47 protein-coding genes and 1 pseudogene (1 of these 48 running past the window's edge) are annotated in these 57671 nt (G+C 43.9%); 30 read left to right on the plus strand and 18 right to left on the minus strand.

Going from position 1 to position 57671, the window contains the following annotated elements:
* The 5 genes from LZG71_RS26875 to LZG71_RS26890 form a co-directional block, all read right to left on the minus strand.
* Positions 1-509, minus strand: a 509-nt coding sequence (locus tag LZG71_RS26875; RefSeq protein ID WP_233825796.1) for an IS66 family transposase zinc-finger binding domain-containing protein, incomplete at its 3' end; no start/stop codon positions are given.
* Positions 510-643: 134 nt separating this feature from the next.
* Positions 644-874 carry an IS66 family insertion sequence element accessory protein TnpB gene (gene tnpB, locus LZG71_RS30750; RefSeq protein ID WP_409013684.1) on the minus strand — a complete coding sequence of 77 codons (231 nt, stop codon included), beginning with the start codon at positions 872-874 and terminating at the stop codon, positions 644-646.
* A gap of 48 nt (positions 875-922) precedes the next feature.
* On the minus strand, positions 923-1216 hold the full coding sequence (tnpA, locus tag LZG71_RS26880) for an IS66 family insertion sequence element accessory protein TnpA (RefSeq protein WP_233825798.1): 294 nt from the start codon (positions 1214-1216) through the stop codon (positions 923-925).
* A complete protein-coding gene (locus LZG71_RS26885; protein WP_233825800.1) occupies positions 1170-1577 on the minus strand; it encodes a hypothetical protein in 408 nt (135 codons plus the stop codon). Before LZG71_RS26885 ends, tnpA begins: the two co-directional genes overlap by 47 nt.
* Before the next feature lie 3 nt (positions 1578-1580).
* Positions 1581-1754 carry a hypothetical protein gene (locus LZG71_RS26890; RefSeq protein ID WP_233825802.1) on the minus strand — a complete coding sequence of 58 codons (174 nt, stop codon included), beginning with the start codon at positions 1752-1754 and terminating at the stop codon, positions 1581-1583.
* Positions 1755-1901: 147 nt separating this feature from the next.
* Between LZG71_RS26890 and LZG71_RS26895 the strand changes: the two genes are divergently transcribed.
* The 6 genes from LZG71_RS26895 to LZG71_RS26915 all read left to right on the plus strand — a co-directional run bounded on the left by LZG71_RS26895 (position 1902) and on the right by LZG71_RS26915 (position 12383).
* Positions 1902-2534, plus strand: a complete 633-nt coding sequence (locus LZG71_RS26895; RefSeq protein ID WP_233825804.1) for a response regulator transcription factor — start codon at positions 1902-1904, stop codon at positions 2532-2534.
* 44 nt (positions 2535-2578) lie between these two features.
* Positions 2579-2725: a T9SS type A sorting domain-containing protein gene (locus LZG71_RS30755; protein ID WP_409013685.1), complete on the plus strand. Its 147-nt coding sequence runs from the start codon at positions 2579-2581 to the stop codon at positions 2723-2725.
* 365 nt (positions 2726-3090) lie between these two features.
* Positions 3091-6345 (plus strand): SdrD B-like domain-containing protein, encoded by a 3255-nt coding sequence (locus LZG71_RS26900; protein WP_233825806.1) that lies wholly within the window; start codon positions 3091-3093, stop codon positions 6343-6345.
* A 615-nt stretch (positions 6346-6960) separates the two neighbouring features.
* Positions 6961-7452: a hypothetical protein gene (locus LZG71_RS26905; protein WP_233825808.1), complete on the plus strand. Its 492-nt coding sequence runs from the start codon at positions 6961-6963 to the stop codon at positions 7450-7452.
* Between the two features lie 132 nt (positions 7453-7584).
* The gene (locus LZG71_RS30630) at positions 7585-9765 is read left to right on the plus strand and encodes a T9SS type A sorting domain-containing protein (protein ID WP_233825810.1); all 2181 of its coding nucleotides are present in this window, start codon (positions 7585-7587) and stop codon (positions 9763-9765) included.
* 1418 nt (positions 9766-11183) lie between these two features.
* The gene (locus LZG71_RS26915; RefSeq protein ID WP_233825812.1) at positions 11184-12383 is read left to right on the plus strand and encodes a recombinase family protein; all 1200 of its coding nucleotides are present in this window, start codon (positions 11184-11186) and stop codon (positions 12381-12383) included.
* A gap of 1176 nt (positions 12384-13559) precedes the next feature.
* Here the strand turns inward: LZG71_RS26915 and LZG71_RS26920 are convergent.
* From LZG71_RS26920 to LZG71_RS26945, 6 genes are all read right to left on the minus strand, one after another.
* Positions 13560-14057 carry a hypothetical protein gene (locus tag LZG71_RS26920; RefSeq protein ID WP_233825814.1) on the minus strand — a complete coding sequence of 166 codons (498 nt, stop codon included), beginning with the start codon at positions 14055-14057 and terminating at the stop codon, positions 13560-13562.
* 5 nt (positions 14058-14062) lie between these two features.
* Positions 14063-14866 carry an AraC family transcriptional regulator gene (locus LZG71_RS26925; RefSeq protein ID WP_233825816.1) on the minus strand — a complete coding sequence of 268 codons (804 nt, stop codon included), beginning with the start codon at positions 14864-14866 and terminating at the stop codon, positions 14063-14065.
* A gap of 19 nt (positions 14867-14885) precedes the next feature.
* Positions 14886-15287 carry a heme-binding protein gene (locus LZG71_RS26930; RefSeq protein ID WP_233825818.1) on the minus strand — a complete coding sequence of 134 codons (402 nt, stop codon included), beginning with the start codon at positions 15285-15287 and terminating at the stop codon, positions 14886-14888.
* Positions 15288-15353: 66 nt separating this feature from the next.
* Positions 15354-16145: an SDR family oxidoreductase gene (locus LZG71_RS26935; RefSeq protein ID WP_233825820.1), complete on the minus strand. Its 792-nt coding sequence runs from the start codon at positions 16143-16145 to the stop codon at positions 15354-15356.
* 568 nt (positions 16146-16713) lie between these two features.
* Positions 16714-17187, minus strand: a complete 474-nt coding sequence (locus LZG71_RS26940) for a BRCT domain-containing protein (RefSeq protein ID WP_233825822.1) — start codon at positions 17185-17187, stop codon at positions 16714-16716.
* Positions 17188-17484: 297 nt separating this feature from the next.
* On the minus strand, positions 17485-18033 hold the full coding sequence (locus tag LZG71_RS26945) for a hypothetical protein (RefSeq protein ID WP_233825824.1): 549 nt from the start codon (positions 18031-18033) through the stop codon (positions 17485-17487).
* 700 nt (positions 18034-18733) lie between these two features.
* Here LZG71_RS26945 and LZG71_RS26950 point away from each other — a divergent pair.
* The 22 genes and pseudogenes from LZG71_RS26950 to LZG71_RS27050 all read left to right on the plus strand — a co-directional run bounded on the left by LZG71_RS26950 (position 18734) and on the right by LZG71_RS27050 (position 41682).
* Positions 18734-20002 carry a C1 family peptidase gene (locus LZG71_RS26950; RefSeq protein WP_233825826.1) on the plus strand — a complete coding sequence of 423 codons (1269 nt, stop codon included), beginning with the start codon at positions 18734-18736 and terminating at the stop codon, positions 20000-20002.
* 97 nt (positions 20003-20099) lie between these two features.
* Positions 20100-22544: a hypothetical protein gene (locus LZG71_RS26955; protein ID WP_233825828.1), complete on the plus strand. Its 2445-nt coding sequence runs from the start codon at positions 20100-20102 to the stop codon at positions 22542-22544.
* Complete coding sequence (locus tag LZG71_RS26960) at positions 22541-23599, plus strand: collagen binding domain-containing protein (RefSeq protein WP_233825830.1); 1059 nt, start codon at positions 22541-22543, stop codon at positions 23597-23599. Before LZG71_RS26955 ends, LZG71_RS26960 begins: the two co-directional genes overlap by 4 nt.
* Positions 23600-23852: 253 nt before the next feature.
* Positions 23853-24146 (plus strand): HU family DNA-binding protein, encoded by a 294-nt coding sequence (locus LZG71_RS26965; RefSeq protein WP_233825832.1) that lies wholly within the window; start codon positions 23853-23855, stop codon positions 24144-24146.
* Positions 24147-24515: 369 nt separating this feature from the next.
* Positions 24516-25037, plus strand: a complete 522-nt coding sequence (locus tag LZG71_RS26970) for a hypothetical protein (protein ID WP_233825834.1) — start codon at positions 24516-24518, stop codon at positions 25035-25037.
* 765 nt (positions 25038-25802) lie between these two features.
* Complete coding sequence (locus tag LZG71_RS26975) at positions 25803-27404, plus strand: reverse transcriptase/maturase family protein (RefSeq protein WP_233825836.1); 1602 nt, start codon at positions 25803-25805, stop codon at positions 27402-27404.
* Between the two features lie 51 nt (positions 27405-27455).
* Positions 27456-27617, plus strand: a complete 162-nt coding sequence (locus LZG71_RS30760; protein ID WP_409013686.1) for a hypothetical protein — start codon at positions 27456-27458, stop codon at positions 27615-27617.
* Positions 27607-27951 carry a DUF4134 domain-containing protein gene (locus tag LZG71_RS30635; RefSeq protein ID WP_310587792.1) on the plus strand — a complete coding sequence of 115 codons (345 nt, stop codon included), beginning with the start codon at positions 27607-27609 and terminating at the stop codon, positions 27949-27951. Before LZG71_RS30760 ends, LZG71_RS30635 begins: the two co-directional genes overlap by 11 nt.
* A gap of 174 nt (positions 27952-28125) precedes the next feature.
* Positions 28126-29139 (plus strand): DUF4133 domain-containing protein, encoded by a 1014-nt coding sequence (locus LZG71_RS26985; protein ID WP_233825838.1) that lies wholly within the window; start codon positions 28126-28128, stop codon positions 29137-29139.
* A 52-nt stretch (positions 29140-29191) separates the two neighbouring features.
* A complete protein-coding gene (locus LZG71_RS26990; RefSeq protein ID WP_233825840.1) occupies positions 29192-31252 on the plus strand; it encodes a TraG family conjugative transposon ATPase in 2061 nt (686 codons plus the stop codon).
* Between the two features lie 548 nt (positions 31253-31800).
* The gene (locus tag LZG71_RS26995) at positions 31801-33720 is read left to right on the plus strand and encodes a reverse transcriptase/maturase family protein (RefSeq protein WP_233825841.1); all 1920 of its coding nucleotides are present in this window, start codon (positions 31801-31803) and stop codon (positions 33718-33720) included.
* A 1-nt stretch (position 33721) separates the two neighbouring features.
* Positions 33722-34156: pseudogene (locus LZG71_RS27000) on the plus strand (conjugal transfer protein TraG); the annotation flags it as partial.
* Complete coding sequence (locus LZG71_RS27005; protein ID WP_233825843.1) at positions 34153-34833, plus strand: conjugal transfer protein TraI; 681 nt, start codon at positions 34153-34155, stop codon at positions 34831-34833. The pseudogene LZG71_RS27000 and the gene LZG71_RS27005, both read left to right, overlap by 4 nt.
* 20 nt (positions 34834-34853) lie before the next feature.
* Positions 34854-35495 (plus strand): hypothetical protein, encoded by a 642-nt coding sequence (locus LZG71_RS27010; protein ID WP_233825845.1) that lies wholly within the window; start codon positions 34854-34856, stop codon positions 35493-35495.
* Positions 35496-35502: 7 nt separating this feature from the next.
* Complete coding sequence (locus LZG71_RS27015; RefSeq protein WP_233825846.1) at positions 35503-36138, plus strand: TerB family tellurite resistance protein; 636 nt, start codon at positions 35503-35505, stop codon at positions 36136-36138.
* Between the two features lie 12 nt (positions 36139-36150).
* Positions 36151-37251 (plus strand): conjugative transposon protein TraJ, encoded by a 1101-nt coding sequence (gene traJ, locus LZG71_RS27020; protein WP_233825847.1) that lies wholly within the window; start codon positions 36151-36153, stop codon positions 37249-37251.
* Positions 37252-37264: 13 nt separating this feature from the next.
* Entirely contained in the window at positions 37265-37906 is a 642-nt protein-coding gene (gene traK, locus LZG71_RS27025; protein ID WP_233825848.1) for a conjugative transposon protein TraK, read from the plus strand.
* A 19-nt stretch (positions 37907-37925) separates the two neighbouring features.
* On the plus strand, positions 37926-38342 hold the full coding sequence (locus LZG71_RS27030) for a hypothetical protein (RefSeq protein WP_233825849.1): 417 nt from the start codon (positions 37926-37928) through the stop codon (positions 38340-38342).
* Positions 38343-38346: 4 nt separating this feature from the next.
* On the plus strand, positions 38347-39678 hold the full coding sequence (gene traM / locus LZG71_RS27035; RefSeq protein WP_233825850.1) for a conjugative transposon protein TraM: 1332 nt from the start codon (positions 38347-38349) through the stop codon (positions 39676-39678).
* Between the two features lie 40 nt (positions 39679-39718).
* Positions 39719-40558, plus strand: a complete 840-nt coding sequence (gene traN, locus LZG71_RS27040; RefSeq protein ID WP_233825851.1) for a conjugative transposon protein TraN — start codon at positions 39719-39721, stop codon at positions 40556-40558.
* A 31-nt stretch (positions 40559-40589) separates the two neighbouring features.
* A complete protein-coding gene (locus LZG71_RS27045; protein ID WP_233825852.1) occupies positions 40590-41378 on the plus strand; it encodes a hypothetical protein in 789 nt (262 codons plus the stop codon).
* The gene (locus LZG71_RS27050; RefSeq protein ID WP_233825853.1) at positions 41317-41682 is read left to right on the plus strand and encodes a hypothetical protein; all 366 of its coding nucleotides are present in this window, start codon (positions 41317-41319) and stop codon (positions 41680-41682) included. Before LZG71_RS27045 ends, LZG71_RS27050 begins: the two co-directional genes overlap by 62 nt.
* A 261-nt stretch (positions 41683-41943) precedes the next feature.
* On the opposite strand, the gene LZG71_RS27055 is transcribed toward LZG71_RS27050, so the two are convergent.
* The 7 genes from LZG71_RS27055 to LZG71_RS27085 form a co-directional block, all read right to left on the minus strand.
* Complete coding sequence (locus LZG71_RS27055) at positions 41944-42639, minus strand: hypothetical protein (RefSeq protein WP_233825854.1); 696 nt, start codon at positions 42637-42639, stop codon at positions 41944-41946.
* A gap of 178 nt (positions 42640-42817) precedes the next feature.
* Complete coding sequence (locus LZG71_RS27060; RefSeq protein ID WP_233825855.1) at positions 42818-43474, minus strand: hypothetical protein; 657 nt, start codon at positions 43472-43474, stop codon at positions 42818-42820.
* A gap of 81 nt (positions 43475-43555) precedes the next feature.
* Positions 43556-44221 carry a Crp/Fnr family transcriptional regulator gene (locus LZG71_RS27065; protein ID WP_233825856.1) on the minus strand — a complete coding sequence of 222 codons (666 nt, stop codon included), beginning with the start codon at positions 44219-44221 and terminating at the stop codon, positions 43556-43558.
* Positions 44172-44540, minus strand: coding sequence for a glyoxalase (locus LZG71_RS27070; RefSeq protein ID WP_233825857.1), 369 nt, complete (start codon positions 44538-44540; stop codon positions 44172-44174). Before LZG71_RS27070 ends, LZG71_RS27065 begins: the two co-directional genes overlap by 50 nt.
* A 910-nt stretch (positions 44541-45450) precedes the next feature.
* Positions 45451-47988: a membrane or secreted protein gene (locus tag LZG71_RS27075; RefSeq protein ID WP_233825858.1), complete on the minus strand. Its 2538-nt coding sequence runs from the start codon at positions 47986-47988 to the stop codon at positions 45451-45453.
* 146 nt (positions 47989-48134) lie between these two features.
* Positions 48135-49640 carry a RagB/SusD family nutrient uptake outer membrane protein gene (locus LZG71_RS27080; RefSeq protein ID WP_233825859.1) on the minus strand — a complete coding sequence of 502 codons (1506 nt, stop codon included), beginning with the start codon at positions 49638-49640 and terminating at the stop codon, positions 48135-48137.
* 21 nt (positions 49641-49661) lie between these two features.
* On the minus strand, positions 49662-52748 hold the full coding sequence (locus LZG71_RS27085) for a SusC/RagA family TonB-linked outer membrane protein (protein WP_233825860.1): 3087 nt from the start codon (positions 52746-52748) through the stop codon (positions 49662-49664).
* 178 nt (positions 52749-52926) lie between these two features.
* On the opposite strand from LZG71_RS27085, the gene LZG71_RS27090 reads away from it, so the two are divergent.
* A complete protein-coding gene (locus tag LZG71_RS27090; protein WP_233825861.1) occupies positions 52927-56979 on the plus strand; it encodes a hybrid sensor histidine kinase/response regulator transcription factor in 4053 nt (1350 codons plus the stop codon).
* A 339-nt stretch (positions 56980-57318) separates the two neighbouring features.
* Positions 57319-57671 carry the 5' portion of a response regulator transcription factor gene (locus LZG71_RS27095; protein WP_233825862.1) on the plus strand. It continues 295 nt past the right edge of the window, so only the first 353 of its 648 coding nucleotides appear in the window; its start codon is at positions 57319-57321; its stop codon lies beyond the right edge, outside the window.

The raw sequence follows: 57671 nt of genomic DNA on the forward strand, positions 1-57671 counted from the left end.
TCTGGAAGTTGACCGATTCGGACACCATCACCGTTTTTAGGCGCATACTTATAGCGTATGTATCTTTTGATCAAAAAGCGGGCAGGTTCATAATCGAGCTCGTCGGTAACTTCCTTGCCAATACATACCATTTCAGAAAGATCGCCAGTGGGGTAAATCTCGATCGCCCGGCGACCCGGTTCTTCGACAGGTAAGTGCGATGGAAGTGCTGCACGGCCTTTGTGATTAGGCCTGCTACGGACGTAACTGATCTTTTCTTTCAGGATTTCTTCTTGTGCGGCAATTTGATCGGCGGGCGCTTCAAAGGGGAGTGCAATCTGGGCAGGATCACTTTCGAAGCGTTCCCGTTTTTGCCCAAACTGCATCCGCTTGTACATCGCAAGCTGCGATTTGAGATAAGCATTTTCATCTTCCAACTCTGCAATACGCACTTCATTGTAGGACTGCTTTTCCTTGTTTACAAGGGCTATTAGTTCTTCTTTTGAAAGCGATTCCAGAGACATATCCATGCACTAAAGATACAGATCCGGAAGCATTTCAGCTAATAAAATGTGCCTTTTTTGCACCTAAATGTGGAATATCGTCTTCTGTATGCTCTTTTGTATCTGTATGCCCTCTACCATCAGAACTAGCTCAGCCCAACTCATAGATACGCGTCCATCCATTGCTTTGGGTAGAGAAAACGTTCCTTTTCAAGTCGTTTATAATATAAAACAAAGCCCCCGTTTTCCCAATGCAGCAATTTGATATGGCTCCGGGGCCGGTTCAGAAATACGAATACTTCACCGCTTGTTGGATTACGGCCCAGCTCTGTACTTACAAGGCCACAAAGCCCGTCAAAGTGGTCCGCCACCGCGGCCCTTACGCATATCACAACGGCCCTGGTAAAGAAAATAGTGGTGCGATGAACTCAGACTGAACATCAGTAGAGCTTGATCAGTTGGGAAAGCACAGCAAGGTATTTCACTTGGTAATTTATCTTCACGCCATTTGGGTAGACAATCTGGCAAGAATCACTTGATGCAGATTGTCGGCCTGATATCTGAACAAAGCCACCTACCTTTTCGGAAGGCAACCGCGCGGCCAACTTTTCTTTCCCCGCCCAGTAACCAAATTTGGCTACCGTCATGCCATGTGGCTTGCAAAATTCACTCTGAGTTAGGCCACTTTTACGCCATTCTCTTACTAATTTGAACATCTCTTCCGACTGATCCATTTTGATTGGTTTTTAAGTCAAAAGTAAAAACCACGTTTCTAACAAGAAATATGTGGTTCATAGGATGCTTACGTTGGGTTACAATCAAACGCATGTTTAATTTCACAGGATTAACCACTTTACTCAAATAGCCATTGTTACCGGCTGCCAGCCACGATTTGATGCTATTTGCATCTACTACACTGCTAATGACCAAAATGATAATTCCTTTGTATGCTTTTCGGCAGGTAGCAATAAAGTTTAAAACATTCTGGCCGGGGATGATCAGGTCTGTGATAACGGTGGTGTAAATTTCGATCGTAAGACCCTTTGTGGTACGCTCTACAGACGAAAAAATATTAATTGTTGATTCTGGTGGCAAAATTTAAAGTAATAATTCTCTGAACCCCTCAGCTACCAGTGCATGGTCATCAAGGAGCATCACTTTGACCGCCGGACCATTGTTGGTATCATTCATGGGAGTGTAATTTTTGCCCAAAAGTATCACATAATCCTGACCAAAAATTACTATAATTATAGTAATTTTTTGATATTTCATAGTAGAAAAATACTAGCATTGGATAATTGTTTTGCTATATCAAACAACAGAAATTTGTATTGTCAATTTTACGATTAATCTATCGGTCTCCGAAATGGATATCGTCAAGTAGGCTAGCTATTGTTTGAATCTTCATCACTTATTACTATGTCCTCTATCGCAATTATTGACCAGTTCCCAATTGTTAGGTCTGGCTTGGATCTTTTTATTAGAAGCAATTTTAAAGATACCACCGTACTCGAATCCACTAGTTTTTACGATTTTCATCATGTCAGTCAAAATGCAAGTCCAGATTTATTTATAATCGGAGCCACTATTGAGACAATTAATAGTCAGTGTGATTTTATTACACAATACATTCGGACAAATAAAAGTACTAAGGTAATTGTCTACGATGACTGTCCGACTTTTGCAAAATTATCGCTCTATTTTAAATCCGGAGTTACAGGGTATATCACAAAGTCATCCGGAATGGATGAGCTATTGAATTGCATCTTAGACGTTCAGATTGGCAAGAAGTATATCAGTAATGAAATTCTGGATGTCATGCTGTCCCACTGGTTTCCTGCCAGGAATAAAGGTTCTGTAAAGAGAGCATACAAATTAACGCCGCGGGAAAATGAAATTGTGAATCTCTTGCTGGAAGGAAATTCGGTATCAGCTATTTCTAAAAATTTGAATAGAAAAACATCTACTATTAGTACTATTAAAAAAAACGTGTTTAAAAAACTTGGTATAAGCAATCTGCTGGAGCTGAAAGACTCTATGGTGGGTTTCTAAAGTAAATTCAATAACGCATAAATACACAATTCATCAACACATGAATGTATCCAAACCCGGTAAGCGCACAGCCCAATATTGATAATATAGATTCTGACAAGATTCAAAAAGTGATTCTGTATAACATGACTGGTAAAGCAGTTTATACTAACAATGGAATAATAAAAACACCAATAGATATGACCAGTTGACATACAGGGACTTATGTGTTGGCGATAACAATGAAAAACGGAAGTGCAATTTCGCGGACGGACCATTGTAAAAAAAATAAATTTTATCTCCAAGAGATACTATCATCCAATCATATGTGAAAGTGAATGGATTAATCGTTGTCAAGAAATTACAAACACAGTAAGTTCCAATCTCACACTAGTCAGTTTCCATATGATATCCAGGCAATAATCTAATATACGTCGAAATTCTTGGCTGTCATGTTTTTTGTAAGAACTTAAAATCTAAAAATATTCGAATTTATTCGATACTTTTTAAATTTTCTTATGTCTAAGCACGTAACAGATGTCCAGACAGTTTTATTCATTTTAAATAAGTTAAGTTTATGATTTCATTTTTCAGTTCATCGCAGGTGCGAACTATTAATCCGCATATGTCTCCGCATGAACGGCATAGGGCTTTCAGATTGTATGCTGCATGCTACTTTTTGTTATTGATATCCTTTGTAACATTCAGTGGTACAAGCTACGGGCAGTGCCCGACCGCTATCTCCATTACAGCACCACCAGATGTTGTTGGCGCGACATGTCCGTCATCGGGGCAAGTTACCATTCACTCGAATGTAGAAACAATATCAACAGCAACTTATCAGATCATTTCTGCAACGCAAATTGGTTCGACTACCCCATTGGTAGGATATCAGACCACTGCACAAAGTTCTAATAACTTCTCAAGCCTGGCTGCGGGTGATTATACTGTAAGGATCTCCTGCGGAACTGTTTTTGAGGATGTTACCTTTACCATTAACGATCTATATACGCCACTGACTTTAACGCCAACTGTGAGCAATGTATGCGCAGGGGGTGCCATGGGTGGTACGATTACTGCAGCTGCTACAGGTGGAAAATCGCCACTAACTTATGGCTTTTTGCAATCAACCAACGCGGCGGAACCTGATGCTAATTTTAGCTATCAAGCGTCAAATGTCTTTACTGCACCTGGTTTTGGTACATATCAGGTAAGAGTAAAAGATGCCTGTAACAACTTTACAACGGTATCTGTAGATGTGCAGCCAAGTTCTCCAAAAGCCACTATTACAATAGCTACTCGTTCATATAGCTGTAGTGAAATTTTAATGAACGGATCAATTCTAAAAACGGCATCAGGAACTATTAACCCCACTAATTCGGGGTATAAAGTAGAACTTTATTATATCAGCGACGCAGATCCTTGCACACAACCTGCTACTCCTGCAAGTGGAGCAACTGGCACGACAATAAATGTAAATTCCGCGTCAGATCTAAATCTTCATGTTCCGGCCAACACTCAAAAATTATTTTACCGCGTAATCTCTCCTTGCGGTGAAGTAACAACCGGGTGCCAGGATTTAACGCCATTGGTTTTCTCTGCAACTGCCGCTGTACATCTTGGATGTCCAGATGGGGATGCGGTTTCTTTGGCAATCAGGCCCAATGGATCAGCCTCTTACACCGCTGTTGTGCAGGGATTTAATTCGAGCAATAATCCGGTAGCCCCTAATGGGACATCATATAGTTTCCCTGCAAATTCTGCAATTACGGGTGTCCCTTATGCCGATCATTATAGCTATACCGTAACTGATGCTTGCGGAAGAACATTTTCTGGTACTGCTGATACACCAGTTTCCGGAGACGGTACGGCTGTAAATAGTATCACACCTGGTTTGAATTGTACTAATGTCGTAGGTACAAGTCAGATCAGCGTGAATATATCGGGCTATATTCCAGACCAGGATGCGGCTAGTATTTCTCTATTAGATGCCACAAATACAGTGGTGGCAGTAGCATCATCTTATAATACGCAAACGGGAACAATTGTTTTCAACAATATACCTGCTGGTGGCTATACCATAAGATTTGCTCCAAATGATGCCGCTTGTGCTTCTGTTACTAATATTCCGATAACGATACCTCCATATTCTAAACCTCTGATTTTCTCCCTGGACGGGACATCATCTCAACTATGTGGCGGTACAGGTACTATTACTTCAAATCTTACTTATAATGCAAGTTCAGCAAGTTCTACGGTATCTTATGCGTTACTGAATGGTTCAACCGTGATAAGCACAAACGCAAGTGGTATATTTACTAATCTTGCAGCTGGAACGTATACTTTGAGAGCCACAGCAACTACAGGATGTGGATTGTCTAGTCTAATCGCAACAAAAGTTCTGACTATCCAGCCAACTGGCTCGGATCCTGTAGTTGTAAAAAAGCTGGGTATCAATTGCAGCAACGATCCCGCAACAGGTATCGCAGTCTTTGAATTCAGCGGTTTTGGGCCATTCCTTTTGGAGATGAAGAAGACGACAGAGACAAACTTTACGACCGTTGGCGCTGCTGTTCCCAATAATTATACGGCAACTGGTTTGTCTGCCGATACAGATTACGATGTACGAATTACTGACAAATGCGGAAAGACGGTAGTTGCTCAGGTATCAGTAAAGCCTTTGGTTGCCGTAATGGTTACCAATTCTGCGCAGCCTTGCCTTAATCAGCCCTACACATTAAGTGTGGAGGAAATTACAGGTGCTACCTATTCATGGACATTTAACGGAGCACCGTTAACCGGGGTAACAGGCAAAGATATTGTATTTGGAAGTTACACAGCTGCCAACAATGGTACCTATCAATGCACCATAAAGTTGGGCGATTGTATCACACGGATTACAACAGTTAATCTGAACAGCATCAATTGCAGTCAACCACTGGCCAAATCAGGATTAGGAGACTTTGTATGGAACGATACCAATAAGGACGGAATCCAGGATGCATCAGAAGCGGGTCAGAGCGGAATTACAGTAACGTTATTTGCTGCAGACGGAACAACTGTGGTTGCTACCACCACCACAGATGCGAATGGTTATTACAATTTCTCTAATTTAACAGCGGGCTCTTACGTTGTAGGCTTTAGTGGCCTGCCAAGCAGTTATATATTTTCTCCTAATAGCGGTGTATTAAACGATGCGAACAACAGTGATGCGGCTACAACGGGGAAAACGGGAGTAATAACACTTGCTGATAATGAGTTTAATCTTAACATCGATGCTGGTATTTACAACACCACGCTTCCTGTAACACTAATCAGCTTCACTGCGAAAATGATTGAGAAGAATGTCCGTCTAAACTGGTCTACATCCACGGAGATGAACAGCGATCATTTCGAAATCGAACATAGCGTAGATGCGAAATCCTGGATTAAAATAGGTACGATAAAATCTAACGGAGAGAGTGCTACTGCGAAAAATTACACTTTCGTGGATCCACACACTGTAGCAGGTCAGAATTTTTACAGACTACGAATGGTAGACACTGATCTGAGTTTTGCTTACAGCCGTATCGTAAGTGTTCAAGCGGATGAGCAAGAGAAATTATCGGTGTATCCCAACCCAGTGTCAGATATCTTATTCATTAAAAATTTAACTTCCAATCCTGTAAGTGAACTTACAATGATCAGCACGACTGGTCAGGTTGTTTATCAAACTCAATCGGTAACATCAGATGGTATCAATCTAAGGAAATTGCCCACAGGTATTTATACTGTACGAATGAAACAGTCAAACGGATCTGTGGAGAGTATTAAAGTACTTGTAGCAAGATAATCAGACCATGCACCTTACATACTTTTAAAGTGGTTATCGGGTCAAATTGAGTGAAATGAGAAAGCATCAAATTTGATCCTTCTAGCATGTTAAAAATAGTCATTCGCTTGCTGTTGGAATGAGGCTGTCTTATGTTGAAAAACAAGTCCAGGATTAAATTTTAGGCTTATTTTTTAAATTTTGACAATAGGTTATTAATCTTCCGTTGAAATGTGTTAACCTAAAAGGTTAGCTCATTTTAACGGGATTCCATAAATCACACCTCTCTTAGTGAACATCTTCTTTTAAAGAGTCATAGTCTTGCTATTATGTTATATAAATGCGCGACGCAAACTCAAAATAGTGAACAGCCTAGGTGATAGCGTCACAGACTTTTCCTTCCATTGCAAAGTTTTGGCTGGCTTCCATTGCCTTCTAAAATCTCATCCATTGAACTTGTAAGTAATCCATTTCAACAAAAATATCTGCGTCGTTTTCTGAATCTCTTAATCGTTTCGAGGGGATTGCCCGTATATATCTGTACATAAAAAATAATGGCATAATATAATTCTACTACTTACAATAAAGCTGATTAATTTTTATTTTTATTCAATATTTAACTTTATACTCACTTATATGAAAACTCTACTAAAAACGTATTTATTTGTTGTGCTCCTAGCCTTAGGATCCGGCGCAAGCATTGTTAATGCGCAGACTTGTGCTACTGTTGAGCGCTTTCAAACCACAACATTTGTAAGGCTCCCCGCAGGAGCAGGTGGCAATGTTCCGGTAGGAGGATATAGTCAAAGCGGGTGGATAGGCAGTGGGGCAGGCAACTTTGATAGAGGAACCGGAAGTGTTTATTTTAGCGATAACACCAACACCCAAACGTTTACACAAGCCGTAACGAGTGTAAACCTGAAAGGGACAGGCGCCACATTTAGTATGAGCTTTGCGGCTTCCAATGGGAACTCGCTTAACTTTCCATATGATGGCAACCAAGCCGATTTGAGGGTCACTTACGCAGGAGTTGTATACGCAACAATATCAACTTCAAATGGAACTGCCACCACCGGTGCCGGTACGATAACCTTTTTTAACGGCGCTGTAAATGCTGCTAACGGCTAAAACGCTTCTTATACTTACAATCTTACCCCTAATGGTGGTGTTCGCGTTACCAACACTCTGAGCATAACATTACCTGTAACAGTACCAAATTCCGGATCTTTCGCCATAGCATTTGTACCTAATACCAATGCTGTGGATCCTCAAAACTTTGCAGATGATTATGATGTCTTTACCGCTTCATTATTGTCATGTCCAATTGTGTATTCAGGGACTATTTTAAATGATACGAATGGTTTAACCGATAACCTGGTCAATGGAACGCCCATCAATACTACAATTGTAACTGGTTTGCAAGTTGCTTTATACGACGCGCTAGGTAACATTGTTCCCGGTACCACAACCAATGTAAATGCTGATGGTACGTACAATATTCCATATTCAGAAACCGGTACGTTTACAGTGCGTTTATTGAATATGCCATCAGCATATGTAAATACCGGTGAGTCGTCCAACGGCACAGGTACCGTTCCGGATGGCATAGCTGATGGCATCGTCAGCTCATATACTATTTTGGATGCAAATACGAATACAGATAAACCCAATGGCAATATTGGTATTGAGCAGTCACCAGAAACTGCAATCAGTTCTTTGGCTAACCAGCCCAACCCGGGTGGCAGCAATGTAGTAACAATACCCCCTGCTTCCTTCACAACGAGCACAAATGGAGATCCTAATACGGGTGACGAAGCACCAGGCGTAGTGAGTTTTATCAAAATCACGGCATTTCCTGCAAATGTAACAAGCATTGTGATTGACGGAGTTTCCTATACAAACCTGGCGGCAATCAATGTTGCATATCCAAGTGGCATTCCAACGGATGCAAGCGGTGCACCCACTGTCACTGTCGGGGTTGATCCGATAGACGGAGCAGTAACTGTGGTACTGCCAATAGCAGCGGTAGACAATGCAGGAGTACAAGATCCTACTCCGGGAAGTATCACAATACCCTTTTCTGATGCCCTTATATCTGTTGGCGGTAATGTATGGAATGATGCTAACGGAGATGCAACCAGGGATGGTTCGGAGCCTTTCACAAATGGCGGAGGGTTATTTGCCAATCTGACAGATGCCTCAGGAGCGGTAATTGCTTCCGTACCGGTAGACGCGGTAACGGGTCAATACAATTTCTCGAATGTATCACCCAATACAGCATATTCGATTGTCCTGACAGAAACGAGCCAATCCAACGGCACAGTCCTGACCGCATCGGATCTTCCTGGCGGATGGGAGAATACGGGGATTAACCTGAATGGTACGGCCGATGCTGGCAACCAAACCGGAATCATCGCGCTGACTACATCGACCATTGATGTCACTAGTGCCAACTTTGGGATCGAGCAAACGCCAACGGCAGATGATAAGACAATTACGGGTATTCCGAATTCTACTTTCAGTCCAACTCCTCCTTCTGGTTTCCCCCCGGTAGCTGGTTATGTGGCTGTTGGAATGGACAATCCTGCATTGCAACCGCTAAGTGGGAGCGATCCGGAAGATTGTGCTGTATCGGCATCTTGTAATACGGGATCTACTTTTGTAATTGAGTCAATCAAAACAAGTAATACGAAACTGTACTACGATTTTCCTGGTGTAGGTGTTCAGGAAGTTGTTGCGGGTACTTCTACCGGAACAATCCCGGATTTTGATCCTTCCAAAATGGTGATATACGGTGCAATTGGATCTGGTGATTCTGCTGATCCGCTTGTGTTTACCTATCAGTTGGTAGATGCCGCAGGTATTGTCTCGCCCCCGGCTACCTATACAGTATCTTCGGTATCACCGCTTCCTGTTTTGCTAACAAGCTTCACTGCCAAAAAAGGAGAGGGGCTAAGCGCCAGACTGGACTGGGCCACTACCGCAGAGAGTAACAGTCTTAAATTTGAAATACAACATAGCAAAGACGCCAAAAAGTGGAATGTAATAGGCAATGTAGACGCAAAAGGTGACAGTAAAGAAAGGGTTATTTACAACTATACACACACTACACCATCAAGTGGTGAAAACCTTTATCGGTTGAGAATGGTAGATCAGGATGGGACATTTGCTTACAGCAGGATTGAGACTGTAATCTTCGCAATTGCTTCACTGTATCCCAATCCGACATCAGATAAAATAAATATCAGTCTAAACAACGCACCTATTGGCGAGGTAATAAGGGTAAAGCTGATTGGAATGGATGGAAAAGTTGTTTATGCATCAAACAGGCTGGAAGATGGTTGGATAGACGTTAAGAATTTGAAAGCCGGAACCTATGTAGTAGCAGTTACTTTGAAAAACGGGACAACACAAAATTCAAAAATTGTGATTGCTAAATAAGTGAACTAGAATATGGTAATACAGGTATCCTTCCGGAAATTTTCGGAAGGATACCTGTATTATATAGGTCTCTTGTTTTGGTTAGATAGATAGAATTGAAAGAGCGCTTTTTGTTAAATCTATTTTTAAACTATCTACACTCTGAATTTTTTTCATGGACGAGATCCTACGGGAAGAGAACACCAACCTACCCAAAGTCCGGTTCAACCTGAAACATGCCAAAGTGGTAATGATGTCAATGCAACAAACCCCGATCATGGACAATTTCGAGAAGGATAAAAGATCAGAGCGACGCTCCATCCCACAAGAGTTAGCGACGCACTTATCCGATACCGTCGATTATTACCTATGCACTAAATACGGTATCCGTGCCGGTAGAATAGGAATAAGCTCGTCAATTATTCCTGCTGTAGGTTTCTTGGGGTGGAAATATAGTACGATAAGGTGTAAAAGCCGAGACATCTTATGATACTTTGGTTAAAACTAACTTGCTGCCATCTGACAAATTCACATTTTCTCTCACAACCCCTCCGTAATTGACTGAGAGGGGATTGCGAGAAAAAATGTTCCAGACAAGTTGGAAGATTTGGTACTGACTTATTCCAGTCTGTTCGACAAATCAAGTCTTGGTTAATTCAGATAAGGGCACTAGCTTATTTTCTACTTGTAAAAGTGGGTTTCTGGATTTTATAGGGGATTTCTAAAATCGGCTTAATATATTCTATGACTTTTCGTATCGGAGTGCCGATTAAAACGGGGTACTTATACATTTTATATTCGTGCATTATTCCTCCCAAGTGACTAGTTATGTTATATCTTCCTAAAAAGTCCTTGTGAGCAACAACATACCATAGTCCACTACCGCTCATTCCTTCTGGCCGATGACGTTTGATTTTGTTTCCATCTGGATCAATAAGGTTATCCCAGGACATCACACAGTGATCCGAACTATTTTTTTTATAATATTTAAGAACTTTATCGACTACCGGTCGAGTCCGTAATATTCCACAAATGGGTTGCAAAGCCTTGTGATAATATTGAGTCAAATTAGCTGGATATCCAGCAATTCTTTACTCTTCCGAAGAATCCAGTCAATCTATTCTGATACTCTTGATTTTCAGGGTACTTATTTGAGCTGTGAATGTGGGTTTAGTAAAGTATAGATCGCCAGACAGTCAATGGAACCTTTCATCTAAGTCTTTGTTTGATATCAGGGTTGCTATTCATCCCTTTTTGCAAATGTAACTTACTGCTTTTTTTTCCATTTGGTCAATTTTATATTTCTGAATAATTGGAAGTCTAGCCGGTAGCTTTAATAAGACAAATAAGTTGTGGTAAACAATTCATAATTTGTACCTATCCTATATCAAGGACAACCCTGTCTATGTAACGAATAGTTATATTGAAATTTCCCTGCGATGCAAAGGGCATGTCTCTATATCAGGGTCAGTACCGAGGAGCAGGCGATACGAGGCTATTCCCAAAGAACGCAACAGGACCGCCTGATAAAATTTTGTCTGGCTCATAATATTGAAATTCTTAACTCAGTTTACGAGGATCATTCTGCTAAAACCTTTGACCGCCCACAATGGTCGGGGATGATGTATGCTTTAAGAAGAAATAAGCTATTACGTCCAAATCTTCTTTTTACCAAATGGGACAGGTTTAGCAGGAATGCCGGTGATGCCTACTATATGATTGCACAGCTAAAGAGCTTGGGCATCACCCCGCAAGCGACAGATCAGGAACTCGACCTGTCAATTCCAGAGAACAAGATTATTCTTGGCGTATACTTGGCAACGTCAGAAGCTGAGAATGACAGAAGGTCGGTAAACGTCCGACAAGGCTTACATAAAGCTAACCTCGAAGGGCGTTGGACAGCACATGTTCCTATCGGGTATAAAGCAAAGATGACTGCTGACCACAAGCGGAATCTCATTCCCTCGGAACCGCAGGCTTCATTTATTCTAAAAGCATTTACACAACTTGCGGAAGGGCATTGCACGGTCCAATTTGTTTATCAGCAAGCAGTCGCTGCCGGACTGAGCTGTAGTATTTCCAACTTCAGACGAATCCTTAGAAGTCCTGTTTATTATGGAAAGATTGCTATACCTGCGTTTGAAGGTAAAGCACCTCATTTAGTAGACGGTCTGCAGAAACCAATTATTACTGAGCAGCTATTCGATTTGGTTCAGCGCATTCTTGATCATAAAAATCCTGTTTCCAGAATTCGCGGCAATCATAAAGATGAGTTTCTGTATTTGAGGAGCTTTTTCTATTGTCCGAATTGCGGAAAGTTGCTTACGGGAAGTGGCTCAAGAAGCAAATCGGGCCTCAAGTATTATTACTATCACTGCTCCTCCATCTGTGGATTCAGGACCAGAGCAGATAAAACGAATATGCTTTTTGTGGAGAGGTTGGAAAAGCTGCATGTTGACAATGCCTATCTTAGTCTTTACAGGGAGATTGTTCGCCAAGTCAGAAAGGATCTGTGTGCCGACAAAATAATATCGAGACAAACAACTGCTGCTACGATTAACAGGTTAGTGGAAAGAATTGTACACGCCAAAGAACTATTGCTAAATGGATCTATAGAAGAAGAGGATTTCCAACTTTAAAGAAGGAGTGTGAGGTGAGGATACATGCAGTGGGCACGGAGCTGCAAAAATCTGACTGGATTGAAAGAGACAAAACGCAACGCTTGAATATGTTGGTGTTGAAATTGTCGAAATTCAGTCAGACCTACCTACGTTAAGCTTGCGATAGATGAAAAACGCCGACTTCTGAGTAAACTTTTATCCGCTCATCCTATTCTGTCTCCGGATCTTAAGGAAGAAATTATTAGGCCCGGCATTATGCCGTTCTTTGCCATTAAAGATGAAGAAAAGTACAGGCCTATCAGATACTGAACATCATGAATGGGATGAAGTTTTCTTCAACAAATGCGTTACACAAATAATTCACATTGGGAATAGACTTAAAATTCCTGTAAGTACCCATTCGGCGGCTCAAATTATTGCATTTATGACCGTTTTTGCCAAAATAACCTCCAAATCAAATAGTTAATTACGAAAACTATAATGTAATAATCTTCAAATCAGGTTCTTGTTCGAGTCCCGCTCACCAGTATCTAAAAGATGAAAATATCAACAATTCGGAAAATAATTAAATGCCAAGGTTTAGAAAATAAATATACTGTAAATCAGCTATTTATAACAAATACTGGCTTTTACACATGGCCTACTACTCTTGGAAACTAAAAAAATGTAAAAAGCTATCGAACACTTATATGTACATTTCAAATAATTGACATTCAATTGTTTACAAAAACAAAAAAGGAGAAAACAAGTTTTTTAAACTTATTCTCGCCTTTTGCGGACTGAACGGGGTCAGAATCGAACCTTTGATAACTCTCTTAACATTCCTAGACAGCTTAAACCACAGTACTTCTCTTTATAGTCCGAAACATAATTAAATATATTGAACTAGGCGCTTACTAAATAATGGTAAAATGCCTTGAATGAAGAGAATTGGGCACATTTTGATTTATGATATGGACGTATTTGGATTTCATTGCTAGCCTTAAAATCGAAAAGCACCTTGAATCCCGATATTGAAAGTCTTTGTGAGTTATAGTTATTGATTAAAAGCCTAGTTCATATATATATCCTTTTATTAATCATCATCCAAAATTTAAAAAAACAACGGATAATCGATTATGTTATTCGTTGTTTTGGAATGCTACAAATTAACGACTTTTATTTTACGAAATGCAGTTTGCGGATTGTTTCTCGTCAATTCCAAATCTCACATAAAGCTGTAATATAAAATTTTAGCCTTTGATGTAAAAATACATCAATCAGTAACATCCCTAAAAACATTACAACAAAACCAAGTGATAATCCTTGGTAATATTCTTGGTTAAAAATATAAAAACAAACAACCGAAAAAATAAGTAAACCTGCCCAAGCATACTTTGTCACTTTGTAACTTTTATCTTCTACTTTTATTTTATTTATTTCATTTTTGACTGTTTTTTGAGCATTTAATTGGAATTGTTTCTCCGTTTTTACGTTGTGGTTTGGCTTGGAAGAAAGCAAATATCCGCCATAACAGATATTCATTACGAACAACAAAAAAAGTGGAATTACCATTCCTTTTTGAAGAGAGTTGTTACTTTTGATAAGTAAAATAAAAATGGGCAATAGAATGATGATGGCGATTCCAATCATCCATTTCCCTTGTAGGATATCGCCTTTTGTCCAATTCTGTAGCTGTTGTATAAAGCTCATTTTAATTATATTTCAGAAGTAGTTACACCAAATTTTTGTTTGAATGAAAAATAAAAATGGGATATGTTTTCAAATCCTAAATCCAAATAAAAATCTGCTGGTTTCTGTTTTTTATGTTTGATTAAATAATGTGCCTCGTCTAAACGTTTTGAAAGCAGCCATTGTTTTGGTGTTGTGTCAAATATTTTAGTAAAATCTCTCTTAAAACCAGAAAGACTTCGCCCTGTTAGTTGGGCAAAAGAAGCAACAGGAATATTAAACATATAGTTCTGGTTCATAAATTCTTCCAAATCCATTTTATAAGGTTCGGAAAAATCAAATAGGATTTGTTTAAAATATGGGTTGCTTTGTAGCAATAATTCTATCGCTTCCCTGATTTTTAAATCTGCCAATTTCGATGTGGCTTCTTTTTTTTTATTGATATATGGACTAAGGGAAAGGAAATAGGATGCAAGAAAATCATCAGGTTCAAAAAACAATTTTTGCTTACTTTTATAGGGACTTTCTATCGCAATTTTATTTTCCAACGCATACTGTTGCAAAATTTCTTTGTCGAGCGTAATTGAAATAAATTGATATTTTCCTGATTTTGAAGGATATTTAATCGTTCTTATCAACTGATTTTTTTTTACAAATACGATTGTATTTTCGGGAATGATTGTATTTCCATCCGAATGAAAAGCGTGGGTTTCGCCCGAAAGCTGAAACCCTAAAAAATGTTCAGGAATAAATTCTTCATATCCTCTATGCATTTCAAAAGCACAAGAATACACCAACTTATCAAAAATTATTTCACGCTTTGCTTCCATACTACAAATATCTTAAATTTTAATTGAGTACAGCAGTTCCTGCACTTGCAATTTCTTTATCTTGCTCTGGCGAACCACCAGAAGATGCGATGGCGCCAATGATGTTACCGTCTTTATTTTTTAGAACCACACCCCCTGCAATGGTTAGTAATCCTTCATTCGAATTCAGCATTCCATATCCGTGTATTTCTGCTCCAGAAACGATTGTTCCCATTATATCACTATTTACTCCAAACATTACAGCAGTTCTTGCTTTTTTTAAAGCAAATTCTATCACACCGAAAACGCTGTCCAATCTTGCAAAAGCTACCAAATGTCCGCCTGTATCTACCACTGCAATGCTTACAGGAATATTTAATTCGTTCGCTTTTTCTATTGAAGCGTTCAATGCTTTTGTAGCTTCGTTATAAGTTATGTTCATTTTTCTATTTTTTAGTTAGTGATAAAAAGAAAGCACAGCTTTCCGACTGTGCTTTTCTAATTTAATTTAGCTCTTTGCTGTCCAAGCATCCGCCTGTAATTGTTTTACAAAATCTTCAGTTTCTTTAGGGTGCACGTTTCTAAAGTTTGAATTTTCGTCCAAAGCCACATCAACAATACAATCAGCCATAGATTGTGGGTCTAATTGATTTGCCAAAGCTTCGGCAGTTCCGTCGAAAGCCGATGAAGGTGTGAAATTGGTTTCTGGATTGTACCAACGCGAAATCGTATCGACACCACGGTCGTTGAAACCCGTGCCGAAAATCCCGGGATTACAAGTCGCAATTTTGATATTGAAAGGTGCTAATTCAGTTTTTAAACCTTCTGCAATAGACCCCATTGCATGTTTTGAAGCGCAATATGCTGCCACATAAGGAACAGTCCATAATTCGCCCATTGAGGTGGTAAACACAATTTTGCCGGGTTTCTTTTGGTCAATAAATTTCTTAATGAAACCTTGTGCCAATTCTAAACCGCCAAAAACATTCACGTCAAACATTGCTCGGATTAGGTTCAAAGGTTGTTCGGCAATCGGTCCGCCTTCCATAATTCCAGCGTTGCTGATTAAAATATCGATGTCGTATTTCTGCGTGATGTAAGCGATGTCGGTTGGGTTTGTGACATCGAGTTTGTCAACCGTAAGTTCAATTCCTTGCTCTTTTGCTTCTCTAATCAAGTCGCTCATTTGCGGATAAACTTGTGCAGTGGCAATGACTTTATGCCCTTTTTTCGCCAAATCAAATGCAGCGATTTTTCCAAAACCACTTGCGGCACCTGTAATTAAAATTGTCTTGCCCATTTTATATTGTTTTAATATTATAAAACAAAACTAGACTAAATACCAGTGATTTTTGTTGCTATAAAGTTCAATTTTATATTGCCTGAAAGTTCACTGCGTGTTTATTACCTAGGTTAAGGCTCGGCAGGTTTTCTGCAAAGAAATCAGATATTTCTTGTGTCTCAGCAGGCCCACCTGCGCCAGAACCGGGTATGGATTTATTCCCTACCACCAAAGCGAAGAGGATACTTCCCAAGGTTTTGTGGCAAGTTAACATTAACATAAGTGCCATTTGTTCTTAATGCTGCCAGATAAGGGTTGATGTCGCTACGGTACCCAAAATAAAATCGAACGTGCAGAATATAGATTTCATCTGTTCTTCCTCTTTTGATACACATTACTGTAAATTCAGCACCTAGCGCCACAGCAAATTTTACGCCCCTATGGCCTAATCCTACAACTGCCAGCCTGTGGCTTTTGTCTACTTTCCATTTGCGCAGTGGCCATCACGTGGTAATACCGGCAAAAAGTAGCGGTGCTACACCGGGGAAGTCCAGTTTTCCGGAAACGTGTAAAGTGAAATCTTCGTTTACAACAATGAATAGCCGAAGGCTTTTAAAGCGGTTATAAGATCCTGTTCAAAAACTACTTCCGGCCCTGCACCCTTCTTTTTCATATTCATTGCCTTCTCTACCTTGCGGCCGTACATCTGAAATGCCCAGGCAGGATTGGGGACGTCACAAATAACGAGGTAATGTAGCTGTGCAGTAACCGAGGCCGCTGCAACACCACCATACATTTCTATAATTTTGGCAAGTTCTTTACGTGTGTAGTTCGGAGATTCTCCGGAAAAGCAAAATTTCGAGTCCTGAACTAGAATGGCAACTGCCTGCATGGGCAGTTTGGCAACGGTTTCGGTTTTTGCTTCGCCCACAGGTTTAATCGCAGAAACGGAATGGCAAAAAGACAACAAATCGCTGTGTTCATCGATAGAGAACTGTTGAGCTGTGTTAATCCTGTCGATAGCGGGAAGCAGGGTATCAAACGGCCAAGTGTTAAACAATGATGCGTTTTCCGATGACCAGTTTCGCAATGCTTTCAGCTCAGCTGTATTAATGGTATTGTCAGCCTTTTTTGTGGTTGGGAAACAGTAGAACCATACCCGGATTTTGCCCTTGGTTTTTTCTGTGTGCCATGGTCATAACCGGGAGCTGGGCAGATTGCGAAACGGAAACCCTGGCAAGCAAATGATTCTGACGGTGGTGACAATTTAAATTCGTTTCCCTGCCGAAGAGACGCGTGTCCAGCGGTTCCTCTCCTGACGCGGGGCAAGAAATGAATAAGCACATGCTTTATGTCATCAAGAAATCCGTCTGTCGTTTACCTTGCTGAAATTCACCATATCGCTTTCTTTAAAACCGGACAGGCAGTTCAGATCATTTTCCTGATAATGGTTGCTTGTATTCTCACGAAAATGATCAAGTGTATTCAGGGCTCCCGGACCGGTGTTGCAGGCGCCAGACAGAATACCGGTTGATCGGGTAACCTTTGAACCCCTGAACTGAAGTGAGACGACCTTGCCATTTCCTCTCAGCGAATATTCAACACCGCAGAAGCGAACAACGGAACCAGGAATGCTGATGTTCGAATAAAGATCGGGAAGGTCAGCAGGACTGTGGAGACTCTCATAAATCCGGTTCAGTAATAACAGACAGGAAATACGCAGGACAAACCGTTCCGCCAGGGAGCCGATCATCAGGAAAGCTTTCCATTTAGCGGATTCGCAGGCGGAAAACCGGCCTGGATAATCGAGCAGCAATCCGGCGGAATACCGGGTTACGGGACAAAGCGGTCTGTCCCCAAGAGTCAAATGATGTTTGCTTTGGTATTGGGCAAGATAATCCGGCATTTTGAAAGTTTTTTGTCAGACGAGGGTTAACATGGCTTCAAGATAGATTTTTTTTTCATTTTAAAATATGGTCTGACAGCAAGCTGAGGTAATATCGGTGGTTTTTTGAGGCCGGCATGCCAGGTTTCCGGAGCATAAATAATCGGGACGGAGTACACTTGCAGCACCAGGGCGGCGGCGCTGACCAGAACTGCAAGCGGTTGTGTACAAGACAGATTCAGGAGGGATATCGTCACACCACACCGGCGGGCAGCAATTTTTGGCGGGTGCTGCAAACAAAATATTACCGTTTAATAAATTGAGGAACCAGCAATTGGGAATTCTCTAAAAAAAATGATTGTTTTAGTGATCAGACGTATGAAATCCTTCTTGAACATGAAAAAAATTCTGCAAAGCCCTCAACAGTTGCCTTGGCGTAACTTCACTCCCGGTCCTGTCCGGTATCATTCCGACATATTGGCGACGGGGAAAGACGTCCCTGTCAGTCTTCGTGTGGCTGTATTCTGACCATTTCAATATCCGGTTTTGACAGACGAAAGTCGCCCGATCTCTTCGTGGACAGCTCTCTGCATCCGGATGTGCAACGCAAGGTGTGCGTAATCCGAAGAATCCGGGTATGCGGCGATGTAATTCCATTTGGCAATCTCAACCTTTTACAGACATGTCCCTTCCCAGACGAATGCATTTTTACCTTCTTGTAATGTTGAATTTTACTGGACAGCTATGCCAGTCCCAGTCTGCTGTACCCGTTTTACAGGGATTAAAACACCCCACTGCTGCCGAGTTGCAGAGCAAAGCGATTTCGGAAACATCACTTGACCCAAACATTGTAGATATTGTAGATTTGTCAATACATATGCCACCCGTGGATCAGCAGGGTGCACAGGGGGCATGCACTGCATGGGCGATGGCGTATTACCTTAAAAGCTATTATGAGAAAGTTCGAAACGGTTACCAGTTTGACAGTGAAAAAACAAGACTGATAAAGCAGGTATTCAGCCCGGGTTATCTTTACGACTCGGTCAGAGCTTTGGGAGACAAACAAAACCTGGGTTGCATTTCAGGAATAAGCTTTGATCAGGGACTTAGGTTCATGATGACCAAAGGCGTTGTACATTGGGCAAATTATCCGTATGATTCCACCAGAGGTGATTGCCAGATGTATGATCTGCAAAAATTCAGGGTCAGCAGCCCGGTTTACAAGATAGAAAATTACGACATCGTCAATGTCGATGACATAAACGTTATCCGGCAGGAGCTCAAAAGCGGGCGTCCTGTTCTGACGGGCCTGCTCGTAAAGGACAATCTGGTTCAGAAAGGTTATGAAGCGGTTTACCGCGGGAATACCAGATTTGTATGGAAGCCCGGCAACACGGTACAGCCCAAGGATACCATCCTTCACGCGGTTCTGTGTGTCGGATTCGATGACAAGTTAAGGCAGCTCAAGTTTGTCAACTCGTGGGGTAGCAGCTGGGGAAATGGCGGCTATTTTTACATACCGTATGACAAGTATAAAAACGCTGTTCTTTTCGGTTACACAGCATATAATTCAGCAGAGGGAATGCCATTTGCAGTGCCAGCACTGCCATTAAATACCAAGAGTGTGAGACTTGGTTCCGGAGCTGTGGCACAGTACAATGACACGCTTGAGATCACCAGACGGAGCAGACTCGAAAAGATTGAAATATCTCTTTCATATATAGACAGTCTGGCGACAACAATTGTTGTTCAGTTCAGGGATTTTGAAAAAGATTCTATCCTTCAGAATGTACTCTTCAGAGTGGCAGAAGTGAAATCATTCTTTTACCTGGACAAGAAATATACCTTTCACTTTGCCGCCACAGTACCCACCAGTCGCAAGCTGTCTACCGGTGAGCATATTGATCAGGCTGTTTTTGACTTTACAGTATCCCGGAAAAGAGAAAAAGATCTTCTTGAAAACATTCTTGACCGAAATCCTAAAAACTGAGCATAAGCGGATTTAACAGAAATCCTGAACTGAATATGAATAACAATTCTGACGTTTAACCCTGAAAATCAATAAAAATATGCGGCCTGTTCCAATAATGATATTTCTGTTATATTTTGCTCATGTCTCCTGGGCGCAAACCAAGACTGTTTTCGACAGGAACGGAAGAATAGCGCCATCCGGTCTGTCGCCAACAGTTTACAAGACGGGCTCCACAGTCTGCTTCGATGTGTCGGGTATTCATGTACCCGTTTCAGCTTTCAGCAAATCGGTCAACTCACTCATTGACAGTCTCCATAACTATAGTGGGGAGTTTTCTGAATGGTATAGCGAGATATACCGACACCCGGGCAGCCTCACCGACAAGTTAGCTGACAATTCTGTTTTACGGTATAACAAACATGACTTCTTCCCGTTTAGCGTTTCGGGGCCTGGCGATGCAGCCAGCAAGGCCATTGTACTGAATTCATCAGAACAGTCGGTCAGCTCGCTCACAGTTGCCGATGATGACAACAGCTACAGGGTTGTCCGATACAACTTTGACAATGAAATACTTACAAAGCATCTGGCTGAGACATATAAACACTATCGCGGGTTGCCGGTCAATTCCCGTCTGCTGGTTGACACTCTGCGGACAATTGCTAGGACGGGGATTACAAGGGCAGAATATTACCTGTATCTGGATTCACTTGAGAACCGGAAAGAGGGCGGGATCTCCTCATTCAATCATGAGCTTATAAGCGAAATTTCGGGGTTTTATCCCAAATTGATTCAAGGCGGTATCCTGTATCACAACGTAATTGAAACCAACAAGCCATGGATAATGTCGTGGCTGTGGCTGACAAGGGGAGTACCCAGACTTAATCCCTTCCCTGTGTTTAACCCTGAGCCGGCACTTCAGCGCACTGAGCTGCAACGACAGCTTATCGAAAAGGAACTGTCGCTGATCAGCCAGACCGCCAGTTGTTGTCTTGCGCGGACAAAACCGGACGAATCCCTTCTGGCAAGATCGGCGGAGCTGACCGAAAGGCTTGTCATGCTGGGAAGGCAGGGCAAAACCTATAGTGATCTGACGCCTGTTTACAAACAATGGCTCAACGAAGTCTCAAGAGACAAAACTGTACTTTACAGCGGAAATTTTGCCGGCTCATCCGCAAAGAAGATTCGTTGGATTTACAGCCATGATGCCAATTCAGACTTTAAACTGATATCTGATCCCGAGCAAATCCCGAAGGCGATTTTTATGGACGACGAAGTCGTTGTTGTTGCGCAAAATGTTGCAGCACGTGACTCTGTATCATTAACCAGTATTGAAGCTGCTCACAAAGCTGAAACGGAATTTGCCCAGGCGACCGGAGCGTTTTCCGGGGCCCTGACAGCAGCATTCAGTGCGGGAACCCCGGCAGGGCTTGTTGGTCTTTTGAGCAGTGTCGTTCCCGGTTCTTCAGCATCAGACAAATCCGCGCTGATGAAACCAAAACTCTCTGCCATAAATATAGCCAGCCGGAAGAAATTGCAGACTAAATTTAAAGATTCGATATCTAACTGGAACAAAGAGGGTAAAATCAGTGACGAAGGATCATACGATCTGTCAGAATCACTTCGTAGAAAGGAGATAAATGAAAGTCTGCTTATTTCGAATCTGACTTACTCGAACCGGGAGGAAATTATAGGTTTTATTCTCCAGTCAAGACAGGATATGAAACCCAGTGAACCATTACCGTTTGCTGATTCACTAAACAAATTGCTGTTTACTGACAAAAGCAATTTTGTGAAACTGTTGTATGAATGGTACAAGGTGGCAGACATTGTTGCCTACGGGGAAGTGGTACAGGATTTTATTGACAACAGGGAAAAGGTAATCTGGCTGATTGATCAGACCGACCCCGTTTCTGAAATAAAGCGGGGGCCGGTCTTGCCTGCGCTGTACTCCAGTGTTGTCAGTTATCCTGAGGCGCGCCTTGAGATGGCCTCCTCAAAGAAGGTGACTTATGAACTTTTTGTGAATAACGGAAAACAGTCTGCGGTCAGGAAGAGCTTTACAAAATATGCTCTTTCCAGATGGCTTCCGACGGTAGGGATAACTTATGTCTCAGGAGACAGATCCGGAACGGTTTTCAATGACTCAAGCGGTACTTTCAGGCCGGGTCAGAACTTTGACAATTTTGAGATACTTGCCGGGGTAAAATTCTATTTCAAAAAAACGAATTCAACAAGGGACAGGGCCACAAGCCGATTAATCAGAAAAGAACTTGGCGCTGATGTAAATGTTTCACGAGGAAACGGATTTGCGACTTCACTTTTTGCGAGTGGTGGCCTTGGCGTGCGACACAAATTCCTGCGTAACTATTATCTGGGACTGGGAGGAGATGTAATCCCGGGACTTGGTTTAATTGCCGGTTTTAATTTTATATTCCAGAAGCGTTACCAACTTGAAAACAGTGCAGTAAAGAACACGATAGATCGCCCCAGACCATATGCATTTTTTGGCTTGAGTTTTGACCCGGTAATAGTTACGAACCTGATAAATATTTTCAAATGAGACCTGCAAGGACAATTCAAGCCATGTGTATTCTGATGCTCTTTTTTTCCTGCAAAGACAAACTGTTCCAGAAATACGACGTCCGGCTGTATGAAAAAAACGAGCTGAAAGGGAATGTCCTGACCAGGGACAATTTCATGGAGACGGTTTCTGCGGCCGCTGCCGAAGCAGACATCTACCTTGCTGATAACCCGCAGGGCGAACCATATCTTTACAAAGTAAAAGCAGGCAAGGATGGCGTCTTCAGATTGCCATTCCAGCCCCGGGAACGTTCCGGTCTTTATATCGTGGGCAGAATGACTTCATCTTCCGGAATTGTCTACGAGGCATCGTCCGGTATAGATGACATGGAAGTTGACCAGGAAGGAAATCGTATTCTGGCATTGCGGCCACATTACAGATCAGGGATTATAAAGACGGTGGTAACCGGGGACAAGTCCCCCGGAGAGCCTGTCAATGGTGCAGCTGTTTTTCTGTTTACCAATTTGGATCTCGCGGCGAGCGTGAAAGATTCTGTCCCGACGGGATTTGTTCAGCGGATCACGACCAATGAAAAAGGAATAGCCTTTTTTCATAATCTGAAGTCGGGGACCTACTACGTTTCTGCCAGGCAAAAGAATATTTTGACAAACCAGGTCGCAATTAACGTCGATGAAAATATGACAAGGGCTGACAAGGAGGCGATTACTGCCCAGGTTTTGAAACTGCAAAAAACGGAGGCGAAGAGCAGAATCATTGTAAGCATCAGAGATACAGCCACAAATGAGCCTCTTTCGTCATTAAAACTCTATTTATTTACCAGCAGATTACAGGCCGAGTCCTTGAGAGACAGCACCGGGGCAAAGGGATTTATCGGTACCGTTGTCACGACGTATACCGGAGAGGCTTTGTTTCAGAATCTGAACGCAGGAAAGTATTACATCGGTGTGACAGGGGATGTTCCGGTTGACCGGAGACTGATTTACATTGAGGAGATACCTGTCATTGTTGAAAACAACCAGGTCGAGGCCTACCGGAGGGAACTTCAAATTAACGTAGCCCGACATGCATTTTAATACATGATGGATAGCCAAAGCCGGAGGGTAAGTCAGGGGGCAGATAATACTTGCATCCGGCTTTCGGGATGAATTGACCATTCGCGTGACTGTAGGGACATTCCTGTCAGGTGTAATAGGATAGTGCCGGTGTGGCCATTGGTCGGCTGACGATACGCATGAACTCTCAGCCCGGTTTGTCATCTTTTAGCACATGCATTGATAATTAGCCCATTACCGCTACATTTGCCATTTCATTTACGAGTAAAAAGACATGACAAAAGCAGAATTAATATCAACAATCACCGACAAGACAGGGGTAAGCAAAGAGCACGCTGAGGCCGTACTGGAATCTTTCTTTGTTACAATAAAGGATTCACTGGCAGAGGGAGAGAATATTTACTTCCGTGGTTTTGGTAGTTTTATAACCAAACAAAGAGCGGAAAAGACCGCCAGAAATATTTCAAAAAATACGACCATGGTCGTTGCTGCCCACTGCATTCCGTTTTTCAAACCTTCAAAAGAATTTGTCAGTCAGCTAAAAGAAGGACAATTACAGCCCGCATAAGCAGGTTGCGCTGACTATTGTGAATTTAAGGCCTTTGCGATCATATCGCAAGGGCCTTTCTTTTGTATATGCAATCTAACTAATTCATTCATAATTACTTAGGTGTAACAAAACTGTCCTTAAAAAGTAGTACCCTTTTGCGAGCTTTCCGCCTGGCTGACCAGAAACCAATCCACAATCTGGCAGCATTACCCTGAATTACCCGGGATTTCACCTCATGGCTGATCAGCCAGGCAGAGAGGGTCCTTGAAAAGTTGGACTTTATTGATACCCTTTTTGCGCATTTACTTTGTGACATCAATCCAGCGGGCCAGTAACTTTTCAAAAGGAAAAGGCATCGGGTTTCACTGTCAACCAAATCTAATGCTTATGTTCACAACCAACCCATGGGTAGTGTATGTATCGTTTCTTACACCGCTACTCTCACTGTATTATCTGGCAGTCGGTTTTATTTACTACCGCCAGGATCTGAAAGCCAGATTCCGGGCGTGGAGCAGCCCTGGGCTTGCGGCCGCAGATTTCCACGCAAAGCATGTACAGAATCAGTACTCCCAAAGTCGGGACACTACTGATCATGATGACATTACCGGCCCGGACAGCTCCCAACAGGCCGAAGCATCAGAAGAAGCCTTGCAAAACCAGGAGGTGATCAGGGGCTACCACGAGCTTTCGCTTCACTTAAAACAGGCGATACAGCATGCGCATCAGGGCGGATACAGCAAAGAGGAACTGATTCTTCTTTTTCAAATGACATTCAAAGAATATGATGTCATATATGGCACACCGTTCCAGCTTTCAGTCAATGATCTGATTGATTGGGAACTGGAAAAATACGGCTCCATCCACCTGAACAGTGAGGACAGAATGAGGATGTGGAATCAGGTTGATTGATGGGGGTGTGGGTAGGTGAACTTCCCGCTGTTTGCGGGAAGATTCCTGCCAGGTCCCAAGACAGCAGCAGTGCATGTTCAACTTAAACAGATAGAGGAGATGAGAAAGAGGGGAATGTTTAAAAGCAGAAACTGGCTGCTTACATCGGGCATTGTGCTTGCAGCCATTATTTCAAAAGCCCAGGACGGGGCAGCGGGTGCGCCCAGATAGGGCTATTTAGTAAGTGTACTTTGGCAAAGTACTGGGTTCGTGTTCTTTGATATACCCATCATCAACCGACTTATCTGAAAGGGAAACCAGACAGGGAGTGTAGCATGTCGGTAAAGCCATAAGTCAGCCAGTTATCAGGCTGCGACTGAGTGGGGAGATGAAATGACAGATATGAGGATAAAGTCCATACTGACTGAATGATAGCCTGAGTGGCCTCACCCGTGTCTATGACGTAAGATAACTGAACTCGTCATACTGTAATACCCTTTTCCCGCCCGGCGGGGAGAAAGGCATAGAACAGATTACAGCACAACTGCAATATGCAGAAAAAAGGCGGAAATCATATCCGACAATCTGTCAAGCCATAGTTACTAAGTAGTTAACTGGGGATTACCTAAGTCGAAATGCCACTGTCGTGGCTATGGGAGTAGACCCTGAATATTCGATATGGTAACGGAGTCTCCGTAGTAGTCCGAGCAAGGTAACACCTTGTACATGGCGAAGGGAGACAGTCAATGTTTTTTAATACTAATAAAGGAAAATGTGTGAGACATTATGAGAGATCCGCAAAATGTATTAAACAGTCTAACAAGACACAGTGTAGATCCAAACTACAAGTTTGAGAAGCTATACAGGATTCTGTTCAATCAGGAAATGTATTATGCTGCTTATCAGCGCATTTACGCCAAGCCAGGTAATATGACAGCTGGTTCCGATGACAAAACCATTGATGGAATGAAGCTGTCACTGATTGACAAACTTATTGATGCCATTCGTGATGAATCGTATCAACCCTACCCTGCAAGAAGGACTTACATCCAAAAGAAAAATGGAAAAAAACGTCCACTGGGGATATCTGCATTTTGTGACAAGCTCGTGCAGGAGGTAGTGAGAATGGTACTAGTGGCCATATTTGAGGACCAGTTTGAACACACCTCACATGGCTTCCGACCAAGTCGAAGTTGCCACACTGCATTAATGCAAGTCAAAACGACCTACAGAGGCGTAAAGTGGTTTATTGAAGGCGACATTAAAGGATTCTTTGATAACATCAATCACGATGTACTCATCAAATTCCTTGAAGAACGCATCGCAGACGACCGCTTCATCCGCTTGGTTAGGAAGTTTATGAATGCAGGATATGTTGAAGACTGGGTATTTCATAAAACGTACAGTGGAACCCCACAAGGTGGAATCGTTAGCCCAATACTGGCTAATATCTATCTGGATAAACTGGACAAGTATATGAAAGAATACGCCGCAAACTTCGATAAGGGTATCAGAAGAAGACCAAATCCTGTCGCCAGCGACTTAGCAAGCAAGAGAATCACACTGGTCAACAAATTTAAAATCGAAGTTGATGAGAACGAAAAACGATTGCTTATAAGCAAAATTAGAGCCATCGAGAAAGAAAGAGTTCAGATCCCGTACGCGGAAGATATGGACAGCAATTACAGAAGGCTAAAATACGTCAGGTATGCGGATGACTTTCTGATCGGGGTTATCGGTAGTCTGGATGATTGCAGGCGTATCAAAGAGGACGTTAAAAACTTCCTTAACGATAAATTGATGCTTGAATTATCCGAAGAAAAGACACTGATCACTCATTCAGAAACAGCAGCCAAATTCCTTTCATACCAGGTCAATGTAAAGAAATCCAACCTGACCAAGAGGGACCCGAAATCAGGGAGACTAGAGAAGATCTACAATAAAAGGGTTGTCTTAAAAATGCCAGAGGACAGGATGAAAACCAAGCTTGTTGAATATGGTGCGGTAGAATTTACACATCACCATGAACAACAAAACTGGAAACCATCATCCCGACCAAAATTATTGAATAGGGACGACCTGGAAATACTCAGTCAATACAACTCTGAGATCATTGGATTCTATAACTACTACTCGATAGCGCTGAATGCAGGAGCAATAAACACCTTCAAATACTTCATGGAATACAGTATGTACAAAACCCTCGGGCGTAAATACAGGCTGTTCATTTCACAGGTAATTGATAAATACAAGGTTAACGGGGAATTTACAATCCGATATACCAATAAAAAAGGTGAGCAACGTACCAGAGTTCTCTGCAACAAAGGTTTTCAAAAACAGGATGAAGCGATGACAGCCCGGGTGGACAGTCTGCCAAAGTTAACCTGAGCACTACCAGCGACTAATCTTACTGATAGGTTAAAAGCTGGGAAATGCGAGGTGTGCGGTTCCGAAGACGACTTAGAAATGCACCATCTGAGAAAGATGAGTGACATTGATAAGAAGGGAAAGAAACCGTGGCAAATCAACATGATTTCCAGACAAAGGAAAACGCTCGCGGTATGTAGTAAATGTCATTTAGAGATTCATTATGGAAGTTAGACTGAGGATATTGATGGAAAGCCGTATACGTGGAGACATGTACGTACGGTTTGGAGGAGATGACACGAAAACCTACTATAGAGATATAGCAAGGCGTCGAGGAATTATCCTACGCATCGAAGAAGCGGATTCAAAAGTGCGGGAGTATTTTGAACCGGGTACAAACCTGATGTATGCCATCGGGGCCGTGCTTGGCCTGGTGGGCGCAGTGAAGGTATTTCAGAAATGGAATGCGGGCGATCAGGACACCAACAAGGTGGCCGCCGCCTGGTTTGGCAGCTGTATTTTTCTGGTGGTGGTGGCAACCGTGCTGCAATCCTTCTTTGGGGTTTAACCCTTATCCGGCATGGGGCTACCGGCCTTGTGCCGGATGGTAAAGGGCCACAGCTGGCGACCCGGCACGGGCACTGGCCAGGGCGGAATAAGCTGGCAAAGAATATAAGGTTTTCAGCAGGCGGGTTATTTTCCTGCTGCGCGCTTATAGGAAGTGATTAAAAATCTAATGATTATGGAAGAGCTACTTACAGCTGAATGTTATCCATACTTTTTTTTGGATAACCCGGAAATCCTCATCAAGGATTCGCGACTGTTCTCCCGGCCCCGTGAGCTTAAACGGAAGGTGAGACAGACAAGTCAGCGGATCAGGGAAATGATTGCAAACGGCATTGGAAGCCAGCAGGTTATTGATCAGAGCGTTGAGCTGATTACAGCAGAGCTTCGCCCGTCCAGGTTTGGCTATGTGTGTGCCTTGATTGCCAGCGAGTTTCCCAGGACATTTCTCAGGTGGGTCAAAATCGATGCGCTCGCAGATCAGGTACTGGATGTTCTCAGCGGTTGTGAGCCGGTTTTCAGCCTGCTTAAATTCAATGCTCTTGCCGCTGAGCAGCACGGCATTTACAGTACGGTAACAGCGTTTATCGGCCACTACCTGAAAAGGAAAAGAAGATTCGATCTGGCAAGACCAAAGCCGGCTGTTCTTACGGCCAAAGACCAGATTCAGATTACAGTTCCCGGCAAACCCACCGCTTTAACCCAGGCCGTCAGACCGGCAGAGACTGTGGAGAAGGTAGAAACCGGTAAGGCCAAAGCCGTCACTTACTACAAAAGTGAACTGCTGGAAAAGCCTGCTGCTGAAAGCCGGGCTGCGGCGGTGGCACATGTTCACAGGCCGGCAGCCCGGCGCGTTTCACAACCATTTAAAAAATCAGAAATTATGTCAGCTAAACAGTATCTAATCAATAAGGGCATCAATAAAAGTATTGTCTTTAAAGGACTTAAAGCCCAGTACATCGGCTATATGGCACTTGGGCTTTTGATAGACCTGCTGTTTTACGCGGTGCTTTATATGCTCAAAGTCAACACCTACATCACACTGCTGGCAACCGCGTTACTGGGCGCTGGAATCGCTGCTGTGGTGTATCAGCTCAACGGCCGCTACGGTGAGCATGGACTTGTCAAGGCCTTGGCCAAAAGAAAGACTCCCCGCATTGTGCGCTCTTTTTCCAGAAGAATTTTCAGATAGTAATTCACGGGCTATGCGTCCACGGGGCGTAAAGCCGATAACAGTTTTACAAATGGAAAAATTACTCGATGATCTGCTACCGATCCTGGAAGTTTCCCAGGGGTGCCTGCTCTCCAAACAAGGTGATGTGACCATGGGCTTTGAGCTTGATCTGCCGGAGATTTTTACGCTTTCCGACCAGCAGTACGAGGGCTTTCACCAGGCTTGGGTCAAGGCCCTGAAAATGCTTCCGGTGGGCAGTGTTTTTCACAAGCAGGACTATTTTCTTAAAAGCGGCTTCAAGCCGGACTTCTCCGGGGATGACGCCAGTTTTCTCTCCCATAGTTCAGAGCGTTTTTTCAACGAGCGTCCGTTTCTGGATCACCGGTGTTATGTTTTTATTACCAAAAAACCTTCCGACAGAAAGCTGTCAAGTTCGCTGTTCTGCAATCTGCTCAGGCCAAGTCTTTTTCCAAAGCAAACCCTTGACGAGCAGGCCTTGCAGGAATTCCGCAGCAGTGTCGGTCAATTCAAAGGGATCATGGAAGATTCCGGCTTTGTCAACATGCGCCTGCTGGAAGACGGTGAGCTGCTGAGCACGGCCGGCAGACAGGGGCTTTTGGAGCGGTATTTTTATCTGTCAGAGAACAGCTCATCGAAACTGCTTCGGGATATCTACTTTGAGAAAGGCATAAAAATAGGTGACCAGTACTGTCAGCTCTACGCGCTGGCCGACGCTGAGGATCTGCCCGGCAGCTGCAGCCCGGCGATACATTATGAGAAATACAGCAGCGACCGCAGCAAATTCAGTACCGGTTTTGCCAGTAGTTTGGGCCAGCTGCTGTCATGTAATCACATTTACAACCAGTTCATTTTTATCGAGGATGCCGACAAGACCTTAAAGCGGCTGGAAAGCAAAAGGCTCAGACTGCAGTCGCTTTCGACGCATGCGAGGGAAAACTACCTGGCACTTGAGGCGACCAACGAATTTTTAAATGAAGCCATCAAAGAGCAGCGCATGCCGGTAAAAGCCCACTTTAATCTGATGGTGTGGAGTGATGATCTTTCTGAGCTGAAAGAAATCAAAAACATGACCACCTCGGCCCTTGCCCGGATGGATGCAAGCGCCAGACAGGAAATTGTAGGTGCTGCCCAGATTTACTGGGCAGGTATTCCGGGAAACCAGGCAGATTTTCCCATGAATGAGACTTTTGACACCTTCACTGAGCAGGCGGCATGTTTTCTGAACCTGGAATCAAGCTACCGCAGCTCGGTCAGTCCGGTGGGCATCAGGCTCGGAGACCGCCTGACGGGAAGGCCCATGCATGTGGACATTTCCGATGAGCCGGTCCGGATGGGGATTTGCACCAACCGAAACAAATTCATTCTGGGGCCTTCGGGCTCGGGTAAAAGTTTTTTTACCAATCACATGGTCAGAAGCTACTTTGAAACAGGGGCGCATATTGTGCTCGTTGACGTGGGTCACAGCTATAAAGGGCTTTGTGATATGGTAGGTGGTTATTATTTTACCTATGATGAAAAACAGCCCATCGAGTTCAATCCTTTTTACATTCCTGCCACAGAGAAGCTGGACACCGAAAAGAAGGAAAGTATCAAGACGCTGCTGCTATCGCTTTGGAAAAAGGATGATGAGACATCCCGCCGCAGCGAGTATGTGGCCCTCTCCAATGCGCTGACAATGTACTTTTTACATCTGGACAAAAACCCGGGGATATTTCCTTGCTTTAACAGCTTCTATGAGTTTTTAAAGACGGATTTTGCGCGCAGCATCGAAGCGGATAATGTGAAGGAAAAAGATTTTGACATTCACAATTTTCTCTATGTTCTGATGCCCTATTACCGGGGCGGTGAGTTTGATTACCTTCTGAACGCGCGCAGGAACCTGGATCTTCTCCATCAGCGGTTTATTGTCTTTGAGCTGGATAATATCAAGGAGCATGTGATTTTGTTTCCGATTGTGACCATTATCATCATGGAGCTTTTTATCAGCAAGATGCGCAAGCTGGAAGGGGTCAGAAAGGTGCTGCTGATCGAAGAGGCGTGGAAGGCCATTGCCAAAGAGGGTATGGCAGAGTACATCAAATATATCTGTGCGCCCGCAAAGGCTGCTTAATTGACTGTAAACGTGGCGGTTTACTAGGTAAGTGTTCTTTGAAAAACCTATCACCAACCAACTTATCTGAAAGGGAAACCGGACAGGGAGTGTAGCATGTTGGTAAAGGCCTAAGTCAACTAGTTATCATGTTGCAACTGAGGGTCGAGGTGAAATGATAGATATGAGGATAAAGCCCTGATTGGTTAAATGATAGTCCAAGCTGTACCCCTTTGAAACCCTGACGTAAGATAGCTAAAATCGTCAGGCCGTAATACTCTCTCTACTGAAGAGGTGTGGAAAGAGCAGGAACTTATTACGGAGCATTCATAATATATGAAAAAGGACGGAAGTCATATCCGACAATCTATCGAGCCATGTCAATAAGTAAGTAAACGGGGATTGCCTAAATCAGAATGCCACTGCCGTGGCTATAGGGCTCAGGCTCTTGAATATCTGACAAGGCAACGGAGCTTTCGTAGTAGTCCGAGCAGGGTAACGCCCTGTACATGGCGAAGGAAAGCAGCTAATAATTTTTAATACTGGCTAAGGAAAATGTGAGAGACATTATGAGAGATCCTCAAAAAGTATTAAACAGTCTAACAGAGCACAGTAAGCGTTCAAGCTACAAGTTTGAAAGGCTCTACCGCATCCTGTTCAATGAAGAGATGTTCTATATTGCCTGCCAACGCATTTATGCCAAACCGGGCAATATGACACCAGGCTCCGATGGTCAGACCATTGACGGGATGAGCCTGTCTCGGATTGAAAAACTGATTGCCTCATTGAAAGATGAAAGCTATCAGCCCCAACCGTCAAGAAGAGTGTATATTCCAAAGAAAAATGGGAAAAAATGTCCTCTGGGAATACCAGCATTCAACGATAAGCTGGTGCAGGAAGTAACAAGGATGGTGCTGGAGGCTATTTATGAGGGCAGTTTTAATTACTGTTCCCACGGCTTCCGCCCGGACCGAAGTTGCCACACTGCATTAGCCCAAGTTCAAAAGACATTCAGTGGAGCCAAATGGTTCATTGAAGGGGATATTAAGGGTTTCTTCGACAATATTAATCATGAAGTATTGATCCAGGTCCTTAAAGAACGAATTGATGACGAAAGGTTTATCCGATTAATCAGAAAATTCCTGAATGCCGGCTACTTAGAAGATTGGGTATTCCATAAAACGTACAGTGGAACACCACAAGGAGGTATTGTCAGTCCAATTCTGGCAAATATCTACCTGGATAAACTGGACACGTATATCAATGAATATATTAAAAAATTTGACCAGGGAGAAAAACGGAAGGCGGAAAGAGCCAGTGAAGATTTTGCGAATGCAAGAAAGCGAAATGTGCGAAAACTCAAAAAAGTAACCGGTGAAAAAGAAAGAAAAGAGCTGATTCGAACAATCAGAGACGATGAGAAGAAAAGAGTACTTGTCCCCAGAGGCGAGGAGATGGATGAGAATTACAAAAGACTAAAATATGTGAGATACGCAGATGACTTCCTTATTGGGATAATCGGTAGTAAAGCTGACGCCAAATTAATCAAAGAAGACATAAAAACCTTCCTCAATGATCAATTGGCACTGGAACTATTCGATGAAAAAACACTGATTACCCATACGGAAGATGCTGCGAAATTCCTCGGATACCAAGTTAGCGTACGCAAATCCAACTTAACCAGAAGAGACAGGCAAGGCCGTCTGAGAAGATCTTATAACAAAAGGGTGTACCTAAAACTCACTACCGAAGTGATGCGGTCAAAATTGCTTGAATACGGCGCAATAGTCATGAAGACTGTTGATAACGTCGAGCGGTGGAAGCCCAGGGCAAGACCTGGTTTGATCTTTAACGATGACCTTGAAATCCTTGACCGATATAATCGTGAAATCAGAGGATTATACAATTACTATTCACTGGCCAATAATTGTTCCGAATTAAATCAATTCTGTCACATGATGAAGTTCAGTATGCTAAAAACCTTTGCGGGGAAATACAGAACACTCAAAACTAAAATCAGCAAAAAATACATCACAAACGGTGTGTTCACTGTAAAATATCAGTTGAAATCAGGTGAAGAGAAATCGAGATACTTTTGGTTTACAGGGTTCAAGCGCAAGCAGATCCCTAATGTTGAGATGAGTTTGGATAATTTACCAAAATCCATAGGCGACGAAGGCCGGACCAGCCTTATAGATAGGTTGAAAGCGGCTAAATGCGAGCTATGTGGGGCACAGGATAATTTAGTGATGCATCACGTGCGTAAGCTAAAAGATCTTGAAGGTAAAGAAAGCTGGGAAAGGCATATGATTGCAAGGCGCCGGAAAACCGTTGCCGTCTGTCAAAGTTGCCACCGGTACATCCATCTTGGAAAAACAAAGACTGCGATTATTAGTGGAGAGCCGGATACGCGGGAACGTGTAAGTCCGGTTCGGGGGCGAGTATTTGGAAACCTAAGGCCGCAAGGCAGAAAGGCGCCTGATGCTTAGCCTACTCAAAACGGTCAGAAAATATTTTGGCGAGGCCATTGTGGTTACTCAGGAGGTGGAAGATATTATTTCTTCACCCATTGTCAAACAGGCGATCATCAACAATTCTGACTGCAAGATCCTTTTGGACCAGAGTAAATACCAGAACAAATTCGACCAGATCCAGGAGCTTTTAGGGCTCACAGAGAAAGAAAAGGCGCTGGTATTATCGGTCAACAAAGCCAATGATCCGCTCAGAAAATACAAGGAAGTCTTCATTAGCCTGGGGGGTGTGCTCTCGAAGGTATACCGAACTGAGGTAAGCCCTGAGGAGTATCTGACCTACACCACCGAGCAGACCGAGAAGATGAAAGTGGGCGAGTACGCCAAAAGGTTCGGCAGTATCAAAAAAGGGATTGCTGCGCTGGCAGCAGAGCAAAACGCGGGAAAAGAATGAAAAAACAGATTATATTCTATTTGCTTGTTAGCCTGGCCGTGCTCACCCCGGTCCAGAGCGTGCAGGCCGCAAATCCCTGGGCGGCCATTATCAAGGCTGCCATTAAAAGGGTAGTCAGAGCGGTTGATCTTCTCATACAAAGAAGACAGAACGCGGTTATCAAAGCCCAGAACGTGCAGAAAGCGATCGAGAATGCGATGTCCAAACTGCATCTGGATCAGATTACAGACTGGGTCAAAAAACAGCGGGATTTATACAAAGAATACTACGATGAGCTTAAAAAGGTCAAAGCCGTCATCTCTTATTATTTCCGCATCAAACAGATTGCAGAGAAACAGATTCAGATTGTCGAGCAGTACCAAAAGGCCTGGAAGCTTTTTCAAAATGACAGACATTTCAGCTACGCAGAGCTTGTCTACATGCAAAGGGTATATGCGGGGATACTTGAAGAAACGGCCACAAACGTGGATATGCTCTCGCTGGTGGTTACCGCTTTCTCGACGCAGATGAGCGATGCAAAAAGACTGGAAATGATCGGGCGGGCAGCTGAAAAAGTCGATAAGGTGCATGATGAGCTGGTCAGTTTTAACCGGCAAAATCAGATGCTGAGTCTTTCAAGGGCTAAAAGTGAGTTTGACGCAAAGGTGGTCAAAGAGCTGTATGGTATTGATCAGTAGCAACAAACCGGAAAGAAACTATGAGAAAGATTGTAGTCCTGCTCGCTGTGACGCTGATAGCAAGCAGCAGCTTCGCGCAGCGGTTTGCGGAGTGGTTTCGCCAGAATAAAACACAGAAAGAGTATCTGATCGAGCAGATTGCGCATTTGAAACTGTATCTGGAGCTGACCGAAAAAGGATATAATATAGCCAAAGAAGGCCTGACCACAATCGGTGATATCAAAAGAGGGGAGTTTAAACTTCATACCAATAGGTTTGATTCACTGCGGATTGTAAGTACAGCCATAGGCTCTGATCCCCGCCTGAAAAAGATCACAGATATGCACGGGCAGATCAATCAGATCTGCGGGCGGCTGGCCGGCGAGCTTGCCAGGGAAGGTTTTTTTAGTTCCGCCCAACTTGACTACTTCAAAAGCGTGCTGGACCTGGTCTATGATGATTGTCAGGGGATAATCTCCGCAATGTTTGACGTAATCCGAAATGGCAATACGGCCATGACAGATGATGAAAGGATTGCAAGGATCGATCTGCTTTGCAGCCAGATGCAGGATAACTACCTGTTTGCGCAAAGCTTCGCTGAGCAGACCGGGCTTCTGGCATCTCAGATCAAAAGTGAGAAAACAGCCATTGAAAACAGCCGCGCAATGCACGGCATAAAGTAACCAGAATATGAAAAGAACATTTCTAAGTGTGCTGCTGCTGAGTCTTCTGGCCAGCACGGCATCCGTAAGAGCACAAACCGCAGAGGTCACCCAGCTGGTGCTTAATATCGAAAAGCTCGATCAGCTTCGCAAGATCCTCCAGGAACTTAAAGACGGATATGAGATCCTATTTAAAGGATACAGCACCATCCGGGATCTTTCCAAAGGCAATTTTAAACTTCATGAAGCCTTTCTGGACGGGCTTCTGGAGGTCAGTCCGGCCGTGAAGAATTACAGCCGGGTGCAGGGCATCATCAGATGTCAGCTGGCAATCATCTCAGAATACAAAGCAGCTTACGAAAGACTCTCTTCGTCGGGCAGCTTCTCACAAAGCGAGCTGGATTATATCTCAGGTATTTACCATAGGCTGGCGGCTGAAAGTCTGAAAAACCTGGATGCGCTCACGATGGTTCTGACGGCCAGAAAGCTCAGGGCTTCCGATGATGAAAGACTTGGTCTGATCGATGGTATTTATCAGGACATGAGTGATCAGCTCTCGTTTCTGCGGCACTTCAATTCCAATGCGGGCCTTCTTGCCTCGCAGCGCGGTGCCGAAAAGGCAGATGCCCAGACCACCAAAAAGCTCTACGATCTGCAACCTTAAAGTATTTTGACTGTGAAAAAAAACTTAATGATCACAGCCTGTGTGATCGCACTGGCACTATGGCCTTCGCTGGCCGGCGCACAAGGTTTTGAGCAGCAGATCAGGGGGCTGAACGGTGTGCTTGACGAGCTTTACAATCAGATGCTGCCTCTGTGCGCAAGGCTGATCAACACAGGCAGGGCCATCGCAGGATTTGGGGCGATCTTCTATATCGGCAGCCGCGTCTGGCGGCATATTGCAGCGGCAGAACCGGTCGATTTTTATCCGCTGCTGCGCCCTTTTGTGCTTGGTTTTGCCATTCTGATCTTCCCGTCAGTGATCGCGATGATCAACGGGATACTCGCCCCTACGGTCCGGGGCACTGCCGGTATGGTCAAAGACTCCGACAAGGCGATTGCTGTGCTTTTAAAGAAGAAAGAAGATGCGATCAAAAGCTCTGATTTCTGGCAGATGTATGTGGGCGATGATCAAAAAGGAAGCCGGGAGAAGTGGCTCAAATATACCTACGGCGATGATTACTCCGAAGGTTTTGGTGAAGGCATCAGCAATGACATCAAGTTTTACATGGCCAAGCAGTCTTACAATTTCCGCAATTCGATCAAGGCAGCACTCTCGGAAGTACTCAGGGTGATCTTTGAATCCGCGGCACTTTGCATCAACACGATGCGGACTTTTCAGTTGGTAGTCCTGGCCATTGTCGGCCCCCTGGTATTCGGAATCGCGGTCTTTGACGGGTTTGCGCACACGCTGACTGCATGGATTGCGCGCTACATCAATGTTTTTTTATGGCTTCCTGTGGCCAATATTTTCGGGGCCATCATCGGCAAGGTGCAGGAAAAGATGATTGCGCTCGATATCCGGCAGGTGCAGGGCAGCGGCGATACTTTTTTCAGCGCCCACGACAGCACATATCTGATCTTTCTGATAATCGGCATTGTGGGTTACTTTTCGGTCCCATCGGTGGCTGGTTACATCATACAGGCGGGTGGAAACAATGCGATGCTGACCAAAGTGACATCCCTTCTTGCGGCCACCGCCAGTGGGGTAGGTAACAGGGCCTTTCCGGATGGTGGCGGATTTGGTCGCTATCCGAAACCTGAAAAGAAATCTTAAAGCACAAACGATCATGTTTTCAAAAGCGAAAGACATTCAAAGAGCGTTCAGTCACATCCGGATCTTTACGCTGCTTGTGGTAACGGCCAGCTTCGGATTTTGCTGCTTTGCACTCTACAAAAGCTACCAGATCACCCAGACGGCCCACAGCCGGGTCTTTGTTCTGGCAGATGGAAAGGTGCTACAGGCCTATGCATCCGAGCGCAAGGACAATGTAGCTGTCGAGGCCAGAGACCATGTAGGAAACTTTCACCGGTTTTTCTTTACACTGGATCCGGATGAGAAGGCCATACAGGCCAGCGTTGTCAAAGCGCTTTATTTGGCGGATGGATCAGCTAAAAAGCAGTACGATAACCTGAGAGAATCCGGGTTTTACACCAGCTTGATTTCGGGCAACATCAGCCAGAAGATCGTTATTGACAGCGTAAAGATTGACACGGATGTCTATCCCTACTACTTCCGCTGCATAGCCTCCCAGCAGATTATCCGCGCGACGAGCATTGTAACACGTAGTCTTATCACCGAAGGGTATCTGCGGACCGTGTCAAGAAGTGATCACAACCCGCACGGGTTTTTGATCGAGCGCTGGATGACACTTGAAAACAAAGACATCAGCAGCCAGGTCCGGGGAGCCGGGCTTAGTCCGATTTTCTAATCACTTAAATCCAAGAGCGATGTTTTACAGATTCAATGTGCACAGACATACGCTGCCAAATCAGAAAAAGACAGCAGACAAGCCTGGCCGGCGTGCAGTCTGCAAAGTAATGTCTTTACCAGTTAAGATACAGCGCCGCCTGGAAAAGTTTACGGATATCCACACAGGCGGACTTCCAAAAATACTGCCGGCACTGATGCTATGCAACCTTGCGGGTGCAGCTGTGCTGTTGGTTCTGTCGATAATCCTGCTTACAGGAGCTGAGCCCGCCGAAATACTGCCAACATTCGGCAGTATCCGGATGCCAACATTGCCCGACCATTTTACGCCGAGAGAAGGACCGGTTAAACTGACTGAATTTGAGCTTTACCTGGACAGTCTCGAGAAGGCATTTCGCACTGACAGCATTAATGAAACACGAACCTTAAACAAGTAATGCGATGGAGAATACAGCTTATTCCGCCCGGTTTATTCAGCAGAGAAAGTTTTACATGGTGCTTCCCGTGCTGGTGTTGCCTTTTGTCACCCTGATTTATTGGGTACTGTTTGTCAAGGGATCAAAAACAAATCCGCAGTCCAACCATACGCAAGGCCTGGTCATGAGTCTTCCCGATGCGATGCTCAAAGAGGACAACAAGGTCGACAAATTAAGCTTTTATCAGCGTGCAGCGGCTGATTCGGCTAAACTCAGTGAGCTTATCCGAAAGGACCCCTACCGCAGTGGCGAGGCTGTTTACATCGATTCGCTGCAAACGGGCCAGCTTGCGGGACTGGGCGCCCCTTTTTCAAAAAAGCAAAAACCGGTAACCTACCGGGGGAAAACCTATACAGATTCTGGCGAGATAAAGATTTTTAAAAAACTAACCCGGCTTGATGCCGAGCTGAGCCGGCCGGCAAACACTGAATTAAGCGTGGCGGACAACGGTACGCAGAGCGCAGGTTCGCATCAGAACGATCAGGGCGCGCATAACCAGCAAATTCAAGAGCTTCAAATGCTGATGGAAGGTCTGCAGCAGCAGACCGTGCCCCAGAACGTATATGAAGATCCGGAGATCAGGGAGCTTAACACAGTGCTGGATAAAATTATCCGGATACAATCTCCTGAGCTGGCCGCCCAGCAGACCAAAGAGCAGTCTGAGACCCAGACAGGCAAAGTATTCACAGTCCGGGGAGCCTTGGCTGAAAGTCCGGTAAGTCTGCTGACCGCAAGTTCAGCCGCTGATTCTGCCGAATCAGAGCCGGTCAGATCTATAGCTTTTCAGCAAAGCGGTTTCTTTGGGCTTGATGAATCTGTTACTGCAAAAGATCAGAATGCGATCCCGGCCATTATTGCCCAGGACCAGACGCTGGTCAGCGGCTCGACAGTGAAGCTGAGTTTGGCACAGGATGTCTACATCTCAGGTGTTCTTCTCCCCAAAGAGAGCTACATCTACGGAACAGCATCTTTAAACAATGAGCGGCTTATTATCCGCATTGAGACTGTCCGGTTTGAAAACAATCTTTTGCCGGTAAAGCTTTCCGTGTATGATCTGGACGGGATTGCAGGAATTCATATTCCCGGCGCTATTGCGCGTGATGTGGCCAAGCAGTCTTTAAGTCAGGATATACAGGGGATAAGCATCGGCGGTCTTGACACTTCACTGGGTGCTCAGGCGGCCAGTGCGGGTATTCAGACGGCAAAAACGCTGATGGGCAAAAAAACAAGACTCCTGCAGGTGGCAGTCCAGGCCGGCTACCAGGTGCTTCTCAGAGATGGTAATGCGGGAAGTTAAACGCTAGACACATTTTAAAACATACCAACGCTAAACGATTATGAAACCAGGCATTACATGGGTCTTTCATCTGCTGATGCTTTTGAGGGCTGCAAAGGCATTCTCCCAGAACAGTGACACGCAGCTTTTTGTACATCAGCCGTATCCGCTCGAATTGACCACGACGAAAACCACGCACCTTGTTTTTCCCTACGATATCATCAGCATTGATAGGGGAAGCCGGGCCATTCTTGCTCAGAAGGCCAAAGGGACCGGCAATATTCTCCAGGTAAAGGCTGCCCAAACTGATTTTGATCAAAGCAGTCTGACTGTGATCACCGCGGACAAAAAGTTATACAGCTTTACAGTGGATTACGCCGCTGAGCCCTTGCAGCTTACGATAGAATTCTCCGGTGGCAGAGTATCGGCGGGTGCTACGCTGGAAGAATCACACTATGACCAGGCGGAACTGCGGGAGCTTTCAAAAAAGGTGATCAGCCGGCCAAAGCGCATGCGCGGGGAAAAAGACCGTAGTTTTCAGTCTTCGTTTTCCCTGGATGGCATCTACATTCAAGGAGATGTGATCTATTTTCAGCTCAGGGTGACAAACCGGTCCGCCGTCAACTACGATATAGGTAGTCTGAGGTTTTTTATCCGTGATAAAAAGCGGGTAAAACGCACTGCAGTGCAGGAGCAGGAGATAAAACCATTGTACATCCACGCAGATAGCTCGGTGATTGCAGCAAAGTCCGCACGCAACTTCGTCTACGCCCTTCCCAAATTCACTACCGCAGACAAGAAGGGGCTGGCCGTAGAGCTGATGGAGAAAAATGGCGGGCGGCATATGCAGTTGGGCATATCCAACCGGGCGATTGTGCGCGCCAGGCCTGTCACGGATTAATTTTTTTTAAACCTTTTAAACCAGCAGGATCATGAACCAGAAGAATTTTGATTATCTCAAAGACCAGATCAAGTATAACGGTTTTGGAGAAGGGCTGGAAGGCCAGCTGAAAGAAAACATGAAAGGACAGGCGCCGGAATTCACCCTGCAGCACCACAATACGTTCGGCAAAGATCAGACCACCACGGCACTGCACTTTAAAAAATCCCCGAGCAGTGAGATGTATTTCTTTAACAGCTACCTGGTCTCGTTGAAAAAGGGTGATCAGACCGAGAAAATCAATCAGTCCTTTTACATCGAAAAGAGTAATAACATTACTTTAAAGGAAGCATTCAATCTGATGCATGGCCGTTCGGTCAACAAAGATCTGACCAACAAGGAAGGTCAGGTCTACAACGCCTGGGTCCAGCTTGATTTTAAAAACACGGATCAAAACGGCAATTACAAGCTCAAACAGTTTCATCAGAACTACGGCTTTGAGCTCGAAAAAGTGCTCAGTAAACTACCAGTCAAAGAGCTTGGCAACCAGCAGGATAAAAGCCGGCTGATCGAATCGCTTCAGAAAGGCAACCGTCAGTCTGTGACCTTCACCGAAAATGGCAACGAGCAGAAACGTTTGATTGAAGCAAATCCGCAGTTCAAATCCATTACAGTCTATGAGGTAAGCGGGCAGCGTATCCGCCAGGATCTCTCAGAGAAACAATCTCAGAATCAGAGTGTCTCTGAAAATAGAAGTCAGCAAATAAAACCGCAAGCCGATGAAAACACGCCCAGCTCTGTCAAAGCCGGCAAACGAAAAGGGCTCTCAGTCAGTCAGTGAGATCCGGGAACTAAGCCCGCTGGCTGATTTTTTTAAAGCCATCCAAAAAGACCCCCGCATCAGCACCAGGCATATCGGTGTGTATGCATCGCTGCTTCATTATTGGAATGATAACGGACGGGTTAGTCCGATCCGGGTTTTTAGTCATGAAATGATCGGTCTGGTCAAGCTATCCTGCCGGGATACGTATTTTAAATACATCGGTGAACTGAGCGCGTACGGTTACATCCGGTATGAGCGCTCATTTAACCGCAAGAGGCCAAGTGAGATTTATTTGCATGCAGCTGCCAAGGATCATCCGTAATGGAGGGTGACACATTAACGACAATCATAGATGAGCTTGAAAAAATCAACCCATTAAAATCCTGGTAAGCAGTAGGCAGATGCTTGTTTGTTTGATGGAAAGCACCGATCTGAATCCTGCATCTGTATCACCGCAGCCAGGGCAACCGGATCGCATGCAAATACCAGGCAAGCAGACGGCGATCGGCAGTTTGATTCAAGCATCAGGCTGCCGCTCAGCGAAAACCTGATGCAAAGTATAGAATATGGATTGCAGCCAGATCTAATATTGCTGAAAGCGGTCCACCAGGATGTAATCAACCTTTTTATCTTGAAAATAAACGCGTGCCTGTTCTGTGATGCCTTGAGAGCGAGTGTCATATATAAATGCCCAGGGCAATTCGGCCTTCTTGGGATCATACAAGGCGTAATCATATTTGGCACCTAACACAACACGCTGAAATTTGTGCTTGTAGTCCTGCGAGTTGCTTAGCACAACCAGTTTTGCGTACAGGACTTCCAACGCATCACCCGTTGCTATTGCCTTTTGTAAACCGGCTGCTTGTGGCCACTGGCTTAGCTGGGTTCCGTTGTTAAGACGGATGCTTTTAACTTTGCCAGAAGCAAGCAGAAGCTGCACACCATCTGGGGTATCAAAGGTCTGCTCGAGCACCAGCCAGTCGAAAAACTGCAGACGATCCTTCAGGTCTGTGACATCTGCAAAATAATTATTGACTGCACCCAGATAAACGACAGTCTTATTTTTCCGGTAGCCTTCCAGTATTTCGAAAGTCTCGTTGGTGGATGTATTAATGGCAATACCTCTATAATCGCCCGTTGTAATGCTGTCTCTGCCTAAATAATTAACGCGCGGCTCGGGCTCAGGCCCCACGATCGCGGGATCATCCGGATCCACCTGGCAGCTCATAAGATGAAAACCCAGTATCAAAAATACAGGTAAAAATAAGGTGGCTCTCACAGTAAAAAGGTTTAGTTATCTTCCAGTGACACATCTGCATCGATTTGGTTGGATTCAAACCAAAATTTTTAGTAAAATGAATAATCCAATTCTGATTACTGATTCAGGTATGGTATAGATTTTCCATTTATTTCTCTCTTTTAAGCTGTTAACATTTAATGCACTGCAAGCTGGAATCTTAGCTGCCAGCGTGTTTATTTTCTGATTTTCCTTTCCTGATCATCTGAATACCGGTTGATGTTAACCAGGTGGCCAGTCCGGCTACAAAAATTCTAAAACCGTACAAATTGGTAAAACTTACATTCAACAGCAGACAAATTAACCCAAAACCCAAAAGTGATAAACCAAGATATCCTGCCGCTTTGGGAAGGTTCTGTGTTTGGATGATCAGCACACACCAGATTAATATAGAAACGCAGGTAGCAAAAATGAAAATGTTCGCCATGGAAACATTGATGTGATGACCATAACTGACAATGGCATTGACTATTGACTTTTCCACGGGCCTGGCTGTCAGATCTGACAGGAATTGTGGCAGTACCAGCCCATTGACGGTAGCTGCTATCATGGCTGCAACCAATCCGAGACAAAATACAAAGAAAGAAAGCAGTGAAGTTTTGCTGTTTGTTTGCAGAAGGCAAGACAGGCCCAAGGCGCCAAAGCCTATAAAAGGAAGGCATGCAATGCCTAGTGAGTGGGAGAAAACAAGAACATTTTGAATTCTGATGATATGCTCAACACTGCCACCAGCAGGATGAAGCGTCATGGTAATGACCGAAATAAGCGATCCAAAACAAAGACTGACCCCGGAAGATTTTGTAAATGACTTATGCATATTGTTATCAGTTAATTTGAAAACAAATATGGCTGGTCTGTGGCGCGATGCAGCTTGATGCAAATCAAGAAATTCCGGTTATTAAAAACAGCTTCTGACCCTGCTGAGTGTTTCCGGGGTTATATTCAGATACGACGCAATGATTTTTAAGGGGAACATCTGCAGAATCAACGGCCGGTTTTTAATCAGATCATTATATCTTTCTGAGGGTGACATGGAATTGTCCAGATACTGTGTTCTGGTGGTAGCTCCTTGCAGAATTTTTCCCAGCTGGAGAAATACTGGTGATTGAGCGATCAGTTCATGCAATGCCGTCACACTGAGCTCGAGCGCAGTTGTTTGTGAATTCGCTTTAATAATATTTTGAGAAGGTGTCTGGGAAATAAAACTTGAATAATTCAGACACCACTCTTTCGGGAGGTGAAGATCAGTTACTTTTTCGTCGATATCTTCATAGCGGAACTGGTACGCAGACCCCGATGAAATAAAATAAACAGCCCTGCAGATCTGCCCCTGGTCAAGCAGTATTTCATTTTTTTTCAATTGTCTTGGCACCAGATATTTTGTCAGTCGTTCAAAATCAGATTGAGAAAATCTGCCGGTTTTATCAAGGTCAGTTTTTAACATTGGCTCGCATGGGCTTACTAAATCTTTGTAAGTATATGCGATTTGTCTGAAACCTGAATGATGTTTTAACTCACTTTGTTTGAAATTCACCAATGTGCCAAAGGATTCCGGACGGATCATGTAAAAAACACTCTTTTCCCCAATCTTCAATCCGGACCCCAGATAATTTTACTCCGTCATATTTGCTGCTCAGCTGCATTGCTGATAATTCCTGGTAGTAACGCTCCACATTTTCTACTTCTAAAAAAATCATCGTATTGTCAATCCAGTCTTTTACGTAAGCACCCTGGAGATAGAATGCCAACTGGCCAAGCTTAAATACAGTAAGATCCTCAGAGAGCACATTTTCCTGAAATCCCAAATCCTGATAAAAGCGTCTGGACAGTTCAAAGTTCCTGGCTCCCAGGAAAGGCCGGATGGATTTGGCTGTATGTTTCATAATTGTAACTTTGGTTAAATTAATTTGGTAGCAAAATTAGAAGGTGGCACTCGTTTGTTAACTTGATTGAGATCAAGAACAACTGATGTTATAATCAGCAGGGTATTCTTTTTCATAAATTTTTGCTTGGTTAACGAGATAACATAGGCTTCTCCTGCTAACAAATACATTGGTATTGGAAAATTCGGTGCAAGTAACCCCTCCTGAAAAGGTTTAGGCTGAAAAACTTTTCAGCTTCCGATTTCCGGGATTTAATAAGCAGGTTATCACCGCCATCCTTGAAAAGATCTCGTTGTGAACGAAACGGGCACCTTCATTTCGAGTCCGAAGACTGGTTGATTCATACATGGGCCAATAACTCAATTTGTGAAGATCACAGAACGTAACATTACCTTATTGAAGAGAGACCTTTCCAAAGTCTTTAATACCATAGTCCGAAAACCGGATTCAAAGCTGCGGATTGGGAATGGCATTTTTTCTTATTTCTCAAAAAAGCAAGCGCCGTTCGGAAGTGTATCCAGAGGGCGTTTTTGGAAATCTATCTCATTTCTCAACCGCTTTCTAAAAGAAATTTGGTGTGAATGCTTCCGGTGTGTAGTTTAAAGTAGAAAAAAAGTCCATAAAATTTTGTCTTGAAATGGAGAATACCGAGCCGTTGACCACCTTAAATCGGGAATTAAGATCATGTCATTTCGGATTGAATTGACCAATATAAATGACTGACTGGTAGTTGTGTAACTCATGAAATAAAAGAATGGGTTGGTGGTCAATTTGCCATGGAATCCAGTGGTGAAGTCATTCGAATTCTCCAATTAAACGGCGGATTATCTTGTTATTAATCTAAACCAGATGTGGCATGCGACTTTAAAGTGCAAGGTGTATTGTCTCAATGTTTTTCTTACACGTTACATCATTCCAAATTCACACTTTGAATCGCAATACCAGCAAGCTGTTTTTTATCCTGAACTGCTTTTGGAATAATGGAAATTTGTAAGGTCTCAATGTTTCTTAAATCAAGTTTGCCAGCCATCGGTGTGGTGTCTAACGACCAGGGTAGAAATCCAGGGTAAGGGCGCGGAAGGCTGATGAAATCTACTTTTTTAAGGTCGTTGAGTAGCACAGTGTATGCATTGTTTTCTGGTTTGACATTCAGTGTCGCGCCATATACCGACCCATCCTTACCGATTAATGCAATTTGAATGGCACACGGTTTCTCATTGAGCGCCCGCCCGTGAAAGACCAGCCTTGTTTTGGATAGCACATCCGATGTGCGTCCCGCTATGTTGCTTTTAAAATTGTATCGCATTGCGTAGTCTTCCGCCTTTTCGGGTTGTATGCTCAGTTCAGAATTTCCTATTTCTGGTATTGGATTCAACCGCGAAGTTTTCAGATAAGGCCTTAGCAACTGCTCGTGATCTTTTTCTGCATTAAATAAGCTTATCGATGAGGATTTTGGCAGAATGCGTGTTTCGAACAGTTTCTGCTCACCATTATTTCGGTCCTTATTGTTTTCCAGCTCGGATGGATATAATTTTTCTACTCCGTTCTCCGTGACTAAAATGTAATATTTCAGAGCATCTCCCTTTAAGAATTCTGCCGGAATCCGGGCCGAGTAATGGTAACTGCCAGTATGTTCCAAATCCAGATCCACAGGCTTTGTACCTTGTGCAATCAGCCTGATTCGGGCAGCTTCCAGTTGTTTTAAAGAAACGATCTGTACTTTGACAGACATACTTTCGCCTGCTGAAACCACTTTATGTGGTGAATGAAGTACGTACGTTTTTTTGAGTGTCGTTGCGGGAGCTACAAATTCATTCAATGTGATATTCTTCCATTTGCTGGTCGCAGTCAGTTTACTCGAAGTGCCTTTTCTTATCAGCATATAAGCACCTGGTGTAATGTCAAATGTCTGATCCTTAATATTGAAAGTTTTGGTGTCGTTTATCGGATTGAGTGGTTTGATTTCAAAATCATCTCCCAAATCGGGTAGCCGAACCGACATGGGCCATTGACGCCAGTTGATAACGGCAAGAACTTTATCAAGGCTATTGTAGCCAAAAGGATCCTGCACCCAGATCGCATCCGGCAAAACTTCCAGTCGCCAGACACCATTCTCAAGTTTATCCAGAAAGTAGGCACCTGTACCTTCATATTTCACAACAGATGAATTTCCCGACCCACTGATGTGTTCTAATTCTCCCATGTTTGGAGGGATGCTGGTGGTATGATTGGTATAGATAAATTTTTCCTTCGTGACCATTTCAGCCAAATCCTGCCCGTAACTAACCCTGAAATTACCGAAAGATGTGTCTGCGGGGAATTTGCCAAAGTCTTTGTACAGCGGAATATTGTGAAAAACCTCCGATGCGATTTTAAGGCCTAACGCTTTCTGCGGAGTGTAAATTAGGTTCATGTAATGCGTGTCATACTCCGTATTGGCGTATGCAAAGTAGGTTGGGTCATAGGCAAAGTGCGTGGCGAGCTGCATGCCGGCTGTGCGGAAACTGCGCGCCATGGCTGGATAAATGTAAGAGCGCCCCACGTCAGCAGCATCGAATTCATAGACAATCTTGGCCATTTGTTTGAACCTCGGATTGGCTGCGAATGGAATTTTGTAGTCGTCCACGTTTGGCAGCAAATTTCCCATGATCTCATGCTTAGCCTGCAAGCCTGTGGGATACCATTGAAATGTACCACCCTGAATATCAGCGTCGAAATAACCCTGGGCGAGGTGGATACTATGGCTGATGTTATAAAAGACCGGCTTTTCACAGCCCGTCTTTCTCATCGAGCTTACCATTCCATTAATAAATGCAGTTACGTCGCTGTCTTTCCCACCATGCTGTGGTTCGTTACTGATTTCAAAGGCAATCAGGTCCGGTTCGTTTTTGTAGGCCACACCGGTGTAAGGATTGACATGATTCAGAAACTGAAACAAATAATTTTGTTGTGCTTTAATGGCGTCCGGATTTGTCAGACAAGCTGCCTTGCCATATTTTCTTGAAAATCCCGGCGTTTTTTCATCCTTTTCCGGCCAGCCATTTCCCCAGTATGCAAAGGGCGTCAGCACAAACTTAATCCCGCGGTCTTTCATTTTTTTTAATGCATAATCCAGCAGTTTCAGATGCTCATTTCCCAACAGATTCCCCAGCGTATCGCTTATTTCTGTGTCCCAAACGTGAACACGGTAGAGGTCAAAACCCAGTCGGGAGAAATGGTAAACATCATCATCTATGGCCTTTTCCGGAGATACATTCAATTGCTTCGCCACGCGGTAGGCATAAGCGAAAGGAACCGTGTAATTTACTCCAAACCCTTTTACTTCCTCTTTCGTGTTACCCCAGCGCATCACGCCGTCCTTATCGACATACACGTCGTTAGATTTTTGAGAATAAGCGCATGAGGTAGCAAAAAAAATGGGAAGTAGAAAGGTAAGGGCAATCTTCATGTCTTAAAAAGTTAAGAGATCTAGGTTTAGTCGTTTGGTGTTATCAGTAGTCAGTTATAGTCAGGTGCTGTCACTTGTAGTCGAATTTTGTCATGCGTTCTAGAAACAATATTTGACAATTCCTGACCGCAAATGACATTCGTACCTTAATACCCTGGTGTCTGTTCAATTTTTCCTTCTCCGACGTTGATCACATATTGTGGTATAGGAAAAAGCTCAGATGGGCCGCGGTTAACCTTCCCGGCAGCTTCCAGTGCAGATGCCCACTTCCCGTGGCGAACCAGGTCGATCTTGCGGATACCTTCAAAATAAAACTCAAATCCTCTTTCCATCAGGATCGCATCGTTGAATGTAGTTTTCGAAGACGTGGCCGTTGCGGATAAAGCCGCCACCCCACCGTGTTTTGTTCTCACTTCATTGACCAGCGCAATTGCTTCTGCTGTCGGACCTGATACTTGGTTGATTGCCTCAGCCAACATCAGCAGTACATCGGCATATCTCAGTACCGGCATGTCATTTCCCTGAACATCGGCACCCGGTGAAGATTCGTCAGGATATTTTCTCAAAACCGGGCCCCGCATATTGGTGCGGTTTCTTGCTTTTCCAGTGTTGTCGGTATAGGTCGCAACCAACAAATTCCTCCGTTTGTCAGCCGGATCAAAAGTGTCATAAAATGCCCAAGTAGGGCAGAAGATGCCGCTCGGATTGCCCCAACCACCCCCAAGCTTGATACTTTTAAAATCGTTGGGAAGACAATACAATGCCATAGCATTAAAATTGCCGCCGCCTTCGCCGTTGGTGGGTGCAATCGGATCACAGTTAACAGCCCAGATCGTTTCTGAATTTACCTCCGTCGATTCCCGGAATAAGCTCGCATAATCGGATACAAGGCTGTATTTGCCTAATGCAATCGTAGCTCTGGCTGCCTTTTCGGCCTCTGCCCAGTTTTTTTCGTTGAGATATAACCGCGTTAGCATACCCAGCGCCAAACCTTTGTTGAACCTGCCATATTCGGAAGGACTCAGTTCCAGATTAGCCGCAGCAAAATTAAGATCGTCTGCAACCATTGATACGTAAGTTTCTCTTGAAGGACGGGTGAGGTCACTTTCGGCATTGGTGTTGATTTTTGACGCATCAAAGATTACCGGTACTGGGCCGTACATGTGGAGTAGGTAGTACATCGTCCAGGCGCGTCCCATTCTTGCCTCGGCGATGAACTTGTTTTTTGCGGCATCGCTAATTGTTGCTTTTTCAATATCGGCAATAACTTGGGTCATCCGTGTAACATAACGCACTTTTTCAAAGTGACTTTGTTTGCCCTGAGTTCTGAGAAATGTAAAATCTCCTTTGCTGAAAAATTCCCAAAGTCCTCCCCATTCAGTAAACACATTCATCTGATCTGTTGGGAGATCAAACATCGCTAAGTGACCATATTCCGGACTAAAGAACATGTTCTGGTACGCTACGTCGCTGTATCCCCATTTGGAGCCGAAGGGTTTATAGGCCTGCAAAGCGTAAAGTTTAAAATCTGCCTCCGTTTTTGGAAAATTGGCAGGGGAGAGCACACCTGTGAGCACCGGATCAAAATTTTTCTCGCAGCTGGTAATCGAGAAGCTGGCAGCCAATATGCTGGCAATAATTATCTTTTTCATGTGATTTTGAATGTCGGAATGTTAAAAATTAGCTCTCAAACCAAGTGATAGCGTCCTGACCATCGGGTAAGGAGCAGGCCCGCCTTTGGTAGAGCTTGCCTGAATCTCCGGATCGACACCTTTAAAGCCAGTCAGAATGAATGCATTCTGTACATCTGCGAAAAACCGGACACTGCTGATGTACTTGGTCAAACCACCCGAATTGATTGTGTAGCCCAGGGTAATATTCCGGCATCTGAGAAAATCCCTTTTGACAAGTCGTGTGTCCAGTCCGGCATCCAGTGCGATCGCACCTTCATTGTAAGCAGCGCCGGGCAGAGTTCCGGTAGGATTTGATGTGCTCCAGGCGTCTTTGATTCGCTCTGTACCACTTTGGTTGCTGGATAGCAAACTTACCGGGTCGCCCCATAGCGTGGTGAAGTCATTACCCCACGCACCATATTGTCCATAGAAGAACACGCTCAAGTCAAACTTGCCGTAAGTGAAATTATTCCCAAATCCGACGATTGCTTTGGGAATCCCGGAATAGCTTTTAACATCATTGAAATCCAGTTTACCATCTCCGTTATTATCCACAAAAATTGGATTTCCCGGCTTTCTTGCAGATGCGGGCTGCCATGTCGGTACTTCCTGTCCCGCTTGCAATATACCGTTTGTCTGATACACGTAGATAATATCGCCGCCGACCGGATCATTCACATTACCATACTGAGCCGGTGGGTCGTTCGGGAAACGCTCCACCCACCGGTTTTTAAAATGCGTTACATTGAGTGTGGTATTCCAGTTGAAATTCTTGGTTTTTATGTTTTCCGTATTAATGGTGAATTCAAAACCTTTTCGCCGCTGGTGACCACCGTTAATAGGAGATGTTGAAATGATAGACAATTGCTGGGTGGTGGCGCTGCTAAGCAAACGTGTGCGGTCTTCTGTAAAAACATCGACTGAACCCGTTATGCGTTCCTTAAACAAACCGAAATCCAGACCGGCATTAAATGTCTTCGTAATAGGCCAGCGCAGGTTGGGATTGTCAAATGCGGTGAGGCGATAGGGAAAGTATACTGCCGAGCCATTGTTGAATGTAACGGCATTCGGATCAGCCCCATAAGCCCCATAAGCAACGCTACCCGGACGTTCTCCCGTCATACCATAACTGGCGCGGAGCTTCAACGTGCTGATTGTTTGGATGCCTTGCATAAATGCCTCATTATTAATCTTCCAACCAGCAGACACAGAAGGGAAATACTGGTACTTATTGTCCGGAAAGAACTTATCTGCACCATCGCGTCGCACGGTCAGCGAGAGCAGGTAGCGATCCAGAAAGTCGAAATTGCTGCGGATAAAGAATGAGCGTAGCTTGTTAACTCCTCTATAAGATCCAATCACTTTCGGCCCGGTAGCAGAGGCAAGGTTGTCGGTATTGATCGCGTCCTGCATATCAGAAGTTTCGACACTGAAACCGGAAAAATCTTCCAGATATTGACCGACTCCAGTAACAACATCCAGATTAAGCCAGTCGCCGAACGACTTTTTGTATGACATAGTTGCTTCCATCGTCTGATTCTGTCTGCGTGTTTCAGCCAGCGATGCCCGTGCCTTGTAGAGCTGTCCCCAAAATACATTTACAGGAATGTAAAAGTCACGAATCGAATATTCGCTGTTATTTCCATACAATAATTTCGCTGTCAAAACATTTGGAATGATGTCAATATCGAGCGATGTATTGGCCAACAACCCCTGTGCTTTTGTTTTATCCTTAATATCCAATAGGGAAACCGGGTTGCCGGTCTGGGCAAACTGGCTGTATGTCCCGTCCGCATTATATACGGGAACGGAGGAAGGGTAGGCCAGGGCAGCCTGTAAAGCATTAAAGCCCTGAGTACCCGAACCGCCAGCTTGCCAGCCTGCCTGAGGATTAGAGTAAGCATTCCGGTTGGCATTGACATTTACGTTCAATCTGAATATTTTGCTTAAAACAAAATTGACATTCAGCCTGCCTGAGAATCGTGTCAGATCAGACTTCTTCATCGAGCCAACCTGGTTGAAATAGTTACCGGAAAAAAAGTAAGTAGCCTTCTCTGTCCCGCCATTTACGCTTACATTGTGATTATCTACACTGCCAGGACGTAAAACCTGTCCAAGCCAGTCAGTGCCCTCACCCGCATTTCGAATTTGTTCGTCGGTAAATTTTTGCGTGTAGCCACTCAGATCCGCAGGTACTGTTCCAAATGGTGCCATGTTTCGGTCCGCCTGGTATTTATCAACATTCAATTGATTGAAATAAAGCATGTAGTCGGACGCATTCAATGGTTTCAGGTAAGGCATGTTTCTTGAAAAGGAACGGCTGCCGTCGTAGCTTACACTCATGCGCCCCGCTTTTCCTTTTTTAGTTGTAATGATCATTACGCCGTTCGCCGCCGATACACCATAAATCGCCGCACTCGCATCTTTAAGGAATTCAATAGACTCAATGTCATTCGGATTCAATCCGGCGAGTCCACCGCGATTGACCCCTTGAATTTCAACGGATCCGTTACTAGGCTCCATGGAATTTCCGGGATATACCACACCGTCAATTACCAATAGGGGATTGCCTTTCCCACGGATAGAGACAGAGATGTTACCACCTGGCTGCGAACTTTGCTGTGTAACCTGTAAACCTGCCGCGCGGCCAAATAACAGTTCGGAGATATTGTTGTTGGCAGATGTCGGAATCTTCGTGGGATCAACCTTTGAAATTGCGGTCGTTAGATTTTTCTTGGCAGTCGTTCCGTATCCGACAACCACCACTTCGTCAAGGTTCTGCTCATCTGCGAGCAATTTAACATCGATCACATTACGATTGGCAATCGCAATTTCTTGCTTGACATATCCTATAAAGGAAAAAACGAGCTTCTGCTCAGCAGCTGATCCATTGGGCAGGGATAGTGAATACTCGCCATTCTGGTCGGTTGATGTTCCGCTGGTGTTCCCCTTCAAAACCACGTTTACCCCGGGCAGCTCCCCGCCGGAATTGTCAGTCACTTTTCCTTTAATGACGGTCTGTTGCGCCAGGAGCACAGTACAGGAAGTCAATAGGAAAATCTGCAATAGCAGTAATTTTTTCTTCATCGCGTTGCTGGATTAAGTTTATAATTAACATTACAATTTCATGGTTGCAAGGTAGATTAGCCGCTCAACTTCGATTAGAAATAATCTGACTTAAAGCAATAATTTTCTGATATTTGTCTGGTATTTATTATATTTTTTGTTCAAAAAGTCGGTTTTTAGCTCAAAAAGAATGTGTCGGGTGGTTAGTATCAGCAGAAGGTGGGTGATTGTTTTTTCTTTGATGCTGATATCTCTGCATTTGCAAGCGAGGGAAAAATTCTTTGGAACACTTTCCATGAGAGATGGATTACCTACCAATCTGATCAATGCAGTTGCACAGGATCGCAACAACTTCATCTGGATTGCCACAGGCGATGGCCTGGCCCGCTACGACGGTTACCATTTCAGGTTCTTTAAAAAAGGAGGCTCACCCAACTCCCTTCCCAGTAACGGTGTGCAGACAATCTATGCAGACGGAGATGATCTTTGGGTAGGCACTGTAAACGGACTGTGTAAGATAAATACAGTTACGTTCACCATCACAAGAATATCAACAGGAGCGAATACCAACATTCGATGCATTTCGAGAGGCGCCGATGGTAGCATGTGGATCGGTACCATGACAGGGCTTGTTAAATACGACCAGAAGAACAAATTGTTTATCACTTTAACTGCACAGAACAGCAAGCTTAGCCACAACACGGTTCGGACTATTTTTCAGGACAAAAAAGGAACCCTATGGATAGGTACATACAATGGGCTTAACAAGTTGGATCGGGCAACTAAGACTTTTACTGTCTTTAATCTGAAAAGGAAAGGCAGTCCGGAGACAAAAAATAACCTGATCTGCGATATTAAACCCGTTGCAGGCAGCGATTCGTTAATCTGGGTAGGTACAGATACAGGACTTTGCAGGTTCAATACGATTACGGGTACCAACGAAAATCAAAGCGAACAGATAAAGCTCAGTAATGATGTGGTCAAAGCGATTTATACCGACAAAGATCAGAATGTATGGCTGGGAACCGATTTTGGCTTAAATATATATCATCCGGCTACTAAAACGAATGAGCGGCATTTTCACAATCCGCAGTCGTCCTACTCCATTTCCGACAATGTAATCTGGCAAATATTTGAAGATCAGGCGGGTGTGCTTTGGTTTGTGACGTCCAATGGGATCAGCAAGTTCAACCAGATGGATAATTTGTACCAATATCATCATGTAACACAGCAGGTGGGAGGGCAAACGATTGGAAATCAGGTGAAGTCTTTTCTTGTGAGCAAAAAAGGGATTTACTGGATCGGGACCTTGCATGGGGTAATTCGTTTCGATCCGAAAACAGGGATAAGTCGCAAGTTTAACATTGATTCACCACAGCATAGCCGGCTACTGATTAACAATGTTACTGTTTTACATGAAGATCGTCAAGGACGTATCTGGATCGGTACAGTAGCCGGAATTAATGTGTGGGATGATCAAATGCAGATCATGCAGACTGTTACTGCAAGCAAAAGCAATGGGCTTGCGTCTAATTACATCAATAATTTTGTTGAAACAAGGGATGGGGTTTTACTGGTTGGAACCTGGGAAGGGGGAATCTTTCAGGCTACGAATAGCTTGAAGGTTATTAAGGACATACAATTCAAACTTGTCTCAAAAGTCGAAACAGACAAATTTCTCTCTGGCGGCAAGTCAATCTGGTTGATGGAATTTGACGAGCTTTTTCAACTGGATTTGAGCACTGGAGTGAAGAAAAAAATCACCCAGTTTGGCACCGCCGCAGATCGCAAAACTGTTAACAGCTTCTTTTTGTCAAAAAAAGGCGCCATTTGGGCAGCGACAGAAAACGGATTGGTTGAATATATTCCATCTGTCAACAAAGCATCTTTTCATGCAATCCCAAACCATAGCACGGCCAGGGCTTCCATCACGGAAGACGAGCACGGCAATATCTGGATCGCTACCAATACAGCACTCGAAAAATTTATACCTGCAAGCCAGAAAGTAGAATTCTATCCGCTAAATAAAAATCTGCCTCTTAAAAGCTTTTATGCGGGCTGCGTTACCCTTTCAGCTTCCGGAGAATTGTTTTTTGGTGGAGATAATGGATACATATCATTCTCTCCCGAAAAGGCGATTGCAAACCTTTACCAGCCCAGGGTTGTTCTGACTGGTTTGCTGCTAAATAACAAGCAGGTTGAAATCGGTGAAAAAGTCGATGACCGGGTAATTTTGGATCGGGATATTTCCTTTGTGCCAGGCATCGAGCTCGATTACGGTCAGCGATCACTGGAATTGCAATTTGCAGCATTGCATTTCTGGCAACCGGAGGTTAATACGTATTCCTACAAGCTGGAAGGTGCTGACGAAAGCTGGACTACGACTTCGGGAGACAAGAATTTTGCGGTGTACTCAAATCTCTCGCCCGGAACCTACACATTCAGGGTGAGAGGTACCAATAACAACGGGATATGGAGCAATGATACCAGCACGACGCAGATCACCATTAATCCACCGTTCTTTTTGAGCAAAGGTTTTTTGGTATTGTATATGCTTCTGATCGCCGCCGGGATCTATGTTTCTTTGAAGATCTATTCAGGCAGAATTAAACTCGAAAATGAACTGAAAATAAGCAAGCTGGAAGTAGCACACGCTGAGGAAATAGAGCAGACCAAGGAGCAATTTTTTACGAATATTTCCCACGAACTGCGCACGCCAATCAGTCTGATACTCCCGCCAATTCACCAGATCATGAAAAACGGGAAACTGGATGATGATAATTTCAAACTGATTTCGCTGGCGGAAAAGAATTCGCACCGTTTACTTCGTGTGGTAAATCAGGTGTTGGATTTCAAGAAAATGCAGGAGGATAAATTGTATCTGAACACTTCGAAAGTTGAAATCATTGGCTTGTTGAAAGAGCTGTATTCGCATTTTGCAGACAAAGCAGCGAGGCATGAAGTCAAGTACAATTATACGAACAGCAGCGAGAGATTTGAAATATTTGCGGATGCAGAAAAGGTGGAGACAATGGTATTAAACCTGCTTTCAAATGCGTTTAAATTCACACCAAAAGGAGGTACTATCACGCTGGATGTCAAAATTATAAATGACGTAAATCCTGTCAACTGTGCTGTGCAAATCCGCGTTAAAGACTCTGGAGTGGGTATCTCTAATGAGGACCAAAAGCGTATTTTCGAGCGTTTTTACCAAACCGCAGAATCAAGAAAAAGGGAAATGGGCTCGGGTATCGGACTTGCTCTTACGCTTGAATATGTAAAAATGCATGGAGGCCAGATAAACCTGGAAAGCGAGCCCGGAAAAGGAAGTGTTTTTACCGTTTTGCTCCCAAAAGGCAAGGTCGAAAAAATCGGAGGTGAAGTCAATGACGCTGACTCTTATCCGATGTTCCAGGCTACATTGCCAAACCCAAAAGAGTATGGATCAGTAAGCTCTGAGTCAGCTAAGCCACTTCTGCTGATCGTAGAAGATAACCCGGATATGGTTGATTTTGTCTGCCTGACGCTCAATGAAAAATACCGTTTTGTGGTTGCGGGCGATGGGGAAGAAGGTTTGAAAATGGCTGTCAGGTACCTGCCTGATGTGATCATTTCCGACGTTATGATGCCGGTGATGGATGGTTTGACGTTTTGTAAAAGGATCAAAGCGAATCCCAAGACCAGCCGGACGGCTGTGATATTGCTGACCGCAAGAAGCCTGACCTCTCAGAAAATTGAGGGAATTAAAACGGGAGCCGATGCCTACATTACCAAGCCATTTGATATAGAACTGCTTGATGCGCAGATCGGAAATCTTTTACAAAGAAAACAGGAGTTAGATGCCTATTTTCAGCATAAGCTGATCGTCGCACCGGTGCTTGAAGATGGGAAAGAAAATGTGGACGAAAAGTTTGTTAACAGGGTGATGAGCAGCGTGGAAGCCCATATTGCCGATCCTGAATTTAATGTCGAAATGCTGGCTTCAGAGGTTGGCATGAGTTCTGCACATCTGTCGAGAAAACTTAAAACACTGACACAATTTTCAGCCAACGAAATCATCAAAAAATACCGGATCAAAAAAGCTTCGCTGCTTTTGGAAAACAATGAGGGTAATGTATCTGAGGTGATGTACGATGTCGGATTCTCTAACCTTTCCTATTTTTCAAAGTGTTTCCGGGAGGAATTTGGTGTAACTCCCAAGGAATATGGTAAGAAAGCTTCGGGGAAATTTAATGTCGCGAATATCCTCTAAATAGTTCGGTTGGCTCGTCCTTACTGACGTCAGATCAGATCCAATTTAAATGCGGTGAAATAGCGTTCTCAAAATCATTGAAAGCAAAATCTAAAAAGGGCTAAGGAGCTTTGTTCCCGCATTTGAACAGATGTTGAACTGGTATCTGGATGAGCTACCATTGACATCAAAACGAACTATTTCAAGATGAGTTCAACTAAATTTATGACTTTTAATTCGTCAATAATGGTATTAGGGTTTTCCCTAAAATTTGTGAGATGGTAACTGTTTGCGATATGTTCACGGTTGAATAATCGTACCTTCGATAGATAAATATAAATTTATACTGTATACATATACATGATACGAGTGCTCATCGCGGATGACCATAATGTCTTTGTTGAAGGCATCGAGTCACTTATTTCGGGATCACTGGATATTGAAGTGACCGAGCGATGCTACACGGTACAGTCGGTTATTGAGCAGTTAAGCCAAACTGCGATAGATGTCGTATTACTTGATATTTCGTTTCCCTACATTGAAGGCGGTCTCGGCCTTTGCGAGTATATAGGCCGTACATATCCGGAAACCAAAGTGGTAGCACTGACTATGCACGACGATGCCAGCCTCATAAAGCGGGTGGTGAAAAAAGGGGCAAAAGGCTATTTGTTGAAGAACACTACTAAAATGGAGTTGCTACAGGCCATCCAGGC

The sequence above is a fragment of the Dyadobacter sp. CY312 genome (assembly GCF_021390535.1).
Taxonomy (GTDB): Bacteria; Bacteroidota; Bacteroidia; order Cytophagales; family Spirosomataceae; genus Dyadobacter.

Bases quoted from the DNA above. Each gene is read 5' to 3' on its own strand.
- tnpA (WP_233825798.1), bottom strand. From the start codon at position 1,216: ATGGATCAGTCGGAAGAGATGTTCAAATTAGTAAGAGAATGGCGTAAA.
- LZG71_RS27075 (WP_233825858.1), bottom strand. From the start codon at position 47,988: ATGAAGATTGCCCTTACCTTTCTACTTCCCATTTTTTTTGCTACCTCA.
- LZG71_RS26900 (WP_233825806.1), top strand. From the start codon at position 3,091: ATGATTTCATTTTTCAGTTCATCGCAGGTGCGAACTATTAATCCGCAT.
- LZG71_RS26915 (WP_233825812.1), top strand. From the start codon at position 11,184: ATGCAAAGGGCATGTCTCTATATCAGGGTCAGTACCGAGGAGCAGGCG.
- LZG71_RS26930 (WP_233825818.1), bottom strand. From the start codon at position 15,287: ATGAACATAACTTATAACGAAGCTACAAAAGCATTGAACGCTTCAATA.
- LZG71_RS27070 (WP_233825857.1), bottom strand. From the start codon at position 44,540: ATGAAACATACAGCCAAATCCATCCGGCCTTTCCTGGGAGCCAGGAAC.
- traK (WP_233825848.1), top strand. From the start codon at position 37,265: ATGTTTTCAAAAGCGAAAGACATTCAAAGAGCGTTCAGTCACATCCGG.
- LZG71_RS27005 (WP_233825843.1), top strand. From the start codon at position 34,153: ATGAAAAAACAGATTATATTCTATTTGCTTGTTAGCCTGGCCGTGCTC.
- LZG71_RS27050 (WP_233825853.1), top strand. From the start codon at position 41,317: ATGAAAACACGCCCAGCTCTGTCAAAGCCGGCAAACGAAAAGGGCTCT.
- LZG71_RS26945 (WP_233825824.1), bottom strand. From the start codon at position 18,033: ATGCCGGATTATCTTGCCCAATACCAAAGCAAACATCATTTGACTCTT.
- LZG71_RS30635 (WP_310587792.1), top strand. From the start codon at position 27,607: ATGGAAGTTAGACTGAGGATATTGATGGAAAGCCGTATACGTGGAGAC.
- LZG71_RS26970 (WP_233825834.1), top strand. From the start codon at position 24,516: ATGTTCACAACCAACCCATGGGTAGTGTATGTATCGTTTCTTACACCG.
- LZG71_RS26890 (WP_233825802.1), bottom strand. From the start codon at position 1,754: ATGAAATATCAAAAAATTACTATAATTATAGTAATTTTTGGTCAGGAT.
- LZG71_RS26960 (WP_233825830.1), top strand. From the start codon at position 22,541: ATGAGACCTGCAAGGACAATTCAAGCCATGTGTATTCTGATGCTCTTT.
- LZG71_RS27060 (WP_233825855.1), bottom strand. From the start codon at position 43,474: ATGCATAAGTCATTTACAAAATCTTCCGGGGTCAGTCTTTGTTTTGGA.
- LZG71_RS26905 (WP_233825808.1), top strand. From the start codon at position 6,961: ATGAAAACTCTACTAAAAACGTATTTATTTGTTGTGCTCCTAGCCTTA.
- traM (WP_233825850.1), top strand. From the start codon at position 38,347: ATGGAGAATACAGCTTATTCCGCCCGGTTTATTCAGCAGAGAAAGTTT.
- LZG71_RS27010 (WP_233825845.1), top strand. From the start codon at position 34,854: ATGAGAAAGATTGTAGTCCTGCTCGCTGTGACGCTGATAGCAAGCAGC.
- LZG71_RS26920 (WP_233825814.1), bottom strand. From the start codon at position 14,057: ATGAGCTTTATACAACAGCTACAGAATTGGACAAAAGGCGATATCCTA.
- LZG71_RS27030 (WP_233825849.1), top strand. From the start codon at position 37,926: ATGTTTTACAGATTCAATGTGCACAGACATACGCTGCCAAATCAGAAA.
- LZG71_RS26955 (WP_233825828.1), top strand. From the start codon at position 20,100: ATGATATTTCTGTTATATTTTGCTCATGTCTCCTGGGCGCAAACCAAG.
- LZG71_RS27015 (WP_233825846.1), top strand. From the start codon at position 35,503: ATGAAAAGAACATTTCTAAGTGTGCTGCTGCTGAGTCTTCTGGCCAGC.
- LZG71_RS27065 (WP_233825856.1), bottom strand. From the start codon at position 44,221: ATGATCCGTCCGGAATCCTTTGGCACATTGGTGAATTTCAAACAAAGT.
- LZG71_RS26965 (WP_233825832.1), top strand. From the start codon at position 23,853: ATGACAAAAGCAGAATTAATATCAACAATCACCGACAAGACAGGGGTA.
- LZG71_RS26925 (WP_233825816.1), bottom strand. From the start codon at position 14,866: ATGGAAGCAAAGCGTGAAATAATTTTTGATAAGTTGGTGTATTCTTGT.
- LZG71_RS26895 (WP_233825804.1), top strand. From the start codon at position 1,902: ATGTCCTCTATCGCAATTATTGACCAGTTCCCAATTGTTAGGTCTGGC.
- LZG71_RS26990 (WP_233825840.1), top strand. From the start codon at position 29,192: ATGGAAAAATTACTCGATGATCTGCTACCGATCCTGGAAGTTTCCCAG.
- LZG71_RS27085 (WP_233825860.1), bottom strand. From the start codon at position 52,748: ATGAAGAAAAAATTACTGCTATTGCAGATTTTCCTATTGACTTCCTGT.
- LZG71_RS27080 (WP_233825859.1), bottom strand. From the start codon at position 49,640: ATGAAAAAGATAATTATTGCCAGCATATTGGCTGCCAGCTTCTCGATT.
- LZG71_RS26935 (WP_233825820.1), bottom strand. From the start codon at position 16,145: ATGGGCAAGACAATTTTAATTACAGGTGCCGCAAGTGGTTTTGGAAAA.
- LZG71_RS26985 (WP_233825838.1), top strand. From the start codon at position 28,126: ATGGAAGAGCTACTTACAGCTGAATGTTATCCATACTTTTTTTTGGAT.
- LZG71_RS30755 (WP_409013685.1), top strand. From the start codon at position 2,579: ATGTATCCAAACCCGGTAAGCGCACAGCCCAATATTGATAATATAGAT.
- LZG71_RS26995 (WP_233825841.1), top strand. From the start codon at position 31,801: ATGAGAGATCCTCAAAAAGTATTAAACAGTCTAACAGAGCACAGTAAG.
- traN (WP_233825851.1), top strand. From the start codon at position 39,719: ATGAAACCAGGCATTACATGGGTCTTTCATCTGCTGATGCTTTTGAGG.
- LZG71_RS26950 (WP_233825826.1), top strand. From the start codon at position 18,734: ATGTTGAATTTTACTGGACAGCTATGCCAGTCCCAGTCTGCTGTACCC.
- LZG71_RS26975 (WP_233825836.1), top strand. From the start codon at position 25,803: ATGAGAGATCCGCAAAATGTATTAAACAGTCTAACAAGACACAGTGTA.
- LZG71_RS27045 (WP_233825852.1), top strand. From the start codon at position 40,590: ATGAACCAGAAGAATTTTGATTATCTCAAAGACCAGATCAAGTATAAC.